The following is a 45434-nucleotide window of genomic DNA, read 5'->3' on the forward strand; positions in this document are numbered from 1 at the left end:
CGGTGCTGCTGCTCGTCGACGCGCAGGAAGGGCCGATGCCGCAGACCCGCTTCGTGACCAGCAAGGCCTTCGCGCACGGCCTGCGGCCGATCGTCGTCATCAACAAGATCGACCGGCCGGGCGCCCGTCCGAACTGGGTGATCGATCAGGTCTTCGAGCTGTTCGACCGGCTCGGAGCGAACGACGAGCAGCTCGATTTCCCGATCGTCTACGCGTCGGCGCTGAACGGCTATGCGGGATTGACCGATGATGTCTCCGGCGGCGACATGACGCCGCTGTTCGAGGCCATCGTCGCGCATTGTCCGCCGCCGGATGTCGACCCGGAGGGCCCGTTCCAGATGCAGATCTCGACGCTCGATTACAGCTCGTTCGTCGGCGCGATCGCGATCGGGCGCATCCGGCGCGGCCGTGTTCGGCCGAATCAGCCGATCGTCGTCGTCAAGCGCGAGGGCGATCGCCAGCGGGCCCGGATCGGTCTCGTCTATGGGTACCTCGGGCTCGAGCGCTTCGAGGTCGCGGAGGCCAGCGCCGGCGACATCATCGCGCTGACCGGGATCGAGGCGCCCAACGTCTCCGACACCCTGTGCCATCCGGAGCTGGTCGAGCCGTTGCCGCCGCTGGCCATCGACGAGCCGACCGTGACCATGACCTTTCAGGTCAACACCTCGCCGTTCGCCGGCCGCGACGGCAAGTACCTGACCTCGCGTCAGCTCAAGGAGCGGCTCGAGCGCGAGCTGATCCACAATGTCGCACTGCGCGTCGAGGAGGGTTCGGACCCGGAGAAGTTCCGCGTCTCCGGACGCGGCGAGCTGCACCTGTCGATCCTGCTCGAGAACATGCGGCGCGAGGGCTACGAACTGGCCGTCTCGCGTCCCGAGGTCATCTTTCGCGAGGTCGACGGCGAGATCTGCGAACCCTACGAGCAGCTCACCGTCGATGTCGAGGAGGGCTCGCAGGGGGCCATCATGCAGGCCCTCGGCGAGCGGCGCGGCGAGCTCAAGGACATGGTCCCGGACGGTCGTGGTCGGGTGCGGCTCGACTACGAGATCCCGTCGCGCGGCCTGATCGGGTTTCAGACCGAGTTCATGACGCTGACCTCGGGCACCGGCCTCAAGTACCATGTCTTCGACCACTATGGCCCGGCCAATCGCGGCGGCATCGCGCCGCGCCGCAACGGCGTGCTGATCTCGAACGCGACCGGCAAGGCGCTCGGTTATGCGCTGTTCAACCTGCAGGAGCGGGGTCGCATGTTGATCTCGCCCGGCGAGGAGGTCTACGAGGGCCAGGTCGTCGGGATCCATTCGCGCGACAACGACCTGACGGTCAATCCACTGAAGGCCAAGCAGTTGACGAACATCCGCGCCGCCGGCTCGGACGAGAACATCCTGCTGACGCCGCCGATCCGCTTCACGCTCGAGCAGGCGCTGGAGTTCATCGAAGACGACGAACTCGTCGAGATCACGCCGCGCGCGATTCGCGTCCGCAAGCGTTACCTGAAGGAGCACGAACGCAAGCGGGCGAGCCGGTCTTGACGAGCTCGATAGCGCTGCTATCCGCGCGCTGATGGTGTTCGGGCGTCGGCGGCTGATCTCGCAATGGCGCCATACAGCGTTGTCGTTTGCGTGCGGCCACCCGCGCTGGGGCATTTCGCAGGGGCGGGCAGGCGCCGTCGGCGGGTCGCAGGGCGGTCAATGATCCCTGGCCGCGAGCACCCGAGCGACCATCGCCGCGCGTGTGCGCACGCCGAGCTTGACGAAGATGCGTCGAAGGTACGAGGAGACCGTCCATTCACTGAGGCGAAGCCGATGCGCGATCTGTTTGTTGCCGTGCCCCTCGGCGACGAGTGCGGCCACCTGCAGTTCGCGCGGGGTCAGCAAATCCACTGGCGCGGGCAAGGGGTTTGGATCCTTGCTCGGTGCTGCGCGCAGTATCAGATACCGGTGCCCGAACAGCGAGCAATTGCCGATCACCTGCCCGGCGATCGGACGGCTACCAGTGGGACCCGAGGACTCGTTCCCTGATACCTCTTCCTCTGGCACGACCGCGCAGAGGGTCTCCCGGATCCGGAACTCGACGATCGCCTTCATGACATGGTTCCTCGTCCGTTAAGCGAAGGAGGGCCGAAGCTGCCATGCGTCCCGCGGTCGAGCCTTGCTGCTTCTCTTTTTGGTCGGAAATGACGATAGCACAAACGGTATCGGAATTGATCCTCGATGACCGTGAGCTTTTCCCGACGTCGACGCTGGCTGACCGGTTTGGGTACCAAGGAGCCTGGCAGGCTTTGGTGGGTTTTGGACTCGTCTCCTCTCGGTTCAAGACGAGCCGCCGCCATCGTCGGTCGCGTCAACGCAGCTTGCCCCGGGACATCGACGGCCGAGTCGCGCCAATCGCCTCTTCCTCGGTCGTCAGAGGACGCGCTGCATCGGCCTTCGGTCCTCGATGACGCGTTGCGGGTCGCGCAGATTCTCCGCGACGTCGCGGGTCACGCGCACGCCGCTGTTCATCAGGCCTGGCGGGGCCAGGACCGTGCCTTTGGCGCAGCCATAGGAGCGGCCGCGCTCGTCGAGGATCCCGGAGGTATGAATCCCGACGACCGCCGGGCCCCCGTTGAGGCTAGCCCAGATCGGACTGCCGCTGTGCCCGGGGCAGGTGTCGACCGTGTAAAACAGACGTCGCGGTGAAAACCGCCTGAGGCTTTCACTGTGATGCCAGAGGCTGCCGACGGGGCGATCGGCCGGATATCCGGCGACGGTGAGCGGCGTGCTGCCGCGCAGCCGCGCCATGTCGGCATCAGTCAGCACCTGCACGGGGAGAAAACGGGTGATACCTGGAAAGGGTTGCGGCAATACAATGAGCCCGTAGTCGTGGGCCTGGCGCTCGGCCGGGGAGCGGGCCTCGATGAAGCGGCGCGGGACGTAGGCCGCTGCGGCCATCTGTGCGCCGTACGGAAAACGGTCGCGATCGGCGCGGCCCGGTACCACGCGAACCCGCACCGGCGGCCGGCCGAGTTGCAGGCTATACAGGCAGTGCGCGGCGGTCAGTACCTTCCGCGGCCCGATCAGCGCGCCGCTGCAGCCGCGCCACATCTGGTCACCGAAATCCCGGCCCAGGTGGCAAACGGTGTTGTACGGGAAGCGTGCGGTGCGGGCCTCGTGGATCCGGTTGTCCGTCGGGCCGACCAACGCGTAATCCTGTTCGTCGAGCCCGGCCGGTGTGTCGAAGAATTCGAAAGCCGAAACCATCGGATCACGCCTCGGGGTTCTCGTCGAAGCCACCGGCCGGGTCGACGGGTGTCGCCGCCTCGGCATGGCCGAAAGGGAGGGCGGCAGCGTCGTCCGTAGGCGGTCGGAAACAATCATCCGGATCAGCGGTCAAGCGCTCCCAGATGTGCTCGAGGATGATGTCGGCCGTCGGACGCGCGGACAGGAACCCCACGGCGCGCGTGATGAAGGCGCGTTCCTCGGTATCGAGCAGCTCGGCGCGCTTCGTGTTGGTGTCACTCGAGGTGGCGGCCTCGGCCGGCTCGGTGAACAAGGCTTCTACACCTTCGCCGAAATCCTCGGGCGCTGGTTCGCCAGAGAGCTTGGCCGTCGATACTCGCCGGCGTGCACCCGGCTGATCACCAGTGACCGAGGTCTGTGCCGGACGCTCGCCGCACTGCTGCCGCAGCGGGGCCTTGGGCGTACCCCCGACGGGTTTGTCTTGCCGTGGTCTGTCCCGATGTCCAGTCAGGGATTCGATCTCGGCGAGGACCAGCGCATCCAGGTCGATGAGCCCAGGGGCTTTGCCCGGCGGCCGCATGGATCTCGGTTTCGTCGCGTGCTGTCGGTTCATGAGCAGGTCTCCAGGGACCAATGGACGGTTTCCCGAGGTCCGGCCAGTTCCTCTGGCGCGGCCGCTGGGGCGAACCGCGTAGTGATCCGCAAGGCGCCGGCGGCCTCTCGTCGCGGGAAGCGACCAGTGCGGCCGATCCCCGGTCGCAGTTCCAGGATGCGGGCCAGATTCGCGGTCGGGTCATGGATCGGCTCGAGCGCGTAGTCCGGGCCTGTCATCAGCTTGATCAGGCCAGGTCCATGGCCTTCGCGCGGGCTGTCACCATGCGTGATGACCCCGATCGTCGTATAACCGGGGCGTTTGGTCGCGGTCGAGCGCCCGTCGAGATCCTCGACCGCGATCAGGTCGCCGAAACGCAGCCGATCCAGGCGATAACGGTGCCGCGTTGCGGGATCGGCAAGTGGCAAATCCGTATGACCGGGGCAGGGTTCTTGGGCGCAGACACCGGTGACCATGATCCGACCCGGGACCCGGTGCGCGACAGGCACTGCCAGACGGTGCGACCGCGAACGCAGGCCCCAGCGCCGCAGCAGCGGGGGCGAGCAGTTGAACAGCCGCAGCTCGGCGTGGTCCAGAAGCTTCAGCCCCATGCCGTGCGCGTAGACCTGGATCCGATCACCGAGACGCAGGCGCCGGATCACGGGATCGGCGAAGTCGACCGATACCTGGTTGACGCCATGCACCTTGCCCGTCACGATGCCACGCCGGCCCGCGCAGGGTCCGCTCACCACGCGCGCCAGATTGCCGATGCAGACGTAGCCGTTGAGGGCCAGGTTCGCCGCGTCCGGCCGACCGCGCAGAGCGCGTTGGCGGTTCTCGATCGCGACCCCGGGCGTCAGTCGGTCGGCGGCCAGACCGACGCAAAGAGCCCCGATCCGGTGGCTGATCACGATGCCCCCGGGTCCGGGCAGCAGGCCCGCAATCCCGTCGCGGTTTCCGGTCCGATCTTGTGTCGGGGATGCGACCTCGCCGACGACCGCGACCATGACCAATTGATCGAGGTTCATCCGAGGCGCGCCGGCCCGTCGGCGCGCCGACGGCAGAGGCGGAGCGAGCGGAGGTCGTTTCATGGCAGCCGATACCAAAAGGCGGTCGCGTCCTGCCAGAGGTCGTCGGCGCTGTCGGATAGCCTGTCGGCGCCGAGGTCTGGCGCAGGCTCGCCGGGGATCTCCGGCAGGAAGGCGCGCGGCGCGACCAGGTGAACGAAGGTCAGATCGAGGCCGGTCCAACAGAGTTCGAGGACCCCGCTTCGGGCGAGCACCGGCGTCAGCAGGCGGCGCAGCGGTTGCGATGCGACCGCGCCGACCTCGTGACTTTCGATGCCGCAGGTCGCAAGCAAACTGGCGAGTGCGGGGACACCTTGGTCCGGTTCGGCTAGCGTCAGGATCAGCGGGCGATAGCGGGCCATCGCTGCCGCGAGTGCGGTCGCGTCCATCGCTCCGCCCAGCAGGGGTAGCGCCGGTTCCATGTCTGGGGAGACATGCAGTAGGCGCCGCTCGAGGGCCGCTCCAAGCCGCTCGAAGCGCTCGATGACCTCCGCGTCCACCTCCTTCGGTAAGCGGGATTCGTGCATGGCGTCGCCTGCCCAGTAGAGCTTCACGGCCGAGAGGCCGAGATCGAGCCGCACCCGCTCCCACTGCGCGAGTGCGCGTGGGTCCGGCGCCCGCCCTGGGCTGGACGCGAACGGATCCGTCAGCAGGTCTGCCGGGCACCGCTGGTAGTGCGCGGTGTTGTCGAGAATCGACCAGAGTCGCGGCACCAGGCAGACCCGCAATTCCTCGGCGAGGCGCAGCGCGAGCATCGGGCCCTGTGTCGCTAGAGCAAGCCGGATGTCGAGGACGCAGAGCCAGCCTTTGGAATCGACTGTGACCTGGAATGGTGGCAGTGGGCCCATGGCGGTGCTCCTCGCTCAGGGGTCAAGACGCGAGGGCCAGCGATGGCGGCCGCTTCTTGATGCCGAGCGTCGAGCGCAACGCGGTGCCGACCCCGGGGAAGGCTCGTCCCTCGGCCGTCATCCGATAGGCGGCGATCCAGGCCTCGGCATGCGCGCCGAACGGCCGCGCCTCGGAGCGGAACACGAGCGGGTCAGCGGTCGTCTCGAAATCCTGGTCGGCGATCCATTGCAGGATGCGCCGGCCGCTTTCGGCCATCTTCGCGCGTTGCGAGAGCTCCGCCATCCCGCCGAGATGTCGGTTGCTGACCACCTCGATCACATCCCACTTGGTGTTCGCGTCGAAGGCCTTCTTGATGTCGGGCTGGTCGAACAGATCGAGCAGCGTGTGCAGGTAGTGGCCGGTCTCATGGGTCAGGGCCAGGATGTTGCCGTAGCTCGAACGGTCCAGCGCGAAGCGCAGGTCGGTGCCGAGCCGCTGGATGCTGGCCAGATTTCCGAAGGGCCGGTCGTCGATGTCCTGCGAGCCGCGGATCACCTCGCCGACGGTCAGATCGCGGAAGTATTGGGCCATGGCTGCCATGAAGGCGACGAGCTGGCGATGGAATCCCTGATTGACGATGGCCCCGGCCGGCGCCGGCGCGTTGCCGTAGTTGAACACGCGGCGGTACGCGATCATGCGGTCGCGCAGCGCGTAGCGCAGCGGCTTCCACTTTTCGAGGATATAGAGCGCCCGCGCACCGGGTCCGCGCTGCACGCGCATCCGGCCCAACTGGAAGAGCTGCCGCAGCACGTCGGCGACCTGAAAGGCCTTCATCCGCTCGTGCTGATAGATGTAGTAGAGCTCGGCGGAGGCATGGAGCTGGCTCGGGATCACCGACTCGTCGAAATCCGGCACCAAATGGGCATAGGCCAGGTCGCCGAACGGCAACACGCCTTTGGCGCCGAAGCCGATCAGATCGGCGAAGCCAGCGGCCGCATCCCCGGAGGCTCCCTGCTGCAATTCGCCGAAACGCCGCTCGAACTCGCCTTCGAGATGCTTGCGCTCCTCCGGCGGGAGCTGCGCCAACTGCTCGCGCAGGAAGCGCTGCCAGAGGCGGGTGATGGTTTCGTAGTTTTCGTAAGCCATGGTCGTTCCCCGTCGTCAGCCGGCTCGGTCTTGCGACATGACGGCCTGTTGATGTCTTGGAACCGCTACCGATAGTGCCCGCGGGCGATTCGGCTCGGGGCAGTCCACGTCTTCGTGCAACTCAACGCGCCGATGAAGAGCCGGCGCTTGCCATCGCCGTCAGCTCTCGGCCGATCCAGCGCAGGAGCATGCCGGTCGTCAAGATCCCGATTGGTCTGCTCTCCTTCGTGACGATCAGTCGCTTGATCCGATGATCGTCGAAGGATCGAATCGCCTCTGCAACCGAATCGTCATGGCTTATGCAGAACACCTTTTTTGCCGGGATCAGATAGGACGCGGAAGTCTTTTCGAGGCCCTCATCCAGAATGGCTTGGCGTACTTCGGTGGCGCATAGGATGCCTGCGAATACGGTGTTCTGGAAAACGATCAGCATGCCGACATGATGCGCGTTCATGGCCGCGAGTGCTTCACGCATCGATTGATCCTTCTGGATCGCGGCAATCGCGATCGGAACATCGCCGATGGTTTCGTGAACCCGACGCTGTAGGATCAGGGCATCGACCAAGTTCCCTTGGCCTTCAATCGCCAAGGCAGCTCGGCCGATACCGTTGCTCATGGTCTGCAGGGTGGAAAAGACTGCGGGACCTCTCGATTTCATGACTCACCTCCGCCCTCGGAATCACGCCAGTAGGTGAAGCCCGCAAGGCTGGTCTCGAAATGCGGCGGGATATCCGGCTTGAACTGATCGCAGCGCTGATCGATGTGCACGGCGTCGATCGCCGCGGCCAAGAGTGCGGCTGTTGGGGTCAGTTCGTTGCCATTGAATCGGAGGCAGGAGGGGGCCATGGTCCGCAAGAGGCTGACCCAGCCTTGCTCCATCGCCTGCTGGAGACACAGCTCCTGGTGCATCTGGCGGCAGACCTCGCGGTGCTCGATCAGTGTCGTCAATGCCTGTGGCGGAACGACGGCGATGTGTTCGATGTCGAGGTTCGGATCGCTGCCTATCATTGCGGATATCACTTCACGTACCTCCTGTCCGAGGTCCTTGAAGCTAATGCATTCGTAGCCGGTGATAGGCGCTGGCTGCGACTGGATCTTGAATGCGTCGAGCTTCCATGGTCTCGTCAATGGCGGGGTACCGTTGTTGCAAACGGGGTGATCGCCTTTCCACCAAAGCAGGTCGCGGATATTCCGGAGCGACACATCGAGCGCCGATGCAGGTGTAACACACGTCAGCCCTTCGCAGGTGGCCACAAGGGCGGTATTGTTTACGTCCGATGCCGGCGGGCAGACCGCCTTGCGTTTCCCGCCCAGCCAATCCTCGTTCTCATCGATCAGCAGATCGATCAATACCCCATAGGCCGCCGCTCGCTGCTCGGGCTCTTGGGTGTTGGTGGAGCCCAGCGCATAGAGATCGATCGCGCGATCCACGTCATAGAGGATCTTGTCGAGCATGATCTGACACCTGACCTGCTCGGTCGAGCAATTGCAACCCAGATAGCAGTCCAATTCATTAGCGAGGCGCCCGCGTTCGAGAACGAGTTCGATCAGTCGGGCCGTGGGCGCGTCTGGTCCACTCATGCCGTAGAGGCCGTAGAACACGATCGGTGGGCGGGCGATGTAGAGTAGGCGTGCACCGCTGCTGCCGTGCTCGAAGGCATCCAGGAACAGCTGGATCGCGCTGAGGTAAGCGGCGAGCGGTGGCGACTCGGGGTCCACCAACCGGGCGGCCAGCATGATCAGGCGTCGGAAACGCTCCAACAGGATGTGGGACATGGAGCCGAGGGCACGGAGGTCCTCGCCTGTCCCGGCGGTCGACCAATGCAGCAGTTGGTCCAGCGCTCGCGCGACATAAGTCTCTTCGAACAGTGTGCGCAGATCGGAGTGGCCGCTTACCTCGAGACGTTGCACGAACTGGCGATAGGCGACCAGGCCGCGTGGCCAATCGTTCGGTCCGTAGCTCTCCTGGCTTGTCCCGATCAGATTGCGCAGCGCATAGATGACCGCGTCGCGTCGCCCCTGCAACTCGCTGGCCGGTGCCTGCAGCAGGAAGCGTGCGCCCCCCTGGCCGGTGTTGGCGATGGCGTCGCCGAGCAGGACCAGGATCATCGCCGAGACCTCGTCGAGACTCTTGGCCAGGTGGCGATAGGACGGGCTGAGGTTCGGTGTCAGGGCGCCGACGTAACGAGCCAAACGGGCATAGCCGCAGAGCATCCGGCGCGCGGACATGGCCGCATCGCGCTGCCGGGGGTCCATGCCGAAACGGGCCGCCGCGGTGCCCTCGGCGACGACTTGATGAATAGACGTGGACCAGCCGTGCAGCTCCGCGCGGATGTCTTTGAGCGAGGCGTTTGCCATCAGCGCCTGGAGGTCGCGATCCACGTCGTCCTTCGCCTGCCTCAATTCCAGGTCAGAGGAACCGATGCCCGGGTCGCTGATCGCGATCGGGCGCTGCGGTACGAAGGGCAGACCAGATCGCTCTTGCTCCAAGGCCTGGCGTTCGTCGACATACCGCTCCCGCAGCGCCTTGGAGATGGCCTCGGGGTCGCGTGGATCGCTGACCCGCAGGTGCCGGCGGATCAGGTTGTCCAACGCGACGGCGGCCTGGGAGCGCTCGACGGGCAGCGGGCTGGTAGGGGTCTGTTGGCTCATGGTCTCACCTCGATGCTCAGGCGGCGATGGCAAGTGGATTCTGGGTGGCGGCGCGCGGGGCCTTGGTCGGGTCGGCCAGATGCCGGATCACCAGGTCGGACAAGGGGCCAGCCGGGGCACCCAAGCCAAGCGCGTAACGGCTGGCACTGACCAGGAAGCGGGGCGGGAGGTCGGTTGGCACCTGGTTGTTGGCCAGCGACCGGGCCGCGGCGCGAATCGCGTGTTCGTCGGCCTGGCGGAATGGGATCACGTCGGCTAGGGCCCGTTGCGCCAGGCCTCGCCGGGTCTGAAAGGCGACCTCGTCGACCACGGCCGGGATCACGTCGCCGGCCGTCGCGAGCAGCACCGTCGGAATCCGGTGGTCACGCGGCAGGCGGTAAAGGGTACGCCAGACCTCTCTCACGCGCGCCGCTTCAGCGTCGAAGCCCATCCGGGTCAGCATCTCGGCGAGGATCATCGCGCGCAAGTAACCGGTTGGATGAGCGCCGCCGGGTTGATAGGTCAGGGTGCGTTGAACCGGATGGGCAAGAAAGTCCAGCATGCCCCAGGCCGCCGCCGGCCCGCCGAGCAGCAAGGCGGCGAGATCGGCGAAGATCTCCTTGTGCCAGCGTCGATAGATGCTGCCGACCAGGGCCGGCGCGCGCGATCGTGCCAGCCTGTGGACCACGGCGTCCTGGTTCTTTTGCCATAGACCCAAGTCGGCCTGCAGGTTGTGTGCGACCTCGTGCAGGAAGACCGCCTGCCAGGGGTTGTCGCGGTCCCACGGGATGCGGATCAGCGGGAACGGATTCGGTTCGCCGAGCAACCGCGACAGCGCAATCCCGCGGCGGGTCGTCGCCGGCGAGTAGCCGTGCTCCATATAGGTCAGCGGCTTCAGCATAGGCCCGCGAAACACCAACGGCGCGGCCTGGCGCACCGCGGCGTAGCAGTCCACGGCGATCGCGTCGTGTGCGGCCAAGGCGGGTGCGAAGGCCGATCCGCGCTGACTGAAGACCTCGAAGAACATACCGAAGGCTCGCCGGGCCCGGTCGATCTCACGCTCGACCAGGGCCAGATAGACCAGCACCCGGTCGGGCGTCGAGCGCCGCCAGTTGGCATCGAGGTACGTCAACCGGGCCGTCACATGCCGGTCGATGGCCCGCAGCCGTCGGTTGGCCGCCGCGAAATGGGCGGCCGAGGGCGCGTAGGGGCGATCCTGGGCCCTCAGCCCAACCCTGTGTGGCGTCAGCTTCGACAGGCGCCGGGCGCGGGCGACCAGCGTTCGGACCTTGTCGTGCAGGAAGGGTTGTACCATCGCCGGCATGACCATCACCAAGTGTCCAGTCAGATGCACGTCGCGTTCAGGCCGAGCCCTGCTCACGCCCCGCATTGCCTCAGTTGAGCCGGGTTCGCTGCGCCAACCTGGGTGCCCGAGCGATCGCACGGCGCACCTGCTGCGGGTTGCTCATGACCCGGGCGGTGTTTCGGGCAAGCTGCCGCACCGCCGCCCGTCCGCTGACCGGGCGACCCTGGGCCGCCTGTCGGGCGATATCGGCCGCGGTGCGGCGCACGACGGCGCCGCTGGTTCGCAGCAGTTGCCGGGCCGTCGGATTGGCGTGGATCGCGCGCGCGGTGCCGGCGAGTCCCCGAATCAGGTGCGGAGCGACCCGCATCACGGCTCGACCGCCTTGTGGCAGCAGGCGCGCGGCCATCGGGACCAAAGCGCCTAGAAAGGCTTCGGCCTCGGCCTCGTCGTCGGCTTCGGCGGCGAAGGCGGCGAACTGGTCCATCTGATCCGGGAGGAGACCCGACACCCCACCGCCGACGGTGTTGCCGAGAATGCCACCGGCTACGGCACCCCCAGGGCCACCCAGCCCCGCGCCGATGGCGGCCCCAGCTGCTGTGCCGGTGCCCTGAATGGCTCCACGGGCGGCATTCAGTGCGACGCGCCGCTGCACGGAGCCTGGCCGGGTCAGCCAGCCCCAAGCGCGCCCAAGAAACTCGTCATCTTCGAAGCCGAACCCGTCGTCTTCGAAGTAGGTCCCCTCGCCGAAGGCGTCGAAATCCAGTCCAGCATCCCATTCATCGAACAGCTCGGCTTCGAATTCGTCATAAGGCTCGTACATGGTGCGTCTCCAGCCCTTGTGGACGTTGGTTCAGGCTGCGGTGATGGTGATCCGCGCGGGCCCTTGGATCGTGAAGCTGCGCGGTCGTGTCGAGGTGGAGGAGCGTGTCGCCACCGCGACCCGCTGCCGGGCAGTGGGCGACGGGCGAGCGAGTTTGCGGGTCAGAGCCGGGCTGCGGGCCACCTTGGCCGTCGTGCGTCGCACCGCCTTGACCGCTGTCGCGGGTGGAGTCGCCCGTGCCGCGGCCGTGCGCGTGACGCTTCGGGCGATTTTCGGCATCGCACGAACGGCCGCTGGGCCGCGGTTGTTGGTCAGGGTGCGAGTGGCTCCAGCCATCTGCCTGACGACCTGTTTACGGGCCGACGGAGACAGCCGCGCACTTTGGGACTTGAGCACGGTCCGTGCAGTCAGGCCCGCCACGATCGGCATGGCCCGAGGGTCACGGGCGGCCATCTCGGCGAACGCATCGAGTGCTTCTTCCTCTGTGGCCCCTTCGGCACGCAATTGCTGCACCAGATTCGCCCCGCGTCCCACCAGGCCCGCGACCCTTCCGACGGCCTGAGCGGCCGGGTGCGGTATGAGGCTCGCAACGCGCGAGACACCGCCGGCGATGCGGCCGATCGTCGGTGCGGCGCGGCGTATCCCCCGCACCGCGCGCCGCCCGACGCTGACCAGTCCGCGTGCCAATCGGCCTAGGAACTCATCGGCATCCTCAGCGCCGAGCGCATAGGCCATGACATTCTCGAGTGCCTCGTCGGCATCGGCGTAATCGTCCTCGTAGGCCTCGAAATCGAGGGAGTCGTCGGTCTCGAAATCGTCCATGGCTTCGATATCGAAGTAAGACTCGTCCTCGTAGGAATCCTCGCCGAAGGAATCGGCGAAATCGTCTTCGAAATCGCCTTCGAAGCCGTCCATGCCGAGTCCGTCGAGTTCGTCGCCGATCAACGCGGCCCCTTCGGCCTCCTCGGCTGTGAAGTCGTCATAAAGGTCCTCTTCGAATGCACCCATGGCGCTGCCTCCTCATCGAGGTTTCTCGGATATTCAGGAATCCTGGAAAGCCGAGCCCCGGATCGCGCGGGAAACGGCGCCAGCTTTCGACCGACGACAAGTCGTCGCGGAATAAGCTTGCGATCTGAACGCCGGCTGCGCTAGCGCACGATCCTGGGCGCACGGTCAGGGTCACGCGTTCGTGCTTAGGGATGTCCCGACCTCGGGTTAGCGGCGCGTTTGTAAAACGGGTTCTGGGGCCTCATCGTCAGGGGATGAGTTGGCGGATGGGTTCAAGGGTTCGCGCAAGCGTCAACTGGTATCGGATCGTCGTGGTCGAGGTGTCGCGCACTCGTGCGCCGCCGATACGACGCGGTTGAGGGTGTTGAACGATGGGCAGACGCCGGGGTCGCTTTGGCGACGACCATGTCGATTGGCGCGGTCGGTTAGGGTTGAAGGGTCCAGTCTGGCGTTCGGGCAATGGGTCGACGTGGGTTGTGTTCGTTGCCCTGGCGCTGCTCGGTGGGTGCGCGAAACCCTCCCTGGGGCCAGAGCGGGCGATGCCGGTGACCGCGCCGGTGGCGGCTCCAGTGGCACCCGTGGAGGACCCTCGCCTTCAGGCGCCGCCGGCCAAAGAACGGTCCTTGACGATCCTGCTGGATACCCAGCAGTTCGAGTACCGCGAGGACGGGCGCCTGTTCGCGCGCGGCGAGGTCTCGGCCGGTAAGGCCGAACACCCGACCCCGCGTGGCCAGTTCCGGGTCCTGAGCAAGGATCGCTACAAGCGCTCGGGCAGCTACACCAATTACTTCAACAAGCCGACCCCGATGCCGTACTCGTTGCAGTTTTACGGCCCTTACTATGTGCACGAGGGTTGGCTACCGGGCCACCCGGCCTCGCGCGGCTGCGTGCGTCTGCATTACGAGGATGCGCGGCTGTTGTTCGAACGGATGCGGGTCGGAGACCGCATCGTCATCCGATGAACGCGCACGAACCGGGGGCGGTCGTCGGGTGGGGTCGACGACATGGATCCACGGGAGCCGCCGAGCGACAATGCGCTGCGGCGGGAAATCACAGCGACACGACACGCGGCTCAATCGATAATAGACGATGCGCGATCGGTTGATCGCAGGTCTTCCCGCCCGTGCCGGATGCAGGATTCGCGGTCATGAGCAAACAGCTTGCACGGTGGTTGTCTCTCGGAGCGCTGGTCGTTGCCGTGGGCGTAGCGTTCCTCTATCGCGAGCAGCTCGATCCCGCGGCCATCCAAGCCTGGGTCGCCTCGGCCGGGCCGGCCGGACCCTTGGCCTTCATCCTGGTCTACGCCCTCGCCGCCGTGCTCTTTCTTCCCGGCTCGGTCCTGACACTGGCGGGTGGCGCCTTGTTCGGCCCGCTTTGGGGCACCCTCTTCAATCTGACCGGTGCCACACTCGGCGCGGCGCTTGCGTTTCTCTTCTCGCGCCACTTGGCGGCCGGGTGGGTCCGCCGGCGCCTTGGAGCACGCGCCAACCGCCTGATCGAAGGCGTCGAGGCCGAAGGCTGGCGATTCGTCGCCTTCACCCGTCTGGTGCCGCTTTTCCCATTCAACCTGCTCAACTACGCGCTGGGGCTGACCCGTATCCCCTTCCAACACTATGTCCTCGCGACCGCCGTCTGCATCCTGCCCGCGGCGTTGGCCTTCACCTGGCTCGGCTATGCGGGCCGCGAGGCGCTAGCTGGTGGCGAAGGGCTGATCCGAACCGGCCTGATCGCGCTCGCGCTGATCGCGGTCGTCGTCTTCCTGCCGCGTCTGGTCATCCGGCTGCGGGGCCGGGCGATGCCGAACAACCCCCCGACCGAGGAGACGTCCGGCTCCTCGGGGAGGTCCATGTCTCGACGAGGGTAGAACATCATCCCGGCTTCCGTTTCCGGCTTCCGTTTATCCTCGCCGACCCGCCCCTCGGTCGGATCCTCATGAGAGATTCGCGCGATGCTGGTGCGGAGGTTTCCGGAGTGACCGGTCCGATCGCCGGTGGCCGGCTAAACGGATCAGCCGCCCCATCCCTGCCGCATCAGGTTCTCTACATCGCGCCGCGCGAGGACGGTGGCGCAGTCGCGCCAGGCGTCATCACTGGGCCGGATGCTGTCGTTGTAGCGCAGGTCGAAGCCGGCCGCCCGACCCGCTCGCTGCCAGGCGGGCACGCGGCGGAGCGACGCTCAGGCCCCCGCCATCATGGCTTGCACGTCCGTCTCGACCTCGTCGATCGGCTTGATGTCGAATGCCTCGATCAGCACCTTGGCGACGTTCGGTGATAGGAAGGCCGGCAGGGTCGGGCCGAGGCGGATGTGCTTGACGCCCAGATGCAGCAGCGCCAGCAGCACGATGATCGCCTTCTGCTCGTACCAGGCGATGTCGTAGGAGATCGGCAGCTCGTTGATGTCGTCGACGCCGAAGACCTCCTTGAGTTTGAGCGCGATGTAGGCCAGCGAATAGGAGTCGTTGCACTGCCCGGCGTCGAGCAGGCGGGGAATGCCGCCGATGTCGCCGAGATCGAGCTTGTTGAAGCGATATTTGGCGCAGCCGGCGGTCAGGATCACCGCGTCCTGGGGCAGGGCCTGAGCGACGTCGGTGTAGTAGGAGCGCTGCTTGTGGCGCCCGTCGCAACCGCCCATGACAATGAAGCGCTTGATCGCGCCGGTCTTGACGGCCGCGACGACCTGCTCGGCCAGGGCCATCACCTGGGCGTGGGCGAAGCCGCCGACGATCTCGCCGCGTTCGAGCTCGGTCGGTGGTGCGCAGGTCTTGGCCAGCTCGATCAGCGCCGAGAAATCTTTCGCGCCGCCGGCAGGACGGTCGGCGATGTGTCGGGCGCCCGGCCAGCCGGCCTGGCCGGTCGTGAAGAGGCGGTCGCGATAGGCGTCCTTGACCGGTGTGATGCAGTTGGTGGTCATCAGGATGGGGCCGTTGAAGGCGGCGAACTCCTTGTCCTGCTGCCACCAGGCGTTGCCGTAGTTGCCGACGAAGTGCGGATATCTCTTGAAGGCCGGGTAGTAGTGCGCCGGCAGCATCTCGCTGTGCGTATAGACATCGACCCCGGTGCCCTGGGTCTGCTCGAGCAGCTCTGCGATGTCCTTCAGGTCGTGCCCGGAGATGAGAATCCCCGGGTTGCCGCGCACGCCGATGTTGACCTTGGTGATCTCGGGATGGCCGTAGGCACGGGTGTTGGCCTCGTCGAGCAGGGCCATGGCCGTGACGCCGACGGCACCGCACTCTTGCACCAGCGCGAGCAGCGCCTCGACGCTCAGGTCGCGCGTGGTGGCGGCCAGCGCCGCGATCATGAAGTCGTAGATGTCGGGCCTTTCGCAGCCGAGGATCGCGGCGTGGTCGGTGTAGGCCGCCATGCCCTTGAGCCCGTAGATCAGCAACTCGCGCAGCGAGCGGATGTCTTCATCGGCCTGCGCCAGCACGCCCACGACCATGCCCTTGGCGTCGTACTCGGCCGGCGTGCCGGTCCAGTTGACGGCGTCCAGATGGCTCGCGTAGCCGATCTGTGCCTTGAGCTCGTCGCGGCGCGCGATTGCGGCCTGGATCCGCGCCTCGAGCCGCGCGTCATCGAAATTGGCGTTGGTGATCGTGAGGAAGAGCGCCTCCGTGATGAAGCGTCCCGCGCCCTTGTCGGGCTGGCCGCGCTTGCCGGCCTGTTCGGCGACCACCGCGAACCCCTTGAGCAGATGGACCAGGAGATCCTGGAGGTGGGCGGTCCTGGAGTGCTTGCCGCAGATCCCCGTGGTGGTGCAACCGTACCCCTTGGATGCCTCTTCGCATTGGAAACAGAACATGCTCATCGGAAACTCGCTCATCGTTGGTCGGAGGAAGGACGTCGATGGCAACCAGCCTGCCAGCTTGTTCAACAAAGCGACTTGATTCGGGTCAAGGCGTCCGGGTCGGCACGGGGCCGTGAGACGGAGGAGCCGAGGGGCAAGGGTCGAGGATCTCGTTTCATCTCTGCTTCCTGAGACGGCTGGGCGCCGTGCTGTCTGGATGCCCGGGGCAATGACCGAGCGCCGCCCGCGTACGCTGGGTCAGAAAGTCGTGCGACAGGCGGCCTTCTGGTCGGGATCACCACCAGATCGTACACTCGTCCGCCCCGCTCATTGTGGTCCGCTGTTCCGGTTGCACTCCCCTCCAGCGCGTGCTCCGAGTGTCGATGAATGCGCGACGGCGGGTCGTTCGAGCTCCGAGGGGAAGTCAGGGTCGCAGCGCTTCACCCGACATCGCGTTGTTGCACGATGTCGGCCGTCACAAGGAGGTCGATGGCCACGATCGAGCACTTCACGGAGATAGGTGGGCTCGCCGCGATAACATTTACGTGATTCACGATCCGTCGCCGACCAGCAGCCTGAGGATCAGGAGGGTCGTCGGAACGGCGGTGCGGCCACCGATGTCGATGCCCCGATTCGAACGAGCTCGAGATCGAAGGTCAGGTCATGGCCGGCAAGGGGGTGGTTGCCGTCCATGATCACGTTCTCGTCGTCGAGGGCAACGACCGTGAAATTTGCGGTCTCCCCCTCGGGGCCCTGAGCCCGCAGCCGGGTACCGACTCGCAATTCGACCTCCACATCGATCATGTTGCGCGGCACCGTCAAGTTCATCGCCCCGTCGAGCTCGCCGAAGGCGTTCTCGCATGGGATGGTGATGGTTTTCCGCTCACCCTCGTGCATGCCGAGGATGGCTTCCTCGAAGTCCGCCAGCATCGTGCCTCGACCGATGGTGAATTCGAGCGGTTCTTGGTCGCGTGAGGAATCGAAGTGGGTTCCATCGGCCAAGGTGCCGCTGTAGTGGACTTTGACCGTATCACCGGGCTTGGCGGTTGCCATGACTCTTTCTCCGGTCATCGAAGTGTTCGACGGGATCCAGACCGGCTCCAGATGCGGGTGCGGTCTCCCCGCGGCCAGTCGACCCTGATGGTTCGTCCCGAAGGTGTTTGGGGCTTTCGTCGCGTATCTTCGAGGGTCTGCGATACGCCTGACTCCGAATTGGGTGCATAAGGAATCGAGTCGTCGAGGACCGTGGATCATCAGTGCCTCAGATCGGTAAGGTGCAGGTGCGGAGACGGGAACACAAGGCTTGCCCGAAAGAGCTCCGGGTCAGCGTCCGTCTATCGATTCGACGAGCGACCACCAAGCGCGAGGTTTCGGAGTGAAATCCCTGGTCCGGTTTGTAACTGCGCGGCCGCCCGGGCGAGGGTGAGGCGTCAGACCTCGAGTTCGGAGATACGGTGCCCCCGCCGATATCGAAAGGCTGACCTCCCGGTCAGCCGGTTTGCCGCTGAAAGAATCCCGTGGGGTCTCCGGTCTCCTCTGAAGATGATGGCAAACCCGCCGAGGGTTGTTTTTCGCTCTCGAAATCGACCGGGGCCTGCGTCATCTGTGGTAATTGAGTGTTTTAGTGGGGTATAGTTGAGGCCCGACTGGCACTCGGCGACTCTCGCTTCGATGCCTAGTTTCAACTTCGTGGAGATCAAGACCATGACCAAGAAGACCATGACTCCGGCTGGTGCATTGGTTGGCGTTGCCCTTGTCGGCAGCTTGGGTGCTCTTGGCGTCGCGCAAGCCGGCGAGAACCCGTTCGCGGTGCAGCCGCTCGGACCGAGTTACGTGCAACTGGCCGAGGGCCAGTGTGGTGAAGGCAAGTGTGGCGAGGGTAAATGCGGCGGCGGCCCGGACACCGAGGGTAAGTGCGGCGAGGGCAAATGCGGTGAAGGCAAGTGCGGCGGCGCCTCCTGATCGGTTCCCGATGATGGCCATGAGCCACCGCTGCGGCTCGGTTCATGGCGCCGGTCTCGGCCTGCGGCGGGCCTTTCTCGACGCCGTGGCCGAGCGCCCCCCCGAGATCGTCGGGTTCTACGAGGTCGCGCCGGAGAATTGGATCGGAGTCGGGGGGCGCAAGGCGCACCGCCTGCGGGTGTTGACCGAGCGTCATCCATTCGTCTGTCACGGTTTATCGTTGTCGATCGGCGGGCCGGAGCCGCTGGATCTGGACCTGGTGCGCCAGATCAAACGGTTTCTGGATAGCCATGGCATCGATGATTACACGGAGCACCTGAGCTACTGCTCGGACGATGGGCATCTCTACGATCTGTTGCCGATCCCTTTCACCGACGAGGCGGTTCGGCATGTGGCCGGACGCGTGCGGCAGGTCCAGGAGATCCTCGAGCGTCGGATCGCGCTGGAGAACGTCTCCTACTATGCCGCGCCTGGGCGCCAGATGACCGAGATCGCGTTCGTCAACGCCGTCCTCGAGGAGGCCGACTGCGACCTGCTGCTCGACATCAACAACATCTATGTGAACGGGATCAACCATGGCTACGACCCGGAGTCTTTCTTGGCCGCGTTGCCGGGCGAGCGGATCCGTTATGGCCATGTCGCCGGCCACTACGAGGAAGCGCCCGACCTGCGCGTGGATACCCATGGCGCTGATGTGATCGATCCGGTCTGGGCGCTACTGGGTCGGGCCTACGAGTGGTTCGGGGTTTTCCCGACGCTGCTCGAACGCGACTTCAATATCCCGCCTCTCGAACAGTTGCTGCGCGAAGTCGAAAAGATCCGCCGCCTTCAGGCTGTCTATCGGGTTGCCGCCCCGACGGGGCTTGCCGGTGCCTGACCCCACCCCGCTCGCGGCCCAGCAAAGGGCATTCGCCGCGCATCTGCGTGATCCCGCGCACATGCCGCCCCCGGCCGATATCGAGGACCGGCGGCTGGCCATCTATCGGGATCTCGTCTTCAACAACGTCTCCTCGCTGCTGGCCGGCAACTTCCCGAGGCTCAGGGAGGCCCTGAACAAGGGCCATTGGGATGACCTGATCCGCGACTTCTTTGTCCGACACCGCGCCAGAACACCGTTGTTCCCTCAGTTGGCGGGGGAGTTCCTCGATTTCCTGCAAGGTCCCCGTGCCGCGGATCCGCGCGACCCGCCCTTTCTGCTCGAGTTGGCCCATTACGAGTGGGTCGAGCTCGTCTTGGAGATCAGCGAGGAGACCCCCGACCTGTCACGGGTCGATCCGGACGGCGACCTGTTGGTCGGCCACCCTGTGGTCTCGCCACTGGCCTGGAATCTCACCTATCGTTATCCCGTCCATCGGTTGCTACCCGCGACGGCCGCCGAGGTGACGCCGGGCGAACCGACACATCTGGTCCTGTACCGCACTGCCGAGGAGCGGGTCGCCGTGCTCGAGATCAACGCGGTTACGCAAGCCTTGCTGATCCGCCTCGACGAGCCGCCGCCGCGATCCGGGCGTGCGCTCCTCGAAGAGATCGCCGCCGAACTCGGGCATCCGCAACCGCAGCAGGTGATCGCATTCGGGGCCGGTCTGCTTGCGGATCTGCGCGACCGGGGCGTGGTGCTCGGCACCTCACGCTGACGCCGTTCGATCCTCGCCCCAGGTTGGCGGACCCAAAGGCCGTGCGGCTGGGTTCCCTTCGGCCTCGACTCGGCGGATCTTCGGGTACTAAACAGACGGGATAGGCGACCCGAAGGTCGAATCGAAAGAGGGATGGTGCCGAGGAGAGGACTTGAACCTCCACGAGCTTTCGCCCACATGGACCTGAACCATGCGCGTCTACCAATTCCGCCACCTCGGCCGGTGGTCGCGAGACGGGCGAACATTTCTGAGCCCGACCGCGAAGACGGCAATCCTAATGAGGCAACGGTAACCTGTCAAGGTCGCGTGAGCGCGGCCGCGCGGTTGCTTTGCGGATCATGGCCGGCTATCCTGCTGCAATGCAGCATGGCGTCAGCCATGGCCGATCAGTTCATCGACATGGGTGCTGACACAGCGGCCAAGCGCCGAAAGGCTGTACCCCCCTTCGAGGCAGGAGACGATCCGCTCGCCGGCGTGTCGTTTCGCGAGCTCGTGCAAGGCGCGGGTGATCCACGCGTAGTCGGCTTCGCGCAGGTTGAAATGGGCCATGTCGTCCTCGGCATGTCCATCGAAGCCGGCCGAAATCATGATCAGTTGCGGGGCGAAGGCGTCGATTCGAGGCAGCCAACTTTGTTCGACTGCGGCTCGAAACTCCGCGCCGCCGGTCAGTCGTGGAAGTGGAACGTTGACGATGTTCGAAGCCTTGGTATCAGCGCCGGTCCCGGGGTAGTAGGGGTGCTGGAAGCTGGAGCAGAACAGGATGCGTTCGTCGCCGGTGAAGATGTCTTCGGTTCCGTTGCCATGGTGGACGTCGAAATCGATGATCGCCACCCGCTCGAGCCCGTGTTCCGCGAGCGCGTGGGCGGCTCCGACCGCCACATTGTTGAAGAAGCAGAAGCCCATCGCATGGCGCCGTTCGGCGTGGTGGCCGGGTGGGCGAACGCAGCAGAAGGCGGCATGATGACCATCCCCCATCACGAGATCGACGCCGAGGATCGCCGCGCCGGCGGCGCGCCGCGCCGCGGCCAGGGTTCCTTGACACATCGCCGTGTCGCCGTCGACCCATACCAGGACGTCGTCGACTTCTGGTGCGGCATCGAAGATGGATCGGACATAGCTCGGATCGTGGACACGGGCCAATTGTTCGAACGTTGCCAGTGGCGCGTCGTAGTGGGTGACCAGCATCTCCATGCCGGAGGCGATCATCCGGTCGCGGATCGCGTCGAGGCGCTCTGGCTGTTCCGGGTGATGGGCCCCCATCCGATGCTCATGGCAGTCTGGATGAGAGATGAAGGCTAGGTTCATGAGAATCATGACTCCTGTGGCAGAATCCGAACAGGCACCGCGTCGGGGCCAGGTCACCGGCACGTCGTTGGAAAGAGTGTCATCATCAAGCTTAAACCCAATCGTGCCTGGGAGGCAGATCCGCATGCGTTTAACTGATGTCGACCAACTCTTCACGCCGAGCGCGGTCGCGGTGTTCGGAGCCAGCGATGGGCCCGGCTCGGTCGGCGGTATCGTCTACCGCAATCTGCTGGCCGGTGGCTTCAAGGGTCCCTGCTACGCGATCAATCCCAAGTACGATCAGGTTGCGGATCAGCCCTGTTACAAGTCGTTGGCGGATCTCGATCGGCCGATCGATCTGGCCTTGATCGCCACGCCCGCCGAGACGGTCGCCGACATCCTCGATCAGTGCGGCGCCTATGGGGTCAAGGCGGCGGTCGTTCATTCGGCCGGCTTCTCCGAACATGGTGAGCGGGGCGGTGTCCTGCAAGAGCGGGTCGTCGAGGCCGCCCGGCGTAATCGGATTCGACTGTTGGGCCCCAACACGCTCGGCGTCATGCGCCCTGCGCACGGGCTGAACGCCACCTTTGGCTATGAGTCGGCACGACGCGGCCATGTCGCGCTCGTGTCCCAATCCGGTGCCGTTTGTGCCGCGATGCTCGATTGGTCCGGGCCGCGCGAATTGGGTTTCTCGGCGGTCGTGTCCCTTGGCGCCGCGGCCGATATCGACTTCGGCGACATCCTCGACTATCTCGCGCTCGATACTCAGACGCACAGCATCCTGATGTATGTCGAGGGGATCCGCGACGCGCGGCGGTTCGTCAGCGGTCTGCGTGCCGCGGCGCGACTGAAGCCGGTGATCGTGGTCAAGGCCGGTCGTTTTGCGGCTGGTTCGCGCGCCGCCAAGTCGCACACCGGCGCGTGGGTCGGGTCGCACGACGTGTTCCGGGCCGTCATGGAACGGGCCGGTGCGGTGCAGGTCGATGAACTGGATCAGCTCTTCGCGGCGGCGCAGGTGTTTGGCAGCGGTCGCCGCTTGTCCGGGGAACGGATCGCGATCGTCACGAACGGGGGTGGTCCGGGCGTCCTGGCCGCGGATCGAGCCGTCGAACAAGGCCTGACCCTGACCCAGTTTACCGAGCCGACCCGTCAACGCCTCGAGGCGGCGCTTCCGGAACACTGGTCACACGATAATCCGGTCGATGTGATCGGCGATGCCCCGCCCGAGCGTTTTCGCGCGGCGGTCGAAGCCTGTCTGGCCGACCCCGGGGTCGATGGACTGCTGGCAATTCTCGCGCCGCTCGCCTCCGCCGACCCGAGTGCCGTGGCGAGCGAGGTCATCGAGGCCGCGCGCAAGACCAAGAAACCTCTATTGGTCAGTTGGATGGGGGCCGCGCGCGTCGCCGATGCGAAGTTGTTGTTCGCACAAAGTCGGGTGCCGCATTTCGCGTCGCCCGAGGCCGCCGTCGATGCCCTGTGGTACTTGGCCGCCCATCACCGCAATCAAAAGCTCTTGATGCAATCCCCAGGGCCCATGTCTCAGGAAGAGGCCCCGGATGTCGAAGGCGCGCGACTGATCATCGAAGGCGTCATGGCGGAAGGGCGCAAGACGCTCGGCATCATCGAGGCCAAGGCGATCCTGTCGGCGTTTCGGATTCCGACGACGCAGGCGGTGCTCGCGCGCACGCCGAACGAGGCGCTGATGGCCGCCCAGGTGCTGGGCTTTCCCGTCGTCATGAAGATCAACTCGCCCGATATCGGCCACAAATCCGATGTCGACGGTGTGCGACTCAATATCGCCGACGCGCTGACGGTGCGTCGGACCTTCACCGAGATCGTCGAGCGTGCGCGGCGCATGCGTCCCGAGGCGCGCATCGAGGGGGTCACGGTTGAACATATGGTGTCGACGCGCGCCGCGCGAGAGCTGATGATCGGTGTCCTGCGTGATTCGATCTTCGGCCCGGTGATCACCTTCGGGGCCGGCGGGACCGACGTCGAGGTGTTGCAGGACCGGACCCTGGGCTTGCCGCCGCTCAATGCCTTCATCATCCAGACGATGATCGGACACGCCCGCGTCAGCCGGCTGATGGGTGCTTTTCAGCACATGCCGCCGATGAACCGCGAGGCGCTGGCGCGGATCCTGCAGCGGGTCTCCGAGATGGTCTGCGAACTGCCGGAGATCATCGACATGGAGATCAACCCGCTGATCGGCAACGATCGTGAAGTGGTCGCGGTCGACGCCCGCATCCAGGTCAACTACCGGCCACCGCAGATGACGACTTACGGCCACATGGCGATCCACCCCTATCCCACCCATCTGATCGAAAGCGTGCAGTTGCCCGATGGCACGGATCTGACGATCCGGCCGATCCGCCCCGAAGACGCGCAGCTCGAGCAGGATTTCGTCCGCGGTCTGTCCGAGCAGACCAAATACTTCCGCTTCATGCAGGCCTTGAAGGAACTGACGCCGGAGATGCTGGTGCGCTTCACGCAGATCGACTACGACCGCGAGATGGCGCTGATCGGTGTCGTCGAGGAACAGGGCGCGGAGGTCGAGGTCGGCGTCGCACGCTATATGTCGCGACCCGGCGGGGAGGCCTGCGAATTCGCGATCGTCGTTGCCGATGCGTGGCGTGCCCGTGGCATCGGGGCGCGCCTGATGCGTTCGCTGATGGAGAATGCCCGCCGACGTGGCCTGCGAGTCATGGAGGGGGAGGTCCTGACGGCCAATACACGGATGCTGGCCTTGATGAAATCGCTGGGTTTTCGCATCGAGCGCGACAAGCTCGACCCAGGGATCAAGATCGTCACCAAGGTCCTCTGAGCGGGAACGGTGCGGGCAGGCTCTCTGTCCGTGTCGGTCAGTCCAGATAGCGACGGATTTCGACGACGCGCCCCAAGATCCGCAGCGTCTTCGGGTCCGGCACCAGCACCGGGTAATCGGGGTTGGCGGGATGAAGCTCGATCCGGTCGGCACGGTAGCGCAGGCGCTTGACCGTCGCCTCTTCGTCGACCAAGGCGACGACGATCGTCCCCTCGTCGGCGTTGTCCTGGCGCCGCACCAGCACGATGTCACCGGCCAGGATGCCGGCGTCACGCATGCTGTCGCCGCGCACGCGCAGCGCGAAGAGTTCGGTCGCGGTACGAAAGCGGTCTGCCGGCACCGGCAGATGACCTTCCAGATCTTCGACCGCCAGTGCCAAGCCCCCGGCGGTGACCCGGCCCAGAATGGGGATCCAATGCAGACGGTTGGTCGAACTCGGTGACGGACCCTGGTCAGGAGCCCGTACCGGTTGATTGGTCAGCCGGTAACCGCGTGCCTGCCCGGGAAGTTTCGCGAGGTGTCCCGACGTGACCAAGGCCTCCAAATGGCTGCGTGCACTTTGAACGGAGCGGAAGCCGAACGCACGCTGGACATCTCTCACCGTTGGCGGTTGCCCGCTCGACAGTCGCTGCCGCATGAATTCGAGGATCCGTTCGCGCGTCTGGCCTGTCGGCGTTCGACCCATCATCGACCCCGGCTCGTCTTTGACAGACCTGGACTCATCGCCGCCCTGTGCTGGCGATCATCAGGCACGGATACCGACGGTGATCGGTGTGGGGTTCGACGCAGGGCATGTCCCGGGATTCGCTGATGCGGTTTCTTTGCGCACAGGATACCGCGTGGATATAGTCAACGAAATTGATTCGCAAGGCGAGGCTGGGGCGTGATCGAAGCTACGAGGTCGGGGGTCGATTCGGGGATCTGGGATCGTTACGAGGAAAGCTTCTTCGGTCGCATGCGGGGCAACCTGGATCGCGACGACTTCACCGAGTACCGTGGTCGCCGTCGCACGGCTGATAACGAAATCGTTGGCTGCTCGCGGGTCTTTCGCGGCCCGAAGCTCGATCGGGTCATGGTCAATCGCTACAGCCTGAAACCCGGGCGGGGCGGGCTGGTGATCTTCGCTTACCCGCGTGTGGAGTACGCGATCCCCTCGTTCCTGCTGCACATCGGCGGCCTCCCTCCAGAACGCACGCTGGCGATCATGGATCTGGCGCCCTGTTCTCCGACATTGGACATGGGCCCGTTCGCACGCGTGGCCGAGACGCATCGCGCCGACCTGAATCTACCCGACACCCGGCTCGATTGGCTGCGTCAGGTCACGTCGCCGCACCTGTTGCACTGCGCCTTTCAGCCGCTCGATCCGGAGCGTTTTCTCGCGACCTTCACCGAGACGATCGAGGTCTGGTGTTCGGCCTACATCGAGCCGGCCGCGCGCGATGACCAAGCGCTGTCGGTCCAGGCCCGGCGCGATGCCATCCTGGCGATGAAAGAGATCCTGTTCAGGAACGATCCGGCCTTTCCGGTGTTCACGCGGGCCTTCGGGCAGGCCATGTCCGATGTGCTGGCCGAAGCCGCCTTTGGCGGCGATCCCGGGCTCGCGGTCGCGCAAGCGGCGGAGCCCTTGCCGACACCCGGGAGCTGGGTCAACAAGAAACTCGGGGTCAGTTGGAATGCCGACGCCCAAGAGCGCGTGCACGAGGCCCCGGCCTTCTTGCGGCCGATGATCCGTCGCATCATCGAGAAGGAGGCGGTCAAGGAGGGGTTGACGGTCGCCACCGTCGAGTTGGTCAAACGCTGCGAAAAGAAATACCGCAGTCGCATGGAGCTCTAGCGGCCTGTCGGAGGCTTCACGAGGGCCTCGAGGACTCCGCCTCGCCGTCATCGGGTTCGGCCGCTCGCCGGGGACCCTTCAGACGGGCGTCCGTCGGTGGGATCGCCTGGCCCAGCACGCGGCCCAGCAGGGCTTTGGAGCGCTGGGCGATCAGCTCGGGTGACAGCCGGCGCTCCCGGAACAGCACGGCCTGCAGGGTGTCCCGATCCTGAAACAGGATCTCCGCCGGGGTCGGGCCAAAGGCGTGGCCGACGCTCACGCGTGCGATCCGGCCTAGGTTCACCCCGCGCCCGTCGTCAAGCAGGATGCAGTGGGGAGCGAGTCCGCGTACCGGGTCCGGTCGGGGGAAATCCACCACCCCCAGCAGCACGTAGGGCCTGTCGCTGATGCGCACGCCGAGCTGCATGTCGCTCGCGTCGAGTTCGGCGATGTAGACGGTCTCACCCACCGCCGCTCGCAGCCGCTTCACCTGCCGGCTATAGTCGGGTGACGGCCACAGCCGGCTCCCCGCCGCGTCGTCGTCCACGGGGATCGCGGGGGCTGGCAGCTGCGGCTCGTGGCTCACGGCGCCGTTTTGCCTGCCAGGGCCGTCCAGGCCGCTGTCAGGGCATTGGCGGCGCGGGCCACGTCGTCGGCCGTGGTGGGCTCCCCCACGCTGAGGCGCACCGCGCCCCGGGCCTGTTCCGGGGACACCCCCATCGCGGCGAGCACTCCGCTCACCGAATCGCCTACTTCGTGGCAGGCGGAACCGACGGACGCCCGTCTGAAGGGTCCCCGGCGAGCGGGCGAGCGCCGCCAGCTCGGCGATGGGCTGAAGGGTGCCGACCTCGTTGTTGGCGTGCATGACGGACACCAGCAGGGTGTCGTCGCGGAGTGCGACGGCCAGGTCCGAGTGAGAGACGCGGCCGGCCTCGTCGACCGGCAGCACCGTCACCACCCACCCCTGCGCCGCCAGGTGCGCCATCGGCCGCGCGACGGCCGGATGCTCGACGGCACTGGTGATGAGATGCCGGCCGCGCCCCCGGAGCGCCAGGGCCACGCCGAGGATGGCAAGATTGTTGCCCTCGGTGGCGCAGCCGGTGAAGACCATCTCCCGGGGTGCGGCGCCAATCAGGGCCGCCACCTGTCCCCGCGCCCGCGTCACCGCGTGCTGCGCCTCCCGGCCGTAGGCATGGCTGGAGGACGGATTGCCGAAGTGCTCGCGCAGATAGGGCAGCACGGCCTCCAGCACCTCGGGTGCGACCGGCGTGGTGGCGTTGTAGTCGAGGTAGATTGGACGGGTCAACGCAGTGCCTCGGTCAGATCGGCGATCAGGTCCTCGGGATCCTCAAGCCCGATCTCGTTTCGTTGTCCTCTGGCGGGGGACGGCATTGCCGTCGACGCTCAAAACACCAGCAGCTGGTCCGCCGCCAGGGTCCGCTCGACCAGCTCGTCCATGGTGCTGCGCCGCGCCCCCTCGATCAGCTCCGCGTCGCCGATGCCGCGGGCGTCCAGGCAGGTGCCGCAAAGCAGCACCTCGCCGGTGCGCAGGATCGACTTCGTCATCAGTTCGAGATTGTAGTAGCCCTGGGGCACCTTCTGTCCGGTCTTGGCGCAGGCCACGGCGTCGGCCATCAGGAACACGGTGACTTCTGCCCCCTTGCCGGCAACGGCCTTGGCCAGGCGCAGACCGTTGAAGCTGCGTTCGGTACCGTAGGGGGGATCGTTGAGGATGAACAGGGCCTTCATGTGGCAACTCCGATTTCAGGTTTGGGGTTGGTGTCAAGTTTTGGGGGTGGCGTCTTCAACTGGCCAGCCGTTGGCCAGCCTGGCGCGGTCATGCCGCCCCGGATAATGTGCACCTCGCCGCGGCTGGGAAGATGAGGCGCAGCAGAGGGGTGTTGAGCACCACCAGGCCGTTGTTGCTGCCCCAGCGCAGGGTCTTGGAGACAATCAGCGCCCGCCGCGGGGCTGCGAGCTCCCACAGGGCCATGAGGACGAAGACGCCGATGAAGGTGCCGAGGCGGATGGCGGCTTCGTGGGTTTCGACGAAACTCCCCATGAACGGGCTCTCCCGGTGCGGATCTGACGACGGGATGCTGGCAGATCCCTCGGGAATATTCAACCCATAGGTTGATTGTATGCTCCTTGACTGCGCGCTCGGACCCCTCGCCAACAGGTCGCCCTGGATGCGCCGCGACCGGACATTGCGCTTCGTGAGCATCAGCACAACTTAACGCGCAATAGGCGGCCGAAGCGCTCGCATCGTCAGGCCATCCTGGCCGGATGGGTCAGGGCTCGCAGCCCAGGCTGCGCCGCAGCCCGCGCTTTTCTTGCTCCGGGGGAACCCTTGTCAGCGTTGGGCGATCACCCGCTTTCGCGTGCGAGGGACGGCTGCAACCGCGGTCACCGAGTGCCCCGGGCGGCTGGTCGCGAGCCCTCGGATCGCACGACAGTCAATGGCGGTCGCCGGCCGGATCGGAGGTGAGCTCGTGGCGGTAGAGCAGATCGATGGCCGACCCCGGATCGGCGACGTGGGCGACGTCTTCAAGGCGTTCCTCAAGCTTGGTTTGACGTCCTTCGGCGGTCCCATCGCCCACCTCGGCTACTTCCGCGACGAGCTGGTGCTGCGCCGCAAATGGCTTTCCGAGGCGGCCTATGCGGATCTGGTCGCCCTGTGCCAGTTCCTGCCCGGTCCGGCGAGCAGCCAGGTGGGGTTCGCGTTGGGGTTCCTGCGTGGGGGCCTGCCCGGCGCCCTGGTCGCCTGGGCCGCCTTCACATTGCCGTCGGTTGCCCTGCTCCTGGCGTTTGCATACGGCGCGGCGGCCTTCGGCGGCCCGCTCGGCCAGGACCTGCTGCACGGCCTCAAGCTGGTGGCCGTGGCGATCGTGGCCCATGCGGTCTGGGGGATGGCGCGTGTGCTGGCGCCGGACCGGCAACGGGCGACGATTGCCCTGGGTGCCGTGCTGATCCTGGCATTCGTACCCAGCGCATTGGGCCAGATCGCGGCCATCCTCGCTGGCGCCGTCGCCGGGACCCTGTGGTGCCGCCGGGTGGATGACGGCGGGGCGGCGCGGCTACCGGTCGTGATTTCGCGGCGTTCGGGGATCTTGCTCCTCGCCGCCTTTTTCCTCCTGCTGCTCGGGCTGCCCGCGGCCGTCGCCCTGTGGTCTGCGCCGGGGCTCGCGCTGTTCGAGGTCTTCTACCGGGCGGGCGCGCTGGTATTCGGCGGCGGGCACGTGGTGCTGCCCCTGCTCGAGGCGCGCTTGGTGGACCCCGGCTGGGTGAGTGCGGACGCCTTTCTCGCCGGCTATGGCGCGGCCCAGGCCGTTCCTGGCCCGCTATTCACCTTTGCTGCCTATCTCGGTGCGATCGCCGAGCCGGGCCCCGATGGGGTCCTCGGAGCTGCGATCGCGTTGTTCGGCATCTTTTTGCCGGGCATGCTGCTGTTGATGGGGGTGCTGCCGTTCTGGGACCGTCTGCGTCGGGATGCACGTATGGGGGCCGCCATGGCCGGCACCAACGCCGCGGTGGTCGGTATCCTGGGCGCAGCCCTCTACCAGCCGGTGTGGACGAGCGCGGTGGCCTCGTCTGCCGATTTCGCCCTCGCGCTGACGGCCTTCGTTCTGCTCGCCGCGTGGAAGGCGCCGCCCTGGCTCGTTGTGCTGGTGACAGTGATCGCCGCGGTGGCGCTCGGCCTCGTCGCGCGATTCGGATGAGCGTCACGGGACCGGCGTGTCCGCGGGCAGATCGCGCGTCTGCTTCCCGATCCGATGCGATCCGGGCCGGGGCGCAGAACTCCGTTCCGCCCAGGGTGCGCAGGATGAAGCGTCCCTAGGAGTCGATCACGACGCGGATCGGCACGGTAGCCGTCCCGCTTACTTCGATAGGGGGTCTGCCGGACGGCTCGGGGGCAGCCTATACTGACCGCCCGCCCCGGTGAGCTTCAGCCCGGGCGTCGAGCGTGATCCCGACGGGAGGTTACCGGACATGGCACAGTCCCCGGGCCCCAAGCAGGCCCTGTTCGAGCAGCTCGCAGTCATCGCCCGGGCCCTGGGCAGTGCCCCGCGGCTGGAATTGCTGGATTTCCTCGCCCAGGGTGAACGCAGCGTGGAAGAGCTGGCTGCGGCCTCCGGCCTGTCCCTCGCCAACACCTCCAAGCATCTGCAGCACCTGAAGGCGTCGGGGCTGGTGCAGGCGCGTCGGGCCGGAAAGCACATCCACTATCGGCTGGGGGACGAGCAGGTCGTCGACGCCGTGGCGGCGCTTCGCCGCCTCGCCGCGGCCCACCTGGAGCGAGTGGATGCCCTGGTTGCCAGCTATCTCACCAGCCGAGACGCGCTGGAGCCCGTGCCCGCGGGCGATTTGCTGGCCAGGGCCCGGGACGGCCTGGTCACTGTCATCGACGTCCGTCCCCCGGAGGAGTACGCCCAGGGGCACATCCCGGGGGCCATCAACATCCCCCTGGAACGGCTGGAGGGCGACCTCGCGAAGCTGCTGCCCACCGAGCGGGAGGTCGTCGCCTACTGCCGAGGGCCCTGGTGCGTCCTGTCCTTCGAGGCGGTCGCACGCCTGCGGCGCGCCGGTCTCGCGGCCCGCCGGCTCGAAGATGGCCTCCCGGAATGGCGGCGGGCCGGGTTGCCGGTCGCTTCTGATTGAGATTCGGGTGGTACCGGCCTAGCCAGGCGGGAAGCCTGATGGACCTTATGACAGGATGCCGACGACGGCGCCAGTCATCAGGGTCGCGAGCGTGCCGCCGAATACGGCTTTGAGACCCAGGCCGACGATCTCGCTTCGGCGTTCCGGTGCCATGGCGCCCAGGCCGCCGATCATGATCCCGAGGCTGCCGAGGTTCGCGAAGCCACACAGTGCGTACGTCATGATCAGTCGACTACGGTCGCTCAAGGCTTCTGCGGGTAGATCGGCGAGGGCGAGGTAGGCGACCAATTCGTTGAGCACCGTCTTGATGCCCATCAGCGAACCGGCGGTGACGGCCTCGGACCAGGGGATGCCGATCAGCCACACGGCAGGCGCCAGCAGCCAGCCGAGGAGGCGCTGCGCGGTCAGCGGGGCGCCGGCGACATCGGGCAGCAATCCGAGGGCCTGATTGGCGAGGCTCACCAGCGCGATCATGACCACCAGCATGGCGATGATGTTGAGCCACAGAGGGATCGCATCGAGAGCGCCGCGGGTGACCGCGTCCATCGCGCTGACGGAATGTGGTCGCATCTCGGCGCTGACATCCGGCTCCGCGTGTTGTGGCGGCACCAGGACGCCCGCGATCAGCAAGGCGGCGGGGGCGCTGATCAGTGAGGCCGTCAACAGGTGGCCGAGGGGTTCTTCGATGACGCCTGCGAGAAAACCCGCGTACAACACCATGACGGTGCCGGCGATCGTCGCCATGCCGCAGGTCATCAGCGCGAACAGCGCGCTGCGCGACATGCCCAGCAGGTATGGCCGGATCAGCAGCGGCGCCTCGGTCATCCCGACGAACACATTGGCGGCGGCGCCGAGACCGACGGGGCCGCCAGTCCCCATCACGCGGCGCAGCAACCAGGCGAATGCGCGTACCAGCCAGGGCAGGATCCGCCAATGGAAGAGCAGGGCCGACAGGGCGCTGATCACCAGGATCAGCGGGAGGGCGCGGAAGGCCAGCACGAAGCTGTTCTGCGGATAGCGCTCATCGAACGGTGCCGCGCCCCCGCCGAGGTATCCGAAGACCAACTCGGTGCCATCTTGCGTCGCCGTCTGTAGGGCCACGACGAAGTCATTGAGAACGAGAAAGGCCTGTTGCAGCGGTGATAGTTTCAGCAGGACCAAAGCGATCAGGAACTGAAGCGTCAGCCCGGCCAGGATCAGCCTGGGGCGGACCCGGCCACGCTCCTCGCTGAACACCCAGGCGATGCCGATCAGCACGATCAGCCCGAACGAGGCCTGCAGAACCAGTGTCAGGTTTTCGCTCATCGGGGTCCGAATCAGGGTCCGAGTGGTTGGTCTTCGTGGTCAAGGCCAGTGTCGGGCCGCCGATTTCCCGCTGACATCGGCGCAAGCGAAGAGACCGCGGTCAGGACGGACGCTGTCCGGAACCTCGCCAGGTCGCCGGCGAGCGGGGGATGCCCGTGACCGGCGGCGTGCGCGATCCGTCGGGTTGTGACCGACGCCGTTCGTCGCGCTGGCGGCGGCAGAAGGTCGCGCGGCTCAGCGGTGTCGATCGAACGCAAAAAGAAGCCCCGCTGCCTGGGGAGGGCAGCGGGGAAATGGATTCCCCGGCTGGGGCGGCCGGGAAACAGGGAGCCCCGCGGGGGAGGGGGATTCCGCGTGACTCCGCAGTCGTTGGCCTTCGCACTAGGTGAGAGTTGCGACCGACGAAAAAGTTCAGCGATTTTGTCGGTCTTGATACGTCGCCCGCGATGACGGGACGGGGGCCTATCAAGTCGACCTCTCGGCTTGGCCGCCGAGAAATCCAACTCTCCACGGCTAATGAGAGTGGGGATCGTCACCGCCTAACGCAAATCTCGGATCTGCGGCCGCCAGCCGATCGTCGGCTAGGACGGCGAGGTTTGCCTGCTGCTCGGCTGCTTGGGTAGCCGGCCGATAGAGATATAGGACAAACCGGCGGCGAGCACCTGCGTTGGGTCGAGGACGTTGCGGCCATCGAAGATCACCGGGTCCGTCAGCCGTTCTTTGATCTCGGCATAATCGGGGCTCCGGAACTGAGTCCACTCCGTCACGATGACGAGCGCGTCGGCGCCGGCGACGGCGGACATCGCGTCGGGGGTCAGCGTCAGGTCAGGACGGTCGCCGTAGAGGCGTTGCGTCTCGTCCATCGCCGCCGGGTCGAACGCGCGGACCGCTGCCCCAGCCTGCCACAATGCCTCGATGAGCCTGCGGCTCGATGCCTCGCGCATGTCATCGGTGTTCGGTTTGAAGGACAGGCCCCAGATCGCCACCGTCCGTCCAGCAAGCTCCCCGCGATAGTAGTCGTGGATCTTCTGGAACAGGAGATCCTTCTGCCGCTCATTCACGGCCTCCACGGCCGTCAGCAACTGCGCCTCGTATCCGATCGCGCGGGCCGAGTGGGCGAGGGCGCGGACGTCCTTCGGAAAACAGGATCCGCCATAACCGCAACCCGGGTAGATGAACTGATAACCGATCCGCGGATCCGAGCCGATGCCGACGCGGACGCGCTCTATGTCCGCGCCGACGGCCTCGGCGATGTTGGACAACTCGTTCATGAAGCTGATCTTGGTGGCCAGCATCGCATTGGCGGCATATTTGGTCAGCTCGGCCGATCGCACATCCATGATCATGACCCGGTCATGGTTGCGATTGAAGGGCGCGTACAGGGCACGCAACAGCTCGGCGGTTCGCGGGTTGTCGGTCCCGACGATGATGCGATCGGGCCGCATGAAGTCCTCGATCGCCGCGCCCTCCTTCAAGAACTCCGGGTTGGAGACGACATCGAAGTCGACATCGATGTTGCGCGCCGCCAGCGCCGCCTGGACGCACGCGGCGACCTTGTCCGCGGTGCCGACCGGGACCGTCGACTTGTCGACGATCACCCGATAGTTGTCCATGTGCTGCCCGATCGTTTGCGCGACCGCGAGCACATGCTTCAGGTCTGCCGAGCCGTCTTCGTCGGGGGGCGTGCCGACGGCGATGAATTGGAACAGGCCGTGTTGCACCCCGAACGCCGCATCGGTCGAGAACACCAGCCGCCCGGCGGCATGGTTGGAGGACACGAGTTCTTCCAGCCCCGGCTCGTAGATCGGGATGCCGCCGCTGTTGAGGAGGGCGATCTTGTCCGGATCGACGTCGATGCAGACCACGTGGTTACCAGCCTCGGCCAAGCACGCCCCTGTCACCAGGCCCACATAGCCGCTACCGAAGATAGTTACGTCCATCGTGCTCCCCAATTAGCTCAACGGTCTGAAATGTTTCAGCTCGGCCCGGCCGCGCGGTCTTCACCGGCGGCTGAAGCGTCAAGAACCCTTGTCGTGGTGCTCGGCGGGGTCGGGTCGCTGACTCCGTCGAGTGGCTCCCCCGAGGATTGCCTCGCCGTGTCACGCTGTGTGTGGTAACGGCGCCCAATCTTAACAGGTGCCGGACGCTGGGGCCTAGCGGCTAAGGTCTTGGTGCCCGGCCCAGCGGTCTTGCAGGCGTCGCGCGCAGATCGCCGCCCGGCAGGGCGTCCGGGGGCAGGCCAACGACAAGAAAAGCGGCTCGGGCATGCTCCGACGAGATGCAGAGAGAGTCATGGTCGGATCCGATGTCGGCCGGGCTGGTCCTCTCGGGATACAATTCCACTGCCGCAGTGCGGTCTGTGCCGACGGGGCTTCAGCAAGCCTCTCGCCAGGTTGAAGAGATCGATCCGCCGAGAACCGGCTCGCCGAGACCGCGGTCCCAAACTGAACGAGGGGGCGGTGCGTCGGCGTTTTCACGGGCGCAGGCCTTGCGGTTGCGATTCCGATTCCGCCGAACGACTCGGCTTTGTGACTTCAGAGGAGGATGGATCATGAACAGGCTTACACGCGATGAGCTCAAGCAGTGGATCGATCACGGCGAGGCCGGCTGGCTGATCAACGTGCTCGATCCAACGGCCTTCGAGCAGGCTCGTATCCCCGGGTCCCACAATATCTCGATCGGCTCCAAGGACTTCGAGGCACGCGTGGAGACGCTGACTGGCGGAAAGGACTGCCGCATCGTCGTCTATTGCTCGAGCTTCGAGTGCGATGCGTCCGAAGCCGCGGCAAAGAGGCTGGCGCAGGCCGGGTTCGGCCAGGTCTATCGATACGAGGGTGGCATGAAGGACTGGCGCGAGGCCGCTTACCCGGTCGAGGGCGAATCGGGGTCCGTCGACTGACGCCCGAGGGCGGGCCGCGCGGGGCCAGAGGAGGTAAGATCGCCGTTGCGGTGCTTCGTGCGCTCGTCAAGGACTCGCGACACGCGCTCGACAGGTACTGCGCCTGCCCGATGGCACCTTGCGGCCGGCGCCACTCGGGTCGCGGTTACGAACGACGCCCGGGTGCATGGCGCTTGTTCCGTGCAAAATCGCGCGGTTATACTGAAACGTCTCGACACAAAGAACCCGAGGCGGTTCCCGTCCACGAGGAACCGCCTTTTTTATTTTTCGCGTTTTTCGTTGCGCGGCGAGAGGGGGGTTGATGACATGGGTGAACCCTTGATGTCCACCTACCGGCGACTTCCTGTCACCTTCGCTCGGGGTGAGGGGGTATGGCTTTGGGACACCGCAGGCCGACGCTATCTGGATGCCTTGTCGGGTATCGCGGTGTGTGGCCTGGGTCACGCTCACCCGGCCATCCGCGAGGCCCTGTGTGATCAAGCCGGGCGCCTGATCCACACGTCCAATCTTTACCGGATCGCCGAACAGGAGACCTTGGGTCGCGAGCTGACGCGTCTCGCCGGCATGGATCGCGTGTTTCTCGCCAACTCCGGGGCCGAGGCCAACGAGGCCGCGATCAAACTCGCCCGGCTTCGCGCCCATCAACAGGGCATCAAGGATCCGGCGATCCTGGTTGCCGAAGGCAGCTTCCATGGGCGAACCCTGGCGACCTTGAGCGCGACCGGGAACCGCAAGGTCCAAGCCGGGTTCGAGCCGCTCGTACAGGGCTTCGTGCGCGTGCCTTACGGGGACCTGGAGGCCGTCACGAAGGCCGCTGCCCATCGGCCGAACCTGGTCGCGGTCATGGTCGAGCCGCTGCAAGGTGAAGGCGGCATCCAGATCCCGCCCGATGATTACCTACCGCAGCTGCGCGACCTCTGTGATCGGCACGGGTGGCTGCTGATCCTCGACGAGATCCAATCCGGTATGGGGCGGACCGGTCGGCTGTTCGCGCACCAGCATAGCGGGATCCAGCCGGATGTCATGACGCTGGCGAAGGGGTTGGGCAACGGCGTGCCGATCGGGGCCTGTCTGGCGCGCGGTGCGGCGGCCGAGGTCTTGGGTCCGGGTACCCACGGCTCGACCTTCGGCGGCAACCCGCTGGCCTGCCGTGCCGCGCTCGCGGTCCTGGAGACACTGCGGACCCAGGACCTGATCGACCAGGCGCGCGACATGGGGGCCTATCTTCTTGCCGGCTTGCGCGAGGCGCTCGCGGGGCTCGACGGCGTTTGCGAGATCCGCGGACGCGGGCTGATGCTCGGCATCGAACTGGATCGGCCGTGCGCCGTGCTCGTCGAGCGCGCTTTGGCCGAGGGCCTGCTGATCAATGTCACGGCCGACCGGGTGATTCGCTTGTTGCCGCCGTTGATCATCGAGCGGCCCGAGGCGGACCAGATCATCGAAACCCTGGCCGCCCTGATCCAGCGCTTCACTCGAGAGGGATGACCGCGATGTCCGTGAACCCACGCCAATGCCGGCACTTCCTGGCGCTGTCCGACCTGACGCCGGACGAGGCGCACCGGCTGCTCGAGCGCGCGATCGAACTGAAACGGATGCTGAACGCCGGCGAGACCTATCTGCCGCTCAAGCACCGCACGCTCGCGATGATCTTCGAGAAGTCCTCGACCCGTACCCGTGTCTCGTTCGAAACCGCGATGGCCCAGTTCGGTGGCCACGCCCTGTTCCTCTCGCCGCGCGACACGCAGCTCGGTCGCGGCGAGCCGGTCGAGGACAGCGCCCGCGTGCTGTCGCGGATGGTCGACCTGATCATGATCCGTACCTTCGATCATGCGATCGTCGAGCGTTTCGCCGCCCATTCCCGCGTGCCCGTGATCAATGGCCTGACCGATCGCCTCCACCCGTGCCAGTTGCTGGCCGACATGCAGACCTATCTCGAACACCGCGGCGCGATCCGCGGCCGACGGGTCGCCTGGATCGGCGATGGCAACAACATGTGCCACTCCTATATCGAGGCGGCCCGGATCTTCGACTTCGAGCTGCGCATGGCCTGTCCCGAGGGCTTCGAACCGGACGGCGACATGCTCGACCAGGCCAGGGACCATTGCACGCTGGTCGGCGATCCTTTCGTGGCGGCCTCGGAGGCCGATCTGGTCGTCACCGATGTCTGGGCCAGCATGGGTCAGGAGGCCGAGCAGGCGGCTCGCCTCGAGGCCTTTGCGCCCTTTCAGGTCGACGACCGGATCATGGCCCAAGCCCGTCCAAACGCCCTCTTCATGCATTGCCTGCCGGCCCATCGTGGCGAAGAGGTGTCCGCATCGGTCATCGACGGCCCTCGATCCGTGGTCTGGGACGAGGCCGAGAACCGCCTGCACTCGCAGAAGGCGTTGCTGGAATTCCTAGCGGCCGCCAAGGCCGGATAATCCTTGGCCGGCCGACGGTGCCATCCGGCCTTCGCAGGCCGATGCGCCCACATCAGGCTCGACCGCACCCAACCGATGCCGACCGAGCATGCGGCAGCGTATCGGCTGTTTCGTGCGCCGCATGGGCACCCGGGGTAACCGTGAATTGGGGACTGGTATGACCAAAGGGCTGATGGTCAATCGGGCGGTCACCCCGCATGCCGCTCGCTGATTCCCGTTTCCTGGCGAGAAGCGGTGTGACTTATTTTTATTGTCTCGTATTCAGTCGCGCACAGAACAGATTCGTCTCAAGCCTTGCTAAAAAGCGGTGGCTATCCTCGATTCTTAGCCTTGACAAAAACAATTCAGCACTGGGCTCTCTGACCTGGGCCTTTGGGTTGGTCTAACCGAAAACCTTTTTTGTTTAACCGCTTAGGCGCTTGGAAATAGAGTCGGTCGGCGCCGATCTGACCCGACTTTACGGGTTTCCGCAACACCTGGTTTCGTCAATTCCCCTTGACGTCACTCATAATTGACAGCTAGATTCGGCCAATCCGAATCGTGTCCAATTCGAGCTCGTTAAGAGAGCGATCTGTTTTGACAACCCTCTCGCCAGCCACTGTGATCGATCGCCGCGCTAGCGGCGGTGGGGTGGCTGCGCGTCGTTCGGCCCGCCTGGCCGATTCGTCTTCTTCCACCGCGCTGGTCGTACCAGCTTTTCATTCCCGGACAAGGACTGGCTCATGTTGTTGATCAGCTTCCTTATCGTCTTTCCTCTACTCGCTGCTCTGGCGATCGCGTTTGCGCCAACGGCGGATCTGCGCAGCGCATTCGTGCGCTGGTCGGCCCTCGCGCTGGCGATCGCGTCGGTCGTCCTGGCCGTCGCCTATTTCCGTACCGGTCCCGAGTTCTTCAGCCTCGGTGACACTTGGAACGGACTCCTCGATCAGGTCTTCCTGCTCGGTGGGATCGCGGTCGCCCTGGTGCTTTTGTACCTGTGCCGACGGATCTCGGTCCGACAGTGGTACATCCCGGCGCTGATCCTGCTGCAAATGGGGCTGATCCTGGTTGCCGAACTGGCGCCCGGGCATCCCGAGGTCGCGCGGCCCTTCTACGTCGACAGTTTCTCGATCCTGATGGCGCTGATCGTCGGTGTCGTCGGCTGGCTGATCGCGGTCTACGCAGTCCGCTACATGCGCGACTACCATGCGCAACATCCGGAGGTGCGCGACCGGCAGCCGGCCTTTTTCGCCATCGTCTTCCTGTTCTGCGCGGCGATGTTCGGGATCGTGCTGACCAATCATCTGCCGGGGCTCTTCTTCTTCTGGGAGATCACGACCCTCTGTTCCTTCTGGTTGATCGGCTATTCGGGGACCGCCGAGGCGATGCGCAACGCCTACCGGGCCCTCACGATGAACCTGATCGGCGGCGTCTTCTTCGCCGCCGCGATCGTGTGGCTGACCTTCAACCCCGAGCTGCAAACCTGGGAGCTCGACGTCGTGATCGCGAACGGCGGCGCTGCGGCCCTGATCCCGGCGGCATTGATCGCGGTGGCCGGTCTGACCAAGGCCGCCCAGATGCCGTTCCACACCTGGCTGCTTGGCGCCATGGTCGCCCCGACCCCGGTCTCGGCCCTGCTGCACTCGAGCACCATGGTCAAGGCCGGCGTCTTCATCCTCGTCAAGTTCGCGCCCGTCTATCACGGGACAGAGGTCGGGCTGTTGTTGGCCCTGATCGGGGGCGTCACCTTCCTCGCGACCTCGCTGATTGCCGTCAATCAGCGCAACGCCAAGCTGGTCCTCGCCTATTCGACGATCGCGAACCTCGGGCTCGTGGTCATGTGCGCCGGCGTCGGCACCACGGCGACCCTATGGGCCGCGATGCTGTTGATCCTGTTCCATGCGGTGGCCAAGGCTCTGTTGTTCCTCAGCGTCGGCACGACCGAACACCTGGTCCACAGTCGAGACATCGAGGACATGGATGGGCTCGTGTACCGACGCCCGGTCCTGGCGATGACCTTGATGGTCGGCATGCTCGGCATGTTCCTCGCGCCCTTCGGCATGCTGATCAGCAAGTACACCTGCTTTCAGGCCTTCCTGACCGTCGATGTCTTTCCCGGTGGCGGCATCCTGTTGATGGCGATCCTGGCCTTCGGCAGTGCCCCGACCTTGTTCTTCTGGACCAAATGGATGGGCAAGCTGGTCGCGATGCCCAGGCGTACCCCGGAGCCGATGCCCGAGGTGCCACGCGAACAGGCCTTCGCCTTGCTCGCCCTGACCGGCCTCACCTATTTGGCCTGCGTGCTGTATCCGTTCGTCGACTGGGCCTTCATCCTGCCTTACACGCAGGCCCTGGCCGATGCCGGTCTGGTGCCGCCGCCGTCGGACTCGACCCACTGGGAGACCTTCATCCTGATGTCGGTGATGCTCGCCGGCATGTTCCTGCTGCCCGTGCTCTTCTGGCTGCGACCACCGCATTACGCCACCGTCAGCGGCTATCTGTCCGGCGCCAACGTGGCTGGAAGCGCGTCCTACCGCGGTGCGATGGGCGGCGAGCGCGAGGTCACGGCGCGTGGTTACTACCTGACCGCGTTTCTCGATGAACAGAGGCTGACTCGTCAGGGGCTGATCGCCGCTGGCATTTTGATGATCGCGATGCTCATGGGGGCGGCGCTATGAATCTCGAATACTGGGGCTTCGCGCTCGCCTTCATCGTGTTGGGCCCCGTCGTCGGGGGCTTGCTGGCCGGCATCGACCGGCGCCTGACCGCGCGGATGCAATCCCGGCAGGGGCCGCCCTTGTTGCAGCCCTTCTACGACGTGCTGAAGCTGTTCGAGAAGGACACGACGGTCGTCACCCATCTGCAGACGCTGTATCTGTGGGCCTTTTTGTTCTTCATGGTGATCGCCGGGGTCATCATCTTCCTCGGCGGCAACCTGCTGCTCAGCCTGTTCGCGATGACCGTGTCCGGCATCTTCCTGTGTCTGGCCGCCGAATCGACGAACTCGCCCTACAGCAAGATCGGCTCGGCGCGCGAGATGCTGCTGATGATGGCCTACGAGCCGATGCTGATCATCGTGCCGCTCGGGTTCTTCCTGGTCGTCGGCAGCTTCCAGGTCGCCGACATCCTCGCCGGCGAGCCATCGCAGGTCGTGCAACTGCTCGGCGTCCTGATCGGCTTCCTGTTCGTCCTGACCATCAAGCTGCGCAAGTCGCCGTTCGACATCAGTACCTCGCACCATGGCCACCAGGAGCTGGTCAAGGGCTTGACGACGGACATGAGCGGCCGCGACCTGGCCCTGGTCGAGATCGGCCATTGGTACGAGAATGTCATCCTGCTGGCCTGGCTCTACCTGTTCTTCGGCCCGCTCGGGCTGCTGTGGGCCCTGCCGATCGCCGTGGTCCTGTTCTTCGCCGAGGTCCTGGTCGACAATACCAATGCACGACTCAAGTGGGGCACGACCGTCAAGGCCTCCTGGTGGGTCGCGGTCCTCTTCGGTGTGACCAACCTTCTGGTGCTGCCGTTCATCTGAGCCTAATCATGAGCTTCCTGACCAAATCCCCTTGGATCCTCCATTACGCGGCCACGAGCTGCAATGGTTGTGACATCGAGCTGCTGGCCTGTCTGACGCCGCTGTACGACGTCGAGCGGTTCGGCATCATCAACACCGGTAATCCGAAGCACGCCGACATCCTGATGGTCACGGGTTCGGTGAACGAGGAGTCGCGCAAGGTCCTCGAGAACCTCTACGAGCAGATGCCGGACCCCAAGGCCGTGATCGCGATCGGCGCCTGTGCGCTGAGCGGCGGGATCTTTCGCGAGGCCTACAATGTCTATGGCGGGATCGACCAGGTGATCCCGGTCGATGTCTACGTCGCCGGCTGTGCCGCCCGGCCCGAGAGCATCATCGACGGCGTCGTCCGCGCCCTCGGGGTCCTCGAGGAGCGTAGCAAGAATCGTGTGCGGCAACGCAAGGTGGCCTGAATCATGAGCCAAGCCGAACCATTCAACGAGATCGAGTTGGATCAATGGGTCGCGACCGCCGAAGGGCTCCGTGCCGACGGCTATCGCCTGGTGCAGATGACCGGGACCGCGCGTCCCGATCACTTCGAGGTCATGGCGAGTTTCGACAAGGACTATCGCTGCGCGAACTACCGCATGCGGATATCCCGGGAGCACCCGCAACTGCCGAGCATCAGCGGCATCTTCCTGGCGGCCTTCACCTATGAAAACGAGTTGAAGGACCTGTTCGGTTTCGAGGTCCCCGGCCTCGCCATCGACTACGGCGGCAACTTCCTGCGGACCAAGACCAAGATCCCCTTCGCCGGATCCGTGACGACCAAGAAGGGGCCCACGACCGCGAGTTCCCAGCCGGCCGCAAACCCGGAGCAATAGATCATGGCCAATCGCACCATCGTCCCGTTCGGGCCGCAGCATCCGGTCCTGCCCGAGCCGATCCATCTGGATCTCGAGCTCGAAGACGAAACCGTGATGCAGGCGTTGCCGTCGGTCGGCTATGTGCATCGCGGCCTCGAGTTGCTCGCCGAGCATCACGACTACCTGGACATGGCCCATGTCGCCGAGCGGATCTGCGGCATCTGCAGCTTCATCCACAGCCAGGGCTACTGCCAAACCGTCGAGGGGCTGATGGGCCTCGAGGTCCCGCCGCGCGCCGTGTATCTGCGCACCATGTGGGCCGAGATCTCGCGCATCCAGAGCCACCTGCTGTGGTTCGGCCTGGTCGCCGACGCCTTCGGCTACGAAAGCCTGTTCCAGCACAGCTGGCGGATCCGCGAGCAGATCGTCGACATCATCGAGGAGACCGCCGGCGGACGGGTCATCTACGGGACCTGCAAGGTCGGTGGTGTGCGTCGCGATGTCGACAACGAGACGCTGCAACGGATCGGCCGCCACATCCGCGAGATCGAGGCCGAGTACAACGAACTGGCCGACATCTTCCGCAACGACCGCACGATCCGTAAGCGCACGGTCGGCATCGGCATGCTCGAACCCGAGAACGCGCACGCGCTCGGCGCGGTCGGCCCGGTCGCCCGCGCCAGCGGCATCGCGTTCGATGGCCGCCGGCTCGGCTATGCCGCCTATCCGGAGCTCGACTGGGAGCCGGTCGTCGAACAGGCTGGCGACAGCTTCGCCCGCTGCGAGGTGCGCCTGCGCGAGATCAACCAGTCCTTCGATCTGATCGCGCAATGCATCGCGCGGATGCCCGACGGCGAGATCGAGGTCTCGATCAAGGGCAAGCGTCCGCAGGGCGAGGTCATGGGGCGGCTCGAGCAGCCACGCGGCGAGGTCTGCTATTACATGCAGGCCGACGGCAAGAAGAACCTGCAGCGGTTCCGCGTCCGCACCCCGACCTTCGCCAACATCGCCCCGTTGGTTCACATGCTCAAAGGCTGCGACCTGGCCGATGTGCCCGTCATCACGCTGTCGATCGACCCCTGCGTGAGCTGCACCGAGAGATGATGTCATGACCGTACCCTGGTACTCGATCTCCGCGCTCGTCACCAAGAGCGCGCTCCACAAGCCGGCCACGCGCCTTTACCCGTTCGAGAAGCGCGCCCCTTACGCGCGCACCCGCGGGCACATCCAGTTCAAGATCGACGATTGCAACTACTGCGGCATCTGCGCGCACAAGTGCCCGACCCACGCGATCGTGACCAACAAGAAGGCCAAGACCTGGGCCATCGATCACACCCTGTGCATCCTGTGCAACAGTTGTGTCGACGAGTGTCGCGAAGGCTGCATCACGCTGAGCAATCATCCGCTCGCCCCGCTCGGTCCGGCCGATGTCGCCCGATTCCGCGAGGAATACCAGGCGCCGCCCCCGCCACCGCCGACCGAGGTGGAACTGACCCCGCGCGACCCCGCCGCGCCATGAACAGCTCGCGGGCTCCGGTCGAACCGAGCGGACGCTGGGCTCGGGTTCGGTAGGGTCGCGCCGAGAGGGCCGACCAGCGGAGTCCCGGAGGCCAGTCCGAAGACGAGCGCACCGCCGAGGTGCGCTCTCGACAGAGCGCCGCGCGCATCGGTGCCCGCGGCGCGGCTCACCTTTTCGCGGTGCAGCGACAGCAAGCGTTTGACACGCCAGATCGGCTGACGGCGAGCCCCTGCACCTCCTCGTTGCTCCTTCGACCCCGAGAGGTCATCCTGCTCCGCGTTGTCCGGGGCTGCCACACATCGCCTTGTTCGCAACTCCATGACCTGCGGTGGCCGCGGTGCGCCCGTTCATCACGACGACGTACCCACTGCGAACGGCTACAATGAGCCGTTTTTGCCGCTGAGGAAGCCCCTATGTTCGACAAATCCATGCAAATCGCGGGTTATGACGATGAGCTGTGGCAGGCGATCCAGGACGAGGAGCGCCGCCAGGAAGAGCACATCGAGCTGATCGCCTCGGAGAACTACACGAGCCCGCGCGTCATGCAGGCCCAGGGCGGGGTCATGACGAACAAGTATGCCGAGGGCTATCCCGGCAAACGCTACTACGGCGGTTGCGAGCATGTCGATGTCGCCGAACGTTTGGCGATCGAGCGGGCCAAGCAGCTGTTCGGCGCCGATTACGCGAACGTCCAGCCGCACTCGGGATCCCAGGCCAACGCGGCCGTCTACATGGCGTTGTGCGAGGCCGGCGACACCGTGCTGGGTATGAGTCTCGCCCATGGCGGGCATCTGACACATGGCGCCAAACCGAACTTCTCCGGCAAGCTGTACAAGGCCGTTCAGTACGGGCTCGATACGGCCACCGGCGAGATCGACTATGCGGAGGTCGAGCGGCTCGCGCGCGAGCACCGGCCGCGGATGATCGTCGCCGGCTTCTCGGCCTATTCGCGGGTCGTCGACTGGGCGCGCTTCCGGGCCATCGCCGACGAGGTCGGTGCCTATCTGCTCGTCGACATGGCGCACGTCGCCGGCCTGGTCGCCGCCGGTCTCTACCCGAGCCCGGTCGCGATCGCCGACGTCACCACGACCACGACGCACAAGACCCTGCGCGGCCCGCGCGGCGGCCTGATCCTGGCCAAGGCCAACCCGGAGATCGAGAAACGACTCAACTCCCTGGTCTTCCCCGGTACCCAGGGCGGGCCTTTGATGCACGTGATCGCGGCCAAGGCCGTGGCCTTCAAGGAGGCGATGGAGCCGGCGTTCCGCGTCTACCAGCAACAGGTCATCGACAACGCCCGCGCGATGGCCGAGGTGTTTCTCGCGCGCGGCTTCGACGTCGTCTCCGGCGGAACCGACGACCACCTGTTCCTGGTCAGCTTCATCCAGCAGGGCCTGACCGGCAAGGACGTCGACGCTTGGCTCGGCGCCGCGAACATCACGGTCAACAAGAACGCCGTGCCGAACGATCCGCAGTCGCCGTTCGTCACCAGCGGGATTCGCGTTGGCACGCCGGCGATCACGACCCGCGGTCTGGGTGTCGATGAGGCTCGCGAGCTCGCCGGCTGGATGTGCGATGTCATCGATGCCCGCGGCGAACAAGCCGTCATCGATCGGGTCAAGAAAACGGTCCTCGCCCTCTGCGCCCGTTTCCCGGTCTACGAGCGGGGCTGACGCGGGCACACCGATCGCAGGGCGAGGCCAGAACCACGCGGAGAGTCGGCGATGCGCTGTCCCTTTTGCGGTGCCCAGGATACGAAGGTGACCGACTCGCGCCTGTCGGGCGAGGGCGATCAGGTACGGCGGCGGCGGCGCTGCGTCGTGTGCAAGGAGCGCTTCACGACCTACGAAAGCGCCGAGCTCAACCTGCCGCGGATCATCAAGCGCGACGGCAGCCGCGTGCCCTTCGACGGGCGCAAGGTGCGCTCGGGCATGATGCGCGCGTTGGAGAAACGCCCGGTCAGCACCGAGGACGTCGATGCGGCGCTCGCGCGGATCAACCGGCGTCTGTTGGGGAGCGGTGAGAGCGAGGTGCCCGCGCGGCGGATCGGGGAGCTGGTCATGGATGAGCTGCGCGGGCTCGATCAGGTCGCCTACGTCCGTTTCGCGTCCGTCTACCGCAAGTTCGAGGACGTCAACGCGTTCCGCGAGGAGATCGAGCGGCTCGAACGCCAACTGTCGCCCGAGGCCACGCGGAAACAGCTCGACCTGCTCGGCGAGCTGGAGAAGAAGGGTTGACGACGAGCGCCGATCCGGTCTGGATGGCCCGGGCGCTCCAGCTCGCCGAGCGCGGCCGCTTCACGACCGACCCGAACCCGCGGGTCGGCTGCGTGCTGGTCAAGGACGGCGCGTCGGTCG

41 protein-coding genes and 1 tRNA gene (1 of these 42 running past the window's edge) are annotated in these 45434 nt (G+C 65.8%); 21 read left to right on the forward strand and 21 right to left on the reverse strand.

Annotated elements, in window-relative coordinates:
- A protein-coding gene (gene typA, locus ABC977_RS05325) for a translational GTPase TypA (RefSeq protein ID WP_369666204.1) crosses the window boundary here: on the forward strand, nucleotides 1-1532 show its 3' portion. It extends 280 nt beyond the left edge of the window; 1532 of the gene's 1812 nt are visible here — the last part of the coding sequence; its start codon lies beyond the left edge, outside the window; the stop codon is at nucleotides 1530-1532.
- 156 nt (nucleotides 1533-1688) lie between these two features.
- Here the strand turns inward: typA and ABC977_RS05330 are convergent, their stop codons facing one another.
- From ABC977_RS05330 to ABC977_RS05380, 11 genes are all read right to left on the reverse strand, one after another.
- Nucleotides 1689-2087 (reverse strand): response regulator transcription factor, encoded by a 399-nt coding sequence (locus ABC977_RS05330; protein WP_369666205.1) that lies wholly within the window; start codon nucleotides 2085-2087, stop codon nucleotides 1689-1691.
- A gap of 318 nt (nucleotides 2088-2405) precedes the next feature.
- Nucleotides 2406-3242: a trypsin-like serine peptidase gene (locus tag ABC977_RS05335; protein WP_369666206.1), complete on the reverse strand. Its 837-nt coding sequence runs from the start codon at nucleotides 3240-3242 to the stop codon at nucleotides 2406-2408.
- 4 nt (nucleotides 3243-3246) lie between these two features.
- On the reverse strand, nucleotides 3247-3834 hold the full coding sequence (locus ABC977_RS05340) for a hypothetical protein (protein ID WP_369666207.1): 588 nt from the start codon (nucleotides 3832-3834) through the stop codon (nucleotides 3247-3249).
- Nucleotides 3831-4841, reverse strand: a complete 1011-nt coding sequence (locus ABC977_RS05345) for a DUF4438 family protein (protein ID WP_369666208.1) — start codon at nucleotides 4839-4841, stop codon at nucleotides 3831-3833. The genes ABC977_RS05340 and ABC977_RS05345 overlap by 4 nt, the downstream gene beginning before the upstream one ends.
- Nucleotides 4842-4900: 59 nt before the next feature.
- Nucleotides 4901-5728, reverse strand: coding sequence for a hypothetical protein (locus ABC977_RS05350; RefSeq protein WP_369666209.1), 828 nt, complete (start codon nucleotides 5726-5728; stop codon nucleotides 4901-4903).
- A gap of 22 nt (nucleotides 5729-5750) precedes the next feature.
- Nucleotides 5751-6854, reverse strand: coding sequence for a hypothetical protein (locus tag ABC977_RS05355; protein ID WP_369666210.1), 1104 nt, complete (start codon nucleotides 6852-6854; stop codon nucleotides 5751-5753).
- Between the two features lie 121 nt (nucleotides 6855-6975).
- The gene (locus ABC977_RS05360) at nucleotides 6976-7512 is read right to left on the reverse strand and encodes a CBS domain-containing protein (RefSeq protein ID WP_369666211.1); all 537 of its coding nucleotides are present in this window, start codon (nucleotides 7510-7512) and stop codon (nucleotides 6976-6978) included.
- Nucleotides 7509-9506 carry a hypothetical protein gene (locus ABC977_RS05365; protein ID WP_369666212.1) on the reverse strand — a complete coding sequence of 666 codons (1998 nt, stop codon included), beginning with the start codon at nucleotides 9504-9506 and terminating at the stop codon, nucleotides 7509-7511. The genes ABC977_RS05360 and ABC977_RS05365 overlap by 4 nt, the downstream gene beginning before the upstream one ends.
- A 16-nt stretch (nucleotides 9507-9522) precedes the next feature.
- Nucleotides 9523-10809, reverse strand: a complete 1287-nt coding sequence (locus ABC977_RS05370) for a hypothetical protein (protein WP_369666213.1) — start codon at nucleotides 10807-10809, stop codon at nucleotides 9523-9525.
- A gap of 70 nt (nucleotides 10810-10879) precedes the next feature.
- Entirely contained in the window at nucleotides 10880-11611 is a 732-nt protein-coding gene (locus tag ABC977_RS05375) for a hypothetical protein (protein WP_369666214.1), read from the reverse strand.
- A 30-nt stretch (nucleotides 11612-11641) separates the two neighbouring features.
- The gene (locus tag ABC977_RS05380; RefSeq protein ID WP_369666215.1) at nucleotides 11642-12619 is read right to left on the reverse strand and encodes a serine/threonine-protein kinase; all 978 of its coding nucleotides are present in this window, start codon (nucleotides 12617-12619) and stop codon (nucleotides 11642-11644) included.
- A 476-nt stretch (nucleotides 12620-13095) separates the two neighbouring features.
- Here ABC977_RS05380 and ABC977_RS05385 point away from each other — a divergent pair, with 476 nt between their 5' ends.
- Complete coding sequence (locus tag ABC977_RS05385; protein WP_369666216.1) at nucleotides 13096-13581, forward strand: L,D-transpeptidase; 486 nt, start codon at nucleotides 13096-13098, stop codon at nucleotides 13579-13581.
- 185 nt (nucleotides 13582-13766) lie between these two features.
- Nucleotides 13767-14483 (forward strand): TVP38/TMEM64 family protein, encoded by a 717-nt coding sequence (locus ABC977_RS05390; RefSeq protein WP_369666217.1) that lies wholly within the window; start codon nucleotides 13767-13769, stop codon nucleotides 14481-14483.
- 311 nt (nucleotides 14484-14794) lie between these two features.
- Here ABC977_RS05390 and hcp read toward each other — a convergent pair whose 3' ends face one another.
- Both hcp and ABC977_RS05400 read right to left on the reverse strand, forming a co-directional pair.
- Complete coding sequence (gene hcp, locus ABC977_RS05395; protein ID WP_369666218.1) at nucleotides 14795-16423, reverse strand: hydroxylamine reductase; 1629 nt, start codon at nucleotides 16421-16423, stop codon at nucleotides 14795-14797.
- Nucleotides 16424-16984: 561 nt separating this feature from the next.
- Nucleotides 16985-17455 carry an FKBP-type peptidyl-prolyl cis-trans isomerase gene (locus ABC977_RS05400; protein WP_369666219.1) on the reverse strand — a complete coding sequence of 157 codons (471 nt, stop codon included), beginning with the start codon at nucleotides 17453-17455 and terminating at the stop codon, nucleotides 16985-16987.
- 651 nt (nucleotides 17456-18106) lie between these two features.
- Between ABC977_RS05400 and ABC977_RS05405 the strand changes: the two genes are divergently transcribed.
- From ABC977_RS05405 to ABC977_RS05415, 3 genes are read left to right on the forward strand one after another with little or no spacing between them, the layout of a single operon-like run.
- The gene (locus ABC977_RS05405; protein ID WP_369666220.1) at nucleotides 18107-18364 is read left to right on the forward strand and encodes an HvfA family oxazolone/thioamide-modified RiPP metallophore; all 258 of its coding nucleotides are present in this window, start codon (nucleotides 18107-18109) and stop codon (nucleotides 18362-18364) included.
- A 13-nt stretch (nucleotides 18365-18377) separates the two neighbouring features.
- On the forward strand, nucleotides 18378-19241 hold the full coding sequence (locus ABC977_RS05410) for an HvfB family MNIO-type RiPP peptide maturase (RefSeq protein ID WP_439849161.1): 864 nt from the start codon (nucleotides 18378-18380) through the stop codon (nucleotides 19239-19241).
- Nucleotides 19234-19998, forward strand: coding sequence for an HvfC family RiPP maturation protein (locus ABC977_RS05415; protein WP_369666222.1), 765 nt, complete (start codon nucleotides 19234-19236; stop codon nucleotides 19996-19998). The genes ABC977_RS05410 and ABC977_RS05415 overlap by 8 nt, the downstream gene beginning before the upstream one ends.
- Nucleotides 19999-20131: 133 nt before the next feature.
- Here ABC977_RS05415 and ABC977_RS05420 read toward each other — a convergent pair.
- Both ABC977_RS05420 and ABC977_RS05425 read right to left on the reverse strand, forming a co-directional pair.
- A tRNA-Leu gene (locus tag ABC977_RS05420) sits at nucleotides 20132-20218 on the reverse strand.
- 152 nt (nucleotides 20219-20370) lie between these two features.
- Nucleotides 20371-21303, reverse strand: a complete 933-nt coding sequence (locus ABC977_RS05425; RefSeq protein ID WP_369666253.1) for a histone deacetylase family protein — start codon at nucleotides 21301-21303, stop codon at nucleotides 20371-20373.
- A gap of 124 nt (nucleotides 21304-21427) precedes the next feature.
- Here ABC977_RS05425 and ABC977_RS05430 point away from each other — a divergent pair, with 124 nt between their 5' ends.
- Nucleotides 21428-24106: a bifunctional acetate--CoA ligase family protein/GNAT family N-acetyltransferase gene (locus ABC977_RS05430; RefSeq protein ID WP_369666223.1), complete on the forward strand. Its 2679-nt coding sequence runs from the start codon at nucleotides 21428-21430 to the stop codon at nucleotides 24104-24106.
- A 37-nt stretch (nucleotides 24107-24143) separates the two neighbouring features.
- Here ABC977_RS05430 and lexA read toward each other — a convergent pair whose 3' ends face one another.
- Nucleotides 24144-24794, reverse strand: a complete 651-nt coding sequence (lexA, locus tag ABC977_RS05435; protein ID WP_369666224.1) for a transcriptional repressor LexA — start codon at nucleotides 24792-24794, stop codon at nucleotides 24144-24146.
- Nucleotides 24795-24989: 195 nt separating this feature from the next.
- Between lexA and ABC977_RS05440 the strand changes: the two genes are divergently transcribed.
- Nucleotides 24990-25940 (forward strand): protochlorophyllide oxidoreductase, encoded by a 951-nt coding sequence (locus ABC977_RS05440; RefSeq protein ID WP_369666225.1) that lies wholly within the window; start codon nucleotides 24990-24992, stop codon nucleotides 25938-25940.
- 16 nt (nucleotides 25941-25956) lie between these two features.
- Here ABC977_RS05440 and ABC977_RS05445 read toward each other — a convergent pair whose 3' ends face one another.
- The 3 genes from ABC977_RS05445 to ABC977_RS05455 form a co-directional block, all read right to left on the reverse strand.
- Nucleotides 25957-27225 carry a cysteine desulfurase family protein gene (locus tag ABC977_RS05445; protein ID WP_369666226.1) on the reverse strand — a complete coding sequence of 423 codons (1269 nt, stop codon included), beginning with the start codon at nucleotides 27223-27225 and terminating at the stop codon, nucleotides 25957-25959.
- 98 nt (nucleotides 27226-27323) lie between these two features.
- Nucleotides 27324-27668, reverse strand: coding sequence for a DsrE/DsrF/TusD sulfur relay family protein (locus ABC977_RS05450; RefSeq protein ID WP_369666227.1), 345 nt, complete (start codon nucleotides 27666-27668; stop codon nucleotides 27324-27326).
- Nucleotides 27669-27756: 88 nt separating this feature from the next.
- The gene (locus tag ABC977_RS05455; protein WP_369666228.1) at nucleotides 27757-28143 is read right to left on the reverse strand and encodes a hypothetical protein; all 387 of its coding nucleotides are present in this window, start codon (nucleotides 28141-28143) and stop codon (nucleotides 27757-27759) included.
- 235 nt (nucleotides 28144-28378) lie between these two features.
- Here ABC977_RS05455 and chrA point away from each other — a divergent pair, with 235 nt between their 5' ends.
- The gene (gene chrA / locus ABC977_RS05460; RefSeq protein ID WP_369666229.1) at nucleotides 28379-29638 is read left to right on the forward strand and encodes a chromate efflux transporter; all 1260 of its coding nucleotides are present in this window, start codon (nucleotides 28379-28381) and stop codon (nucleotides 29636-29638) included.
- 271 nt (nucleotides 29639-29909) lie between these two features.
- Nucleotides 29910-30578 carry an ArsR/SmtB family transcription factor gene (locus ABC977_RS05465; RefSeq protein ID WP_369666230.1) on the forward strand — a complete coding sequence of 223 codons (669 nt, stop codon included), beginning with the start codon at nucleotides 29910-29912 and terminating at the stop codon, nucleotides 30576-30578.
- A 45-nt stretch (nucleotides 30579-30623) separates the two neighbouring features.
- Here the strand turns inward: ABC977_RS05465 and ABC977_RS05470 are convergent, their stop codons facing one another.
- Nucleotides 30624-31883, reverse strand: coding sequence for a NupC/NupG family nucleoside CNT transporter (locus ABC977_RS05470; RefSeq protein WP_369666231.1), 1260 nt, complete (start codon nucleotides 31881-31883; stop codon nucleotides 30624-30626).
- A gap of 581 nt (nucleotides 31884-32464) precedes the next feature.
- Entirely contained in the window at nucleotides 32465-33823 is a 1359-nt protein-coding gene (locus ABC977_RS05475) for a UDP-glucose dehydrogenase family protein (protein ID WP_369666232.1), read from the reverse strand.
- 611 nt (nucleotides 33824-34434) lie between these two features.
- On the opposite strand from ABC977_RS05475, the gene ABC977_RS05480 reads away from it, so the two are divergent.
- The 11 genes from ABC977_RS05480 to nrdR all read left to right on the forward strand — a co-directional run bounded on the left by ABC977_RS05480 (nucleotide 34435) and on the right by nrdR (nucleotide 45314).
- Nucleotides 34435-34782: a rhodanese-like domain-containing protein gene (locus ABC977_RS05480; RefSeq protein WP_369666233.1), complete on the forward strand. Its 348-nt coding sequence runs from the start codon at nucleotides 34435-34437 to the stop codon at nucleotides 34780-34782.
- Between the two features lie 306 nt (nucleotides 34783-35088).
- A complete protein-coding gene (locus tag ABC977_RS05485; protein WP_369666234.1) occupies nucleotides 35089-36267 on the forward strand; it encodes an aspartate aminotransferase family protein in 1179 nt (392 codons plus the stop codon).
- Nucleotides 36268-36272: 5 nt separating this feature from the next.
- On the forward strand, nucleotides 36273-37202 hold the full coding sequence (gene argF / locus ABC977_RS05490) for an ornithine carbamoyltransferase (protein WP_369666235.1): 930 nt from the start codon (nucleotides 36273-36275) through the stop codon (nucleotides 37200-37202).
- 722 nt (nucleotides 37203-37924) lie between these two features.
- Complete coding sequence (locus tag ABC977_RS05495) at nucleotides 37925-39859, forward strand: NADH-quinone oxidoreductase subunit 5 family protein (protein ID WP_369666236.1); 1935 nt, start codon at nucleotides 37925-37927, stop codon at nucleotides 39857-39859.
- On the forward strand, nucleotides 39856-40713 hold the full coding sequence (locus tag ABC977_RS05500) for a respiratory chain complex I subunit 1 family protein (RefSeq protein ID WP_369666237.1): 858 nt from the start codon (nucleotides 39856-39858) through the stop codon (nucleotides 40711-40713). The genes ABC977_RS05495 and ABC977_RS05500 overlap by 4 nt, the downstream gene beginning before the upstream one ends.
- A gap of 8 nt (nucleotides 40714-40721) precedes the next feature.
- Entirely contained in the window at nucleotides 40722-41165 is a 444-nt protein-coding gene (locus ABC977_RS05505) for an NADH-quinone oxidoreductase subunit B family protein (RefSeq protein ID WP_369666238.1), read from the forward strand.
- Nucleotides 41166-41168: 3 nt separating this feature from the next.
- Entirely contained in the window at nucleotides 41169-41576 is a 408-nt protein-coding gene (locus ABC977_RS05510; protein WP_369666239.1) for an NADH-quinone oxidoreductase subunit C, read from the forward strand.
- Between the two features lie 3 nt (nucleotides 41577-41579).
- On the forward strand, nucleotides 41580-42662 hold the full coding sequence (locus ABC977_RS05515; protein ID WP_369666240.1) for a hydrogenase large subunit: 1083 nt from the start codon (nucleotides 41580-41582) through the stop codon (nucleotides 42660-42662).
- Between the two features lie 4 nt (nucleotides 42663-42666).
- Complete coding sequence (locus tag ABC977_RS05520) at nucleotides 42667-43077, forward strand: 4Fe-4S binding protein (RefSeq protein ID WP_369666241.1); 411 nt, start codon at nucleotides 42667-42669, stop codon at nucleotides 43075-43077.
- Nucleotides 43078-43490: 413 nt separating this feature from the next.
- A complete protein-coding gene (glyA, locus tag ABC977_RS05525) occupies nucleotides 43491-44750 on the forward strand; it encodes a serine hydroxymethyltransferase (RefSeq protein WP_369666242.1) in 1260 nt (419 codons plus the stop codon).
- Nucleotides 44751-44801: 51 nt separating this feature from the next.
- Nucleotides 44802-45314, forward strand: a complete 513-nt coding sequence (nrdR, locus tag ABC977_RS05530) for a transcriptional regulator NrdR (RefSeq protein ID WP_369666243.1) — start codon at nucleotides 44802-44804, stop codon at nucleotides 45312-45314.
- Nucleotides 45315-45434 lie beyond the last annotated feature (120 nt).

It is taken from the genome of Thioalkalicoccus limnaeus, assembly GCF_041197575.1.
GTDB lineage: Bacteria > Pseudomonadota > Gammaproteobacteria > Chromatiales > Chromatiaceae > Thioalkalicoccus > Thioalkalicoccus limnaeus.

Excerpts from the sequence above, each read along its gene's own strand:
- ABC977_RS05330 (WP_369666205.1), bottom strand. The coding sequence starts at position 2,087 with ATGAAGGCGATCGTCGAGTTCCGGATCCGGGAGACCCTCTGCGCGGTC.
- ABC977_RS05335 (WP_369666206.1), bottom strand. The coding sequence starts at position 3,242 with ATGGTTTCGGCTTTCGAATTCTTCGACACACCGGCCGGGCTCGACGAA.
- ABC977_RS05340 (WP_369666207.1), bottom strand. The coding sequence starts at position 3,834 with ATGAACCGACAGCACGCGACGAAACCGAGATCCATGCGGCCGCCGGGC.
- ABC977_RS05345 (WP_369666208.1), bottom strand. The coding sequence starts at position 4,841 with ATGAACCTCGATCAATTGGTCATGGTCGCGGTCGTCGGCGAGGTCGCA.
- ABC977_RS05350 (WP_369666209.1), bottom strand. The coding sequence starts at position 5,728 with ATGGGCCCACTGCCACCATTCCAGGTCACAGTCGATTCCAAAGGCTGG.
- ABC977_RS05355 (WP_369666210.1), bottom strand. The coding sequence starts at position 6,854 with ATGGCTTACGAAAACTACGAAACCATCACCCGCCTCTGGCAGCGCTTC.
- ABC977_RS05360 (WP_369666211.1), bottom strand. The coding sequence starts at position 7,512 with ATGAAATCGAGAGGTCCCGCAGTCTTTTCCACCCTGCAGACCATGAGC.
- ABC977_RS05365 (WP_369666212.1), bottom strand. The coding sequence starts at position 9,506 with ATGAGCCAACAGACCCCTACCAGCCCGCTGCCCGTCGAGCGCTCCCAG.
- ABC977_RS05370 (WP_369666213.1), bottom strand. The coding sequence starts at position 10,809 with ATGCCGGCGATGGTACAACCCTTCCTGCACGACAAGGTCCGAACGCTG.
- ABC977_RS05375 (WP_369666214.1), bottom strand. The coding sequence starts at position 11,611 with ATGTACGAGCCTTATGACGAATTCGAAGCCGAGCTGTTCGATGAATGG.
- ABC977_RS05380 (WP_369666215.1), bottom strand. The coding sequence starts at position 12,619 with ATGGGTGCATTCGAAGAGGACCTTTATGACGACTTCACAGCCGAGGAG.
- ABC977_RS05390 (WP_369666217.1), top strand. The coding sequence starts at position 13,767 with ATGAGCAAACAGCTTGCACGGTGGTTGTCTCTCGGAGCGCTGGTCGTT.
- hcp (WP_369666218.1), bottom strand. The coding sequence starts at position 16,423 with ATGAGCATGTTCTGTTTCCAATGCGAAGAGGCATCCAAGGGGTACGGT.
- ABC977_RS05400 (WP_369666219.1), bottom strand. The coding sequence starts at position 17,455 with ATGGCAACCGCCAAGCCCGGTGATACGGTCAAAGTCCACTACAGCGGC.
- ABC977_RS05405 (WP_369666220.1), top strand. The coding sequence starts at position 18,107 with ATGACCAAGAAGACCATGACTCCGGCTGGTGCATTGGTTGGCGTTGCC.
- ABC977_RS05410 (WP_439849161.1), top strand. The coding sequence starts at position 18,378 with ATGGCCATGAGCCACCGCTGCGGCTCGGTTCATGGCGCCGGTCTCGGC.
- ABC977_RS05425 (WP_369666253.1), bottom strand. The coding sequence starts at position 21,303 with ATGAACCTAGCCTTCATCTCTCATCCAGACTGCCATGAGCATCGGATG.
- ABC977_RS05430 (WP_369666223.1), top strand. The coding sequence starts at position 21,428 with ATGCGTTTAACTGATGTCGACCAACTCTTCACGCCGAGCGCGGTCGCG.
- lexA (WP_369666224.1), bottom strand. The coding sequence starts at position 24,794 with ATGATGGGTCGAACGCCGACAGGCCAGACGCGCGAACGGATCCTCGAA.
- ABC977_RS05450 (WP_369666227.1), bottom strand. The coding sequence starts at position 27,668 with ATGAAGGCCCTGTTCATCCTCAACGATCCCCCCTACGGTACCGAACGC.
- ABC977_RS05455 (WP_369666228.1), bottom strand. The coding sequence starts at position 28,143 with ATGCTCACGAAGCGCAATGTCCGGTCGCGGCGCATCCAGGGCGACCTG.
- chrA (WP_369666229.1), top strand. The coding sequence starts at position 28,379 with ATGGCGGTCGCCGGCCGGATCGGAGGTGAGCTCGTGGCGGTAGAGCAG.
- ABC977_RS05465 (WP_369666230.1), top strand. The coding sequence starts at position 29,910 with ATGGCACAGTCCCCGGGCCCCAAGCAGGCCCTGTTCGAGCAGCTCGCA.
- ABC977_RS05470 (WP_369666231.1), bottom strand. The coding sequence starts at position 31,883 with ATGAGCGAAAACCTGACACTGGTTCTGCAGGCCTCGTTCGGGCTGATC.
- ABC977_RS05475 (WP_369666232.1), bottom strand. The coding sequence starts at position 33,823 with ATGGACGTAACTATCTTCGGTAGCGGCTATGTGGGCCTGGTGACAGGG.
- ABC977_RS05480 (WP_369666233.1), top strand. The coding sequence starts at position 34,435 with ATGAACAGGCTTACACGCGATGAGCTCAAGCAGTGGATCGATCACGGC.
- ABC977_RS05485 (WP_369666234.1), top strand. The coding sequence starts at position 35,089 with ATGGGTGAACCCTTGATGTCCACCTACCGGCGACTTCCTGTCACCTTC.
- argF (WP_369666235.1), top strand. The coding sequence starts at position 36,273 with ATGTCCGTGAACCCACGCCAATGCCGGCACTTCCTGGCGCTGTCCGAC.
- ABC977_RS05495 (WP_369666236.1), top strand. The coding sequence starts at position 37,925 with ATGTTGTTGATCAGCTTCCTTATCGTCTTTCCTCTACTCGCTGCTCTG.
- ABC977_RS05500 (WP_369666237.1), top strand. The coding sequence starts at position 39,856 with ATGAATCTCGAATACTGGGGCTTCGCGCTCGCCTTCATCGTGTTGGGC.
- ABC977_RS05505 (WP_369666238.1), top strand. The coding sequence starts at position 40,722 with ATGAGCTTCCTGACCAAATCCCCTTGGATCCTCCATTACGCGGCCACG.
- ABC977_RS05510 (WP_369666239.1), top strand. The coding sequence starts at position 41,169 with ATGAGCCAAGCCGAACCATTCAACGAGATCGAGTTGGATCAATGGGTC.
- ABC977_RS05515 (WP_369666240.1), top strand. The coding sequence starts at position 41,580 with ATGGCCAATCGCACCATCGTCCCGTTCGGGCCGCAGCATCCGGTCCTG.
- ABC977_RS05520 (WP_369666241.1), top strand. The coding sequence starts at position 42,667 with ATGACCGTACCCTGGTACTCGATCTCCGCGCTCGTCACCAAGAGCGCG.
- glyA (WP_369666242.1), top strand. The coding sequence starts at position 43,491 with ATGTTCGACAAATCCATGCAAATCGCGGGTTATGACGATGAGCTGTGG.
- nrdR (WP_369666243.1), top strand. The coding sequence starts at position 44,802 with ATGCGCTGTCCCTTTTGCGGTGCCCAGGATACGAAGGTGACCGACTCG.